Annotated in this window: 59 protein-coding genes (2 of these 59 cut by a window edge); 42 read left to right on the forward strand and 17 right to left on the reverse strand. The window is 59.5% G+C overall.

The features are described 5' to 3' along the window. From FBZ97_RS10795 to FBZ97_RS10830, 8 genes are all read left to right on the forward strand, one after another. A protein-coding gene (locus tag FBZ97_RS10795) for an SDR family NAD(P)-dependent oxidoreductase (RefSeq protein WP_145319288.1) crosses the window boundary here: on the forward strand, nt 1–763 show its 3' portion. The gene continues 5 nt to the left of window position 1, outside the view; 763 of the gene's 768 nt are visible here — the last part of the coding sequence; the start codon falls outside the window, past its left edge; its stop codon occupies nt 761–763. A 99-nt stretch (nt 764–862) separates the two neighbouring features. Continuing rightward, nucleotides 863–2,095: an extracellular solute-binding protein gene (locus tag FBZ97_RS10800; protein WP_113329440.1), complete on the forward strand. Its 1,233-nt coding sequence runs from the start codon at nt 863–865 to the stop codon at nt 2,093–2,095. Nucleotides 2,096–2,173: 78 nt separating this feature from the next. Further along, nucleotides 2,174–3,277 (forward strand): ABC transporter ATP-binding protein, encoded by a 1,104-nt coding sequence (locus FBZ97_RS10805; RefSeq protein ID WP_145319291.1) that lies wholly within the window; start codon nt 2,174–2,176, stop codon nt 3,275–3,277. Between the two features lie 32 nt (nt 3,278–3,309). Further along, nucleotides 3,310–4,191 carry a polysaccharide deacetylase gene (locus FBZ97_RS10810; protein WP_113329438.1) on the forward strand — a complete coding sequence of 294 codons (882 nt, stop codon included), beginning with the start codon at nt 3,310–3,312 and terminating at the stop codon, nt 4,189–4,191. Nucleotides 4,192–4,236: 45 nt separating this feature from the next. Next, the gene (locus FBZ97_RS10815) at nt 4,237–4,569 is read left to right on the forward strand and encodes a hypothetical protein (protein ID WP_145319294.1); all 333 of its coding nucleotides are present in this window, start codon (nt 4,237–4,239) and stop codon (nt 4,567–4,569) included. Continuing rightward, a complete protein-coding gene (locus FBZ97_RS10820) occupies nt 4,559–5,608 on the forward strand; it encodes a GTP-binding protein (protein WP_145319297.1) in 1,050 nt (349 codons plus the stop codon). Before FBZ97_RS10815 ends, FBZ97_RS10820 begins: the two co-directional genes overlap by 11 nt. A gap of 16 nt (nt 5,609–5,624) precedes the next feature. After that, on the forward strand, nt 5,625–6,842 hold the full coding sequence (locus tag FBZ97_RS10825; RefSeq protein WP_145319300.1) for an extracellular solute-binding protein: 1,218 nt from the start codon (nt 5,625–5,627) through the stop codon (nt 6,840–6,842). Nucleotides 6,843–6,859: 17 nt separating this feature from the next. Beyond that, a complete protein-coding gene (locus FBZ97_RS10830) occupies nt 6,860–8,224 on the forward strand; it encodes an amidase (RefSeq protein WP_145319303.1) in 1,365 nt (454 codons plus the stop codon). 73 nt (nt 8,225–8,297) lie between these two features. On the opposite strand, the gene FBZ97_RS10835 is transcribed toward FBZ97_RS10830, so the two are convergent. The 4 genes from FBZ97_RS10835 to FBZ97_RS10850 form a co-directional block, all read right to left on the reverse strand. Next, nucleotides 8,298–9,623: an MFS transporter gene (locus FBZ97_RS10835; protein WP_145319305.1), complete on the reverse strand. Its 1,326-nt coding sequence runs from the start codon at nt 9,621–9,623 to the stop codon at nt 8,298–8,300. 337 nt (nt 9,624–9,960) lie between these two features. Next, nucleotides 9,961–11,151 carry an aromatic amino acid transaminase gene (locus FBZ97_RS10840; protein WP_145319308.1) on the reverse strand — a complete coding sequence of 397 codons (1,191 nt, stop codon included), beginning with the start codon at nt 11,149–11,151 and terminating at the stop codon, nt 9,961–9,963. Between the two features lie 17 nt (nt 11,152–11,168). After that, nucleotides 11,169–12,386, reverse strand: coding sequence for a 2-oxo acid dehydrogenase subunit E2 (locus FBZ97_RS10845; RefSeq protein WP_145319311.1), 1,218 nt, complete (start codon nt 12,384–12,386; stop codon nt 11,169–11,171). 2 nt (nt 12,387–12,388) lie between these two features. Then, entirely contained in the window at nt 12,389–14,467 is a 2,079-nt protein-coding gene (locus FBZ97_RS10850; RefSeq protein ID WP_145319314.1) for a transketolase C-terminal domain-containing protein, read from the reverse strand. A gap of 118 nt (nt 14,468–14,585) precedes the next feature. Here FBZ97_RS10850 and FBZ97_RS10855 point away from each other — a divergent pair, with 118 nt between their 5' ends. The 11 genes from FBZ97_RS10855 (at nt 14,586) to FBZ97_RS10905 (ending at nt 24,120) form a co-directional block, all read left to right on the forward strand. Further along, the gene (locus FBZ97_RS10855) at nt 14,586–15,065 is read left to right on the forward strand and encodes an Lrp/AsnC family transcriptional regulator (RefSeq protein ID WP_069610127.1); all 480 of its coding nucleotides are present in this window, start codon (nt 14,586–14,588) and stop codon (nt 15,063–15,065) included. 83 nt (nt 15,066–15,148) lie between these two features. Beyond that, nucleotides 15,149–16,039, forward strand: coding sequence for a phenylacetic acid degradation operon negative regulatory protein PaaX (gene paaX / locus FBZ97_RS10860; RefSeq protein ID WP_113329429.1), 891 nt, complete (start codon nt 15,149–15,151; stop codon nt 16,037–16,039). Nucleotides 16,040–16,338: 299 nt separating this feature from the next. Beyond that, the gene (gene paaA, locus FBZ97_RS10865; RefSeq protein ID WP_145319317.1) at nt 16,339–17,343 is read left to right on the forward strand and encodes a 1,2-phenylacetyl-CoA epoxidase subunit PaaA; all 1,005 of its coding nucleotides are present in this window, start codon (nt 16,339–16,341) and stop codon (nt 17,341–17,343) included. 29 nt (nt 17,344–17,372) lie between these two features. Next, nucleotides 17,373–17,657 (forward strand): 1,2-phenylacetyl-CoA epoxidase subunit PaaB, encoded by a 285-nt coding sequence (paaB, locus tag FBZ97_RS10870; protein ID WP_069061017.1) that lies wholly within the window; start codon nt 17,373–17,375, stop codon nt 17,655–17,657. Then, nucleotides 17,657–18,439 (forward strand): 1,2-phenylacetyl-CoA epoxidase subunit PaaC, encoded by a 783-nt coding sequence (gene paaC / locus FBZ97_RS10875; protein WP_145319320.1) that lies wholly within the window; start codon nt 17,657–17,659, stop codon nt 18,437–18,439. The genes paaB and paaC overlap by 1 nt, the downstream gene beginning before the upstream one ends. A 9-nt stretch (nt 18,440–18,448) precedes the next feature. After that, complete coding sequence (paaD, locus tag FBZ97_RS10880; RefSeq protein WP_162748759.1) at nt 18,449–18,973, forward strand: 1,2-phenylacetyl-CoA epoxidase subunit PaaD; 525 nt, start codon at nt 18,449–18,451, stop codon at nt 18,971–18,973. 25 nt (nt 18,974–18,998) lie between these two features. After that, entirely contained in the window at nt 18,999–20,075 is a 1,077-nt protein-coding gene (paaE, locus tag FBZ97_RS10885) for a 1,2-phenylacetyl-CoA epoxidase subunit PaaE (RefSeq protein ID WP_145319323.1), read from the forward strand. Between the two features lie 24 nt (nt 20,076–20,099). Further along, the gene (locus tag FBZ97_RS10890) at nt 20,100–20,855 is read left to right on the forward strand and encodes a Phenylacetic acid catabolic protein (protein WP_145319326.1); all 756 of its coding nucleotides are present in this window, start codon (nt 20,100–20,102) and stop codon (nt 20,853–20,855) included. 69 nt (nt 20,856–20,924) lie between these two features. Further along, nucleotides 20,925–22,982: a phenylacetic acid degradation bifunctional protein PaaZ gene (gene paaZ, locus FBZ97_RS10895; RefSeq protein WP_145319329.1), complete on the forward strand. Its 2,058-nt coding sequence runs from the start codon at nt 20,925–20,927 to the stop codon at nt 22,980–22,982. 4 nt (nt 22,983–22,986) lie between these two features. Continuing rightward, complete coding sequence (locus tag FBZ97_RS10900; RefSeq protein ID WP_113329422.1) at nt 22,987–23,505, forward strand: acyl-CoA thioesterase; 519 nt, start codon at nt 22,987–22,989, stop codon at nt 23,503–23,505. Beyond that, complete coding sequence (locus tag FBZ97_RS10905; RefSeq protein ID WP_113389467.1) at nt 23,506–24,120, forward strand: transferase hexapeptide repeat family protein; 615 nt, start codon at nt 23,506–23,508, stop codon at nt 24,118–24,120. It abuts the gene before it with no gap. Nucleotides 24,121–24,129: 9 nt separating this feature from the next. Here the strand turns inward: FBZ97_RS10905 and FBZ97_RS10910 are convergent, their stop codons facing one another. From FBZ97_RS10910 to paaG, 4 genes are all read right to left on the reverse strand, one after another. Continuing rightward, nucleotides 24,130–24,726, reverse strand: a complete 597-nt coding sequence (locus tag FBZ97_RS10910; RefSeq protein WP_145319332.1) for a TetR/AcrR family transcriptional regulator — start codon at nt 24,724–24,726, stop codon at nt 24,130–24,132. A gap of 103 nt (nt 24,727–24,829) precedes the next feature. Further along, entirely contained in the window at nt 24,830–26,140 is a 1,311-nt protein-coding gene (gene paaK / locus FBZ97_RS10915) for a phenylacetate--CoA ligase PaaK (RefSeq protein WP_113350789.1), read from the reverse strand. Nucleotides 26,141–26,244: 104 nt separating this feature from the next. Then, a complete protein-coding gene (gene paaI, locus FBZ97_RS10920; RefSeq protein WP_145319335.1) occupies nt 26,245–26,688 on the reverse strand; it encodes a hydroxyphenylacetyl-CoA thioesterase PaaI in 444 nt (147 codons plus the stop codon). Next, a complete protein-coding gene (gene paaG, locus FBZ97_RS10925) occupies nt 26,685–27,473 on the reverse strand; it encodes a 2-(1,2-epoxy-1,2-dihydrophenyl)acetyl-CoA isomerase PaaG (protein ID WP_145319338.1) in 789 nt (262 codons plus the stop codon). The genes paaI and paaG overlap by 4 nt, the downstream gene beginning before the upstream one ends. Nucleotides 27,474–27,615: 142 nt before the next feature. On the opposite strand from paaG, the gene FBZ97_RS10930 reads away from it, so the two are divergent. Together FBZ97_RS10930 and FBZ97_RS10935 are read left to right on the forward strand one after the other, a co-directional pair. After that, on the forward strand, nt 27,616–27,828 hold the full coding sequence (locus FBZ97_RS10930; protein ID WP_145320033.1) for a 3-hydroxyacyl-CoA dehydrogenase NAD-binding domain-containing protein: 213 nt from the start codon (nt 27,616–27,618) through the stop codon (nt 27,826–27,828). A gap of 189 nt (nt 27,829–28,017) precedes the next feature. Further along, complete coding sequence (locus FBZ97_RS10935; RefSeq protein ID WP_113329415.1) at nt 28,018–28,677, forward strand: acyl-homoserine-lactone synthase; 660 nt, start codon at nt 28,018–28,020, stop codon at nt 28,675–28,677. Here FBZ97_RS10935 and FBZ97_RS10940 read toward each other — a convergent pair. Continuing rightward, nucleotides 28,667–29,398 (reverse strand): LuxR family transcriptional regulator, encoded by a 732-nt coding sequence (locus FBZ97_RS10940; protein WP_113329414.1) that lies wholly within the window; start codon nt 29,396–29,398, stop codon nt 28,667–28,669. The two genes, FBZ97_RS10935 and FBZ97_RS10940, sit on opposite strands and share 11 nt — an antisense overlap. Before the next feature lie 624 nt (nt 29,399–30,022). On the opposite strand from FBZ97_RS10940, the gene FBZ97_RS10945 reads away from it, so the two are divergent. From FBZ97_RS10945 to FBZ97_RS34375, 10 genes are all read left to right on the forward strand, one after another. Next, the gene (locus tag FBZ97_RS10945; RefSeq protein ID WP_145319341.1) at nt 30,023–30,466 is read left to right on the forward strand and encodes a hypothetical protein; all 444 of its coding nucleotides are present in this window, start codon (nt 30,023–30,025) and stop codon (nt 30,464–30,466) included. After that, nucleotides 30,463–30,891 carry a hypothetical protein gene (locus FBZ97_RS10950; RefSeq protein ID WP_145319344.1) on the forward strand — a complete coding sequence of 143 codons (429 nt, stop codon included), beginning with the start codon at nt 30,463–30,465 and terminating at the stop codon, nt 30,889–30,891. Before FBZ97_RS10945 ends, FBZ97_RS10950 begins: the two co-directional genes overlap by 4 nt. Before the next feature lie 16 nt (nt 30,892–30,907). Then, entirely contained in the window at nt 30,908–31,507 is a 600-nt protein-coding gene (locus FBZ97_RS10955) for a TetR/AcrR family transcriptional regulator (protein ID WP_246661733.1), read from the forward strand. Between the two features lie 290 nt (nt 31,508–31,797). After that, entirely contained in the window at nt 31,798–31,971 is a 174-nt protein-coding gene (locus FBZ97_RS34370) for a hypothetical protein (protein WP_156090752.1), read from the forward strand. Between the two features lie 294 nt (nt 31,972–32,265). Further along, nucleotides 32,266–33,168: a LysR family transcriptional regulator gene (locus FBZ97_RS10960; RefSeq protein WP_186449480.1), complete on the forward strand. Its 903-nt coding sequence runs from the start codon at nt 32,266–32,268 to the stop codon at nt 33,166–33,168. Between the two features lie 121 nt (nt 33,169–33,289). After that, nucleotides 33,290–34,435 carry a TIGR03364 family FAD-dependent oxidoreductase gene (locus tag FBZ97_RS10965; RefSeq protein WP_145319350.1) on the forward strand — a complete coding sequence of 382 codons (1,146 nt, stop codon included), beginning with the start codon at nt 33,290–33,292 and terminating at the stop codon, nt 34,433–34,435. Nucleotides 34,436–34,440: 5 nt separating this feature from the next. After that, nucleotides 34,441–35,244, forward strand: a complete 804-nt coding sequence (gene phnX / locus FBZ97_RS10970) for a phosphonoacetaldehyde hydrolase (protein WP_145319353.1) — start codon at nt 34,441–34,443, stop codon at nt 35,242–35,244. 215 nt (nt 35,245–35,459) lie between these two features. Then, nucleotides 35,460–35,930, forward strand: coding sequence for an MEKHLA domain-containing protein (locus tag FBZ97_RS10975; RefSeq protein ID WP_145319356.1), 471 nt, complete (start codon nt 35,460–35,462; stop codon nt 35,928–35,930). Between the two features lie 260 nt (nt 35,931–36,190). Then, complete coding sequence (locus FBZ97_RS10980; protein ID WP_083258017.1) at nt 36,191–36,337, forward strand: DUF1127 domain-containing protein; 147 nt, start codon at nt 36,191–36,193, stop codon at nt 36,335–36,337. A 1,022-nt stretch (nt 36,338–37,359) separates the two neighbouring features. Next, entirely contained in the window at nt 37,360–37,878 is a 519-nt protein-coding gene (locus tag FBZ97_RS34375; protein WP_156090753.1) for a hypothetical protein, read from the forward strand. On the opposite strand, the gene FBZ97_RS10995 is transcribed toward FBZ97_RS34375, so the two are convergent. Both FBZ97_RS10995 and FBZ97_RS11000 read right to left on the reverse strand, forming a co-directional pair. After that, nucleotides 37,872–38,516 (reverse strand): response regulator transcription factor, encoded by a 645-nt coding sequence (locus FBZ97_RS10995; protein ID WP_145319362.1) that lies wholly within the window; start codon nt 38,514–38,516, stop codon nt 37,872–37,874. The two genes, FBZ97_RS34375 and FBZ97_RS10995, sit on opposite strands and share 7 nt — an antisense overlap. Then, the gene (locus FBZ97_RS11000; RefSeq protein WP_145319365.1) at nt 38,513–39,946 is read right to left on the reverse strand and encodes a sensor histidine kinase; all 1,434 of its coding nucleotides are present in this window, start codon (nt 39,944–39,946) and stop codon (nt 38,513–38,515) included. Before FBZ97_RS11000 ends, FBZ97_RS10995 begins: the two co-directional genes overlap by 4 nt. 284 nt (nt 39,947–40,230) lie before the next feature. On the opposite strand from FBZ97_RS11000, the gene FBZ97_RS11005 reads away from it, so the two are divergent. Continuing rightward, nucleotides 40,231–40,884, forward strand: coding sequence for a hypothetical protein (locus tag FBZ97_RS11005; RefSeq protein WP_145319368.1), 654 nt, complete (start codon nt 40,231–40,233; stop codon nt 40,882–40,884). 383 nt (nt 40,885–41,267) lie between these two features. Here FBZ97_RS11005 and FBZ97_RS11015 read toward each other — a convergent pair whose 3' ends face one another. Beyond that, nucleotides 41,268–41,666 carry a DUF1236 domain-containing protein gene (locus FBZ97_RS11015; RefSeq protein ID WP_145319371.1) on the reverse strand — a complete coding sequence of 133 codons (399 nt, stop codon included), beginning with the start codon at nt 41,664–41,666 and terminating at the stop codon, nt 41,268–41,270. A gap of 265 nt (nt 41,667–41,931) precedes the next feature. On the opposite strand from FBZ97_RS11015, the gene FBZ97_RS34700 reads away from it, so the two are divergent. Beyond that, nucleotides 41,932–42,330 (forward strand): hypothetical protein, encoded by a 399-nt coding sequence (locus FBZ97_RS34700; RefSeq protein ID WP_246661734.1) that lies wholly within the window; start codon nt 41,932–41,934, stop codon nt 42,328–42,330. 284 nt (nt 42,331–42,614) lie between these two features. Here the strand turns inward: FBZ97_RS34700 and FBZ97_RS11025 are convergent, their stop codons facing one another. The 3 genes from FBZ97_RS11025 to FBZ97_RS11035 form a co-directional block, all read right to left on the reverse strand. Next, the gene (locus tag FBZ97_RS11025; protein ID WP_246661735.1) at nt 42,615–42,932 is read right to left on the reverse strand and encodes a chemotaxis protein CheW; all 318 of its coding nucleotides are present in this window, start codon (nt 42,930–42,932) and stop codon (nt 42,615–42,617) included. Between the two features lie 294 nt (nt 42,933–43,226). Further along, entirely contained in the window at nt 43,227–44,048 is an 822-nt protein-coding gene (locus FBZ97_RS11030; RefSeq protein WP_145319377.1) for a sterol desaturase family protein, read from the reverse strand. Nucleotides 44,049–44,204: 156 nt separating this feature from the next. Further along, nucleotides 44,205–45,248, reverse strand: coding sequence for an AraC family transcriptional regulator (locus tag FBZ97_RS11035; protein WP_145319380.1), 1,044 nt, complete (start codon nt 45,246–45,248; stop codon nt 44,205–44,207). Nucleotides 45,249–46,050: 802 nt separating this feature from the next. On the opposite strand from FBZ97_RS11035, the gene FBZ97_RS11040 reads away from it, so the two are divergent. Both FBZ97_RS11040 and FBZ97_RS11045 read left to right on the forward strand, forming a co-directional pair. Continuing rightward, nucleotides 46,051–46,821: a hydratase gene (locus FBZ97_RS11040; protein WP_145319383.1), complete on the forward strand. Its 771-nt coding sequence runs from the start codon at nt 46,051–46,053 to the stop codon at nt 46,819–46,821. A 219-nt stretch (nt 46,822–47,040) separates the two neighbouring features. Further along, entirely contained in the window at nt 47,041–47,247 is a 207-nt protein-coding gene (locus tag FBZ97_RS11045; protein WP_233788556.1) for a hypothetical protein, read from the forward strand. Nucleotides 47,248–47,357: 110 nt separating this feature from the next. On the opposite strand, the gene FBZ97_RS11050 is transcribed toward FBZ97_RS11045, so the two are convergent. Then, nucleotides 47,358–48,083 carry an SDR family oxidoreductase gene (locus FBZ97_RS11050; RefSeq protein WP_145319389.1) on the reverse strand — a complete coding sequence of 242 codons (726 nt, stop codon included), beginning with the start codon at nt 48,081–48,083 and terminating at the stop codon, nt 47,358–47,360. 65 nt (nt 48,084–48,148) lie between these two features. On the opposite strand from FBZ97_RS11050, the gene FBZ97_RS11055 reads away from it, so the two are divergent. The 6 genes from FBZ97_RS11055 (at nt 48,149) to FBZ97_RS11080 (ending at nt 53,964) form a co-directional block, all read left to right on the forward strand. After that, nucleotides 48,149–48,424 carry a hypothetical protein gene (locus tag FBZ97_RS11055; RefSeq protein ID WP_145319391.1) on the forward strand — a complete coding sequence of 92 codons (276 nt, stop codon included), beginning with the start codon at nt 48,149–48,151 and terminating at the stop codon, nt 48,422–48,424. Between the two features lie 63 nt (nt 48,425–48,487). After that, on the forward strand, nt 48,488–49,465 hold the full coding sequence (locus FBZ97_RS11060; RefSeq protein ID WP_145319394.1) for a sugar kinase: 978 nt from the start codon (nt 48,488–48,490) through the stop codon (nt 49,463–49,465). A gap of 183 nt (nt 49,466–49,648) precedes the next feature. After that, the gene (locus FBZ97_RS11065; protein ID WP_113329395.1) at nt 49,649–50,374 is read left to right on the forward strand and encodes an SDR family oxidoreductase; all 726 of its coding nucleotides are present in this window, start codon (nt 49,649–49,651) and stop codon (nt 50,372–50,374) included. 11 nt (nt 50,375–50,385) lie between these two features. Further along, nucleotides 50,386–51,159: an SDR family oxidoreductase gene (locus FBZ97_RS11070; protein ID WP_145319397.1), complete on the forward strand. Its 774-nt coding sequence runs from the start codon at nt 50,386–50,388 to the stop codon at nt 51,157–51,159. Between the two features lie 330 nt (nt 51,160–51,489). Beyond that, on the forward strand, nt 51,490–52,830 hold the full coding sequence (locus FBZ97_RS11075; RefSeq protein ID WP_145319400.1) for a cyclopropane-fatty-acyl-phospholipid synthase family protein: 1,341 nt from the start codon (nt 51,490–51,492) through the stop codon (nt 52,828–52,830). Between the two features lie 366 nt (nt 52,831–53,196). Beyond that, a complete protein-coding gene (locus FBZ97_RS11080) occupies nt 53,197–53,964 on the forward strand; it encodes a L,D-transpeptidase (RefSeq protein ID WP_145319403.1) in 768 nt (255 codons plus the stop codon). Nucleotides 53,965–54,022: 58 nt separating this feature from the next. On the opposite strand, the gene FBZ97_RS11085 is transcribed toward FBZ97_RS11080, so the two are convergent. Then, nucleotides 54,023–54,919, reverse strand: coding sequence for a sugar phosphate isomerase/epimerase family protein (locus FBZ97_RS11085; protein WP_145319405.1), 897 nt, complete (start codon nt 54,917–54,919; stop codon nt 54,023–54,025). Between the two features lie 177 nt (nt 54,920–55,096). On the opposite strand from FBZ97_RS11085, the gene FBZ97_RS11090 reads away from it, so the two are divergent. After that, on the forward strand, nt 55,097–55,428 hold the 5' end (the start) of the coding sequence (locus tag FBZ97_RS11090; protein ID WP_145319408.1) for a LacI family DNA-binding transcriptional regulator. It continues 739 nt past the right edge of the window; the window shows 332 of its 1,071 coding nt (coding positions 1–332); the start codon lies at nt 55,097–55,099; its stop codon lies beyond the right edge, outside the window.

The following is a 55,428-nucleotide window of genomic DNA, read 5'->3' on the forward strand; positions in this document are numbered from 1 at the left end:
TAGTTTGGAAAAGCGGATCGTCATCGTCACAGGCGCGGGCATCGGTATCGGCCAAGCGACAGCAAAGGCGTTTGCAGCGCTCGGTGACCATGTCGTCGTCACCGATATCCTCGAAAAGGAAGGTGAGGAGACCGTCCGCGACATCCTCACCAGCGGCGGCTCTGCCGAATTCCATCTCTACGACGTCCGCTCGACGGAGGCCGCCAACCGGCTTGTCGCCAATGTCGAGGCACGCTTCGGTAAGATCGACGTCATCGTCGCCAATGCCGGCATCGCCCATCGCACGCCCCTCGACAAGCTCACCGATGACAAGTGGGACCTGACCATGGATGTCGACCTGAAGGGTATCTTCAAGCTGGTGCGTGCCGCGGTACCCGGCATGCGTGCCCGCGGATCGGGCAGTATCGTCGCGCTCTCCTCGATCATGGGCGTCGCCTATGGCTGGGACGAGCATGTCCATTATTCGGCGGCGAAATCCGGGGTCGTGGGATTGGTGCGCGGGCTCGCCGTCGAGCTGGCGAAGGACGGCATCAGGGTCAACGGCATTGCGCCGGGCTATATCCGCACAGCCCAGCTTCTTTCAGAAGAAAATTCGCTCGGCCCCGCAGGCGCGGAGAAGGCCGCCGAGTTCATTCCGATGGGCCGGCTGGGTGAGCCGGAAGACATCGCCGACGTGATCGCATTCCTCGCCTCGAAGGGCGCGAGATACATGACCGGCCAGGTTCTGGTCGTGGATGGCGGCCTCCTTGTGGGGCGGTACTGATCGCCATCGTCCCGGCACCGACCGGATGAAGGGCGATACGGCAATGAAGCAGGCCCGCAAAGGGCACAAGGGAACAGCAATCAGCACTGGAGAACAGATATGTCCAAGATGGAAATGAACAGACGCTCTCTGTTGAAGCACTCCGCCGGCGTGATGGCGCTCGCGATCGGGGGCGGAACGCCTTTTCTGTCGTCGCGAGCGGCCTACGCCCAGGCTGCGAACCTTGCCAAGGAACAGTTGCGCACCATCGGTCTCTCGGTCACGGTCCAGGAGCGTATCCTTGATGAATTCCGCAAGGTGAGCGGCGTCGGCCAGACCTCGGGTACTGCGGCGACCTTTCCGGACGCACAGACCAAGATCCTGTCCGGCTCCAAGGATTACGATTGCTGGGAGATCATCGGTGAGCGTCTGCCCTCGATCGTCATGACCAACAATGTCGAGCCGGTTCCGGCCGCTTCCTTGAAGAACTGGGCCAATATCCGCGATACCTTCACCACGCCTTCCGACAAGTGGGAGCCGAAGCAACAGATCGTCGGCCAGATCTGGGCCGATGATGCCAAGACCACGCTGAACATGGTGCCTGCGGTCTACAACTACGATTCCATCGGCTACAATCCGGACGTTCTCTCCGCCGAGGAAGCCAATACATGGTCGGCGATCTTCGATCCGAAGTGGAAGGGCAAATCAGGTCTCAATACCGATCCGCTGATCGCCTTCGGTCAGGCCATTATGGCCATGAACACGCTTGGCCTTCTGAACGTCAAGAATCCCGGCAATCCGAGCACGGCCGAGATCGACGAAGCGGCGAAGTTCCTCGTTTCGAAGAAGAAGGACGGGCAGTTCCGCGCTCTGTGGGGTGACTTCGGCGAGCTGGTCAACCTGATGGCATCGGGCGAGATGGTCGTCTGCGACGCCTGGCAGCCGGCTGTCATGGCGGTCAAAGCCCAGGGCAAGGCGTGCAAATATGCCGTGCCGAAGGAAGGCTATCGCGGCTGGGCGATCGGCCCGTCGATGATCGCAGGCACGCCGAACAAGGAAGCCGTGATCGCCTATGCCGATTACTGGCTCTCGGGCGAGCCCGGCATCACCGTTTCGGAACAGGGCTATTATTCGCCGTCGACCAATATCCAGAAGGTCATGGCGCCGGATAAGTATGCCTTCTGGTACGAGGGCAAGCCTTGGGTCGGTGCTGCCGAGCGCGGCATCAAGGAAGGCGACCTGCGCGACGGCGGCTCGCTGGCGGAACGCGCCAAGAACGTTGCCTACTGGCACCAGTGGCCGGACGAATACGACCATCTCGTCCAGAAATGGGATGAATTCCTCAATGCCTGATCCGATGGCTGCCGCTAGCTATCCTATGCTGCGCGGGGAGGCGATGTCCGCCTCCTCGTCCACGCCCGGAGATCTCCCATGATATATGACTTGGAACTCATCGATGTTGGCAAAGTCTATGACAATGGCACGCCCGCCGTCATCGACTTCAATCTATCGATCAGGAAGGGCGAATTCATCGCCTTCCTAGGCCCGTCGGGCTGCGGCAAGACGACGACGCTCCGTATGATCGCCGGCTTTGAGAGCATCTCCTCCGGCGACATGATGATCAAGGGCGAGCGCATGAACGATGTCCGGCCGCAGAAGCGACCGACATCGATGATCTTCCAGAACTATGCTTTGTTCCCGCATATGACCGTCCGCCGGAATGTCGGATATGGTCTCGAGGTCAAGGGCACGGCGAAGGCCGAGCGTGAGGCGCGGGTCGACCGTATTCTCGCGACCCTCGGGCTGGAAGATATTGCCGAGCGCAAGCCGGACAAGCTCTCCGGTGGTCAGCGTCAGCGCATCGCGCTTGCCCGCGGCCTCGTGGTGGAGCCGGATGTGCTGCTTCTCGACGAACCGCTGGGTGCTTTGGATGCCAATCTGCGCAAGGCGATCCAGAATGAGCTGAAGCTGCTGCAGAAGAAGCTCGGCGTGACCTTCGTCTTCGTCACGCATGCCCAGTCGGAAGCATTGGCGCTGTCCGACCGCATCGTCGTCATGAACCAGGGCAGGGTGGAGCAGATCAGTCCGCCCGCTCAGCTCTACACACGCCCGAACACGCCTTTCGTGGCACAGTTTATCGGTCGCAACACCATCTTCGAAGGTGAAGTTGCTGGCACCGAGGCCGACAACACTTTTGTCTCCACCGCGTTTGGCATGCTGTCGGGCTGTGCCAATGGCGGCCTCTCCAGCAAGGTCAACATCGTCATTCCCTCGGAGGCGATCGAGGTTCATGCGGCGGGCGGCTCGGTACGCGAAAATCTCGCCCGGGCTTTCGGCGGCAATGTGGTTGGCGCACGCGTCGAGCGCTTCGACGTGGTCGGCCATATCTCGCAGATCGGCATCAGCCTGCCCGACGGCCGAGGCCTGGCGCTGGAGGCGCATGTCGACAAATACCGGCCCGGCGCCTTTCCCTTAGGCGCCGAGGTCATGCTTACCTGGGATCCGACCGACGCGACCGTCATCCCGGCTCACTGATTGCAGAAACTCAAATTGAAGGAGGTCATCCCATGGCAAAGGAAATCTTGTGCAGTTTTGGCGTCGACGTCGATGCCGTCGCCGGCTGGCTCGGCTCTTATGGTGGCGAGGATTCACCTGACGACATCTCGCGCGGCCTTTTTGCCGGCGAAGTCGGCAGCCCGCGGCTGGTGAAGCTCTTCGAACGCTTCGGCATCAAGACCACATGGTTCATTCCCGGCCACTCGATCGAGACATTCCCCGAGCAGATGCAGGCTGTAGCCGATGCCGGCCATGAAATCGGCATCCATGGCTATAGCCATGAAAACCCGATTGCCATGACGCGCGAGCAGGAGACGGAAATCCTCGACAAGTGCATCGAACTGGTCACCAAGCTTTCCGGCAAGCGCCCGACCGGTTATGTCGCACCGTGGTGGGAGTTCTCCAATGTGACGAACGAACTGCTTCTGGAGCGCGGCATCAAGTACGATCACTCGCTGATGCATAATGACTTCACGCCCTATTATGTGCGTGTCGGTGATAGCTGGACGAAGATCGACTATTCCCGCAAGCCGTCGGACTGGATGGTACCGCTGAAACGCGGCCAGGAGACCGATCTGATCGAAATCCCGGCATCCTGGTATCTCGATGACCTGCCGCCGATGATGTTCATCAAGAAATCGCCGAACAGCCATGGCTTCGTCAATCCGCATCACATCGAGCAGATGTGGCGCGATCAGTTCGACTGGGTCTATCGCGAGATGGATTATGCCGTCTTCCCGATCACCATCCATCCCGACGTCGCCGGCCGGCCGCAGGTGCTGATGATGCTGGAGCGGCTCTATGCGCATATGGTCAAGCATCCCGGCGTCAAGTTCGTCACGATGAACGAGATCGCCGACGATTTCGCAGCCCGCTTTCCGCGCAAGAAATAGCCGGCTAGGCTGAAGTATCGAAGCATCAGGTTGGAGGCGATTGCCATGTGTTCACTGTGCGGCGTGCTCGGCGGCAATGAGCACTGGACGGATGCGGCGGCACGGCCAGGCGTCTTCACCCGCAATCACGCAAGCTTCGACCGGCGGCGTGAGCGTGCCGAGCGCGTGCGCGCCGCCAACGAAATGCTCTCGGGTTTCGGCCTTGTCCTCTCCGATTGGCAGGGCGCCTCCTTCGTCTTGTCGACGCGAACAGGCAGGAGTGAGATCATCGAGGATCTCGGTCATCTCTGGCCGGCGGCCGAAAGGCTCGTTGGCCGGCCCTGTGACCCGCTCGACGTCACCTTCGTCGCCCGGATGGAGGCGCGGCATGGCGACTGAAACAAGCGGCTTCCTGCCGATCAATCTGCTGACAGGCTTTCTCGGTTCCGGCAAGACGACACTGCTCAAGCGCATCCTGGCGGATCCGGCCTTCGCCGATACCGCCGTGCTCATCAACGAATTCGGCGAGATTGGGCTGGACCATGATCTCGTCGAAAGCGTCGAGGGCGAGATGGTGCTGCTGCGCTCCGGCTGCGTCTGCTGCACGGTGCGTGACGACCTTGCCACAGCACTCAAGGAACTCTACTCCCGCCGCGAGCTCGGGCTGGTGCCACCATTCCGGCGCGTCATCATCGAAAGCTCCGGGCTTGCCGATCCTTTTCCTGTGCTCTCGACCATCAAGGCCGATCCGGTACTCAGGCACCATTTCTGCGCCGGTAACGTGATTACGACGGTCGATGTGGTGAACGGGCTGCGTCAGCTCGACACCTATATCGAATCCAACAGGCAGGCAGCGGTCGCGGACCGGTTGATCGTGACCAAGACCGATCTTCAGGCCGATCGTGGTGAAGGCGACCTCCATGCTCGCCTTCGAACGCTCAATCCCGATGCCCCGATCCTGATCGCGGCCGATCCGGATCTCGATCTCTCCTCGCTTGTCGCGGTCCAGAGCAACGTCTCAACAAGCAGTCTGTCGCAAAGCGGTTTTTACTGCGAGGAGCCGATGCAGCTCGTCTCATCGGGCGGCGCGCCGCATCAGGCCGCCATTTCCTCGATTTCGCTCATCATCGACAGGCCTGTCGATTGGACCGCTTTCGGGCTCTGGTTGACCATGCTGCTCAATCGGCATGGCGAACGGGTGCTGCGCGTGAAGGGTATTCTCAATCTCAGCGGTGAGGAGCGCCCCGTCGCCGTTCACGGGGTTCAGCATCTGGTTCATACGCCGGTGCACATGGATGGATGGCCCTCAGAAGACCGCATTTCGCGACTGGTGTTCATTCTCGATGGGCTCGATGGCGCGCTATTGAAACGCTCCCTCGAAGCCTTCACACTGGCGCGCGTGCCTGCCGCATCTTACCCGATCGCCGCGGCGCGATGAGACAATTGGTATCTCCATGAACAAGCATGAATCCGTCGCCAAAAGCATGTCCGCTCCCGCCCTGCATCTGAAGGGCCGGCCGCGCCTGCGCGTGCTCGGAACTGCGATTTCGCTGCTGGAGGAACTGCGCCTGCGCGCGCAGGAGGATCTGGGTATCGATGTCGCTTTCGACAACAACGATTTCCTGACGACGCAGTACAAGGCGGCGCGCGAACCGGAAACCTACGATATCTACGATCAGTGCTTCCACAATCTCGATATCGTCTGGCACTGGCGCGCGATCCAGCCCGTGGACACGCAGCGCATCGTTCTCTGGGATGAGGTCAACGATCTGACGAAGACCGGCCATATCGGCCCCAACCCGCGAATGGGGCTTGGCGATGTGCCGGCGAAAAAGCTGTTCGTGCAGCCGAACCTCGCGCTCGGCGATACGCCATCGCGCTTCATCTCGATGCTGCCGACGACGCATAATTTCGACAGTTTCGCCTATCGGACGGATCTGGCGCCGAACGGTGTCGGCATGCATTCCTGGGGCGCGCTTTTCGACGAGCGCTGGGCGGGCAGGGTGGCGCTGGTGGATGAGCCCGCTATCGGCATATTCGATGCGGCGCTCGCAGCACAGGCCGCCGGCCTCATGTCCTTCGACGATATCGGCAATATGTCCATTCAGGAGATCGACCAGCTGATCGATCTCCTTGAGGAGCGCAAGAAGGCCGGCTTTTTCCGGGATTTCTGGAAGACCGCCGAGGATGCGGCGCGGCTGATGATCGCCGGCGAGACCAGCGTCCAGAGCATGTGGTCGCCCGGTATCGGCATTCTGAATTCGAAGGGTGTCCCGGTCGAACAGGCCGTGCCCGCCGAAGGCTATCGCGCCTGGCATGGTGGCCTCTGCCTTTCGAAACACTTGAACGGGCGCCTGCTCGATGTCGCCTACGACTATCTGAACTGGTGGATCTCGGGATGGCCGGGTGCTGTGGTCGCGCGGCAGGGCTATTACATTTCGACGCCGCAGCGCTCACGGCAGTTCATGACCCAGGCGGAATGGGATTACTGGTATGAAGGTGCGGCGGCTACCGAAGACTTGCCTGGCCCGGATGGGCAGATGCGGATCAGGAAAGGATCGGTGCGCAGCGGCGGATCCTATTGGCAGCGCGCCAATTGCATTGCCGTCTGGAATACGACAATGGATGAGCACAATTATCTCGTGCGCCGCTGGATGCAGCTGGTCGGCTGAGAAGGAGAGCAGGGACTATGACACAGACACATCTCGGCAAATCGATCGCCCAACTCTCGGTCCTGATCCAGTCCGGCAGTCTCGATCCGATCGCGCTGGCCGAGGAGACCCTCGATGCGATCCGGACCTACAAGGATCAGGCGATCTTCACGCGGCTGTTGGAAACGCGCGCGAAGGAAGAGGCGGCGGCTTCGTCCCGACGGCTGCGTCAGGGGCGTTCGCGCGGGCTGCTGGATGGTATTCCGGTCGCATGGAAGGATTTGTTTGCAATTGCCGGCCTGCCGACCACAGCCGGGTCGATCGTGCTTGCGGATGCAAAGCCCGCGCAGGACGATGCCGAGGTCGTCAAGGCATTGAAGGCTGCGGGCATGGTGGCTGTCGGTCGGGTCAATATGAGCGAGTTCGCCTTTTCCGGCCTCGGCCTCAATCCGCATTACGGTACCCCGCTAAACCCGCTGGCGATCGATGTCGCGCGCATTCCTGGCGGTTCGTCTTCGGGATCTGCCGTCGCGGTTGCGGCAGGTCTCGTGCCGGTCGCGATCGGTACGGATACGGGCGGCTCAGTGCGCATACCGTCTTCCTTCAACGGCCTTGTCGGCTATAAGGCAAGCCATGGCCGCTACAGCATGGACGGCGTCTTTCCGCTGTCGACTAGCCTCGACTCGCTCGGTCCGCTGTGCCACAGCGTTCAGGATGCGATCTGGATCGATGCCGCAATGCGTGGGCGCTTTGTCCCCGAGGTGGAGCGCGCCGAAGCCACCGGGCTTTCCATCGTGGTACCGACAAATATCGTCATGGATGATGCGCAGGATGGTGTTCTTGGAGCTTTCGAAGCGACGCTGGCGAGATTGAGCGCCGCCGGCGTTAAGATCCGGCGAGCTGCCTTTCCGGCTTTCGAAAGGCTCTTTGAGCTGATGGCCGAGTATGGGCCACTGGTTACTGCCGAGGCCTTCGTGCTGCATCACCGCCGTCTGGCAGGACCGGAAGCCGCTTTCATGGATCGGCGTGTTGTCGCGCGGACACGCCTTGGAGAGAAGACGACACTGGTCGGCTATCTGGAAACGCTCAAAGTGCGCGAGCAACTGGTCAAGAAAGTGCCTGACACGCTTGGGCCAAACGAGTTCATCGCCTATCCGACGGTTGCCCATGTTGCGCCGGCGCTTGGCCCCTTGGAGGCGGATGACGAGCTGTTCGTAAAAATCAATGGCAGAACACTGCGCAATACGGCAATCGGCAATTTCCTCGATTGGTGCGGCGTCTCCCTGCCTTGCGGCACGGGTGAAGCAGGCATGCCGGTTGGCTTCCTACTGTCGGCGCCGAGAAACCATGACGAGCGGCTGTTGGGCGCGGCGCTGGCGTTGGAAGAGATCGTCGCGGGCTAACGTTGCGCGGCGGATTTGCCGCCTATCGATCCTCGCCGACTATCGCGGGGCGAGGATCGAAAGCTCTCTTCCTTCAATGCGAACGGCTGCCACCGGCGGTCGGCTCGGCGTCGACGATCCAGCGGCGGTGCGGGCCGAGCGCGATCAGCAGCATGACAGACAGGAAGCAGCAGCCGGCAAGGATGTAGAAGCCGATATCGCCATTGCCTGTGGCTGCGTCAACATAGGCCTTGATCTGCGGTGAGGCGAAACTGCCGAGATTGCCGAGCGAGACAATGAAGGCTATGCCGCTAGCAGCACCGACGCCCCCGAGATAGCGGGTCGGCAGGCTCCAGAAGACCGGCTGCGAAGAGGCAAGGCCCGGAACCGCGATGCAGGCCGCAATCACCATCACCCACGGATTCATCGTTAGGCCGATCGTTCCTAGCGCGATGGTGCCTGCCGTCAGCATAGCGATGCAGACGATGCGATGGTTGTCATGCTTGTCGGCATAGACGGTGAAGAAGCGGGTTGCGAAAAGCGCGCAAAGCCAGGGTAGGCCGAGCAGCACACCGACCCAGGTATTGACGCCGCCGCCGAGCGCCTGCGCCAGCCGCGCTGGCAGGTAAAAGGTGATCGGGCCGACACCGATCTGGATGAACAGGTAGATGCCGATGAAGGCGAGGACGCGCCAGTCTTTCAGCACGCTGAAGACCGAGTGCTTCACTTCGGAAAGCTTACTGCGCTCTTCTGCCTCGATAACGGCATTCAGCGCGTTTTTCTCCTCCGCCGTCAGCCATTTCGCTTCGTTTGGGCGGCTCGTCAGGAAGAAGAGGGCTGCGATGCCGACGACGGTTGCCGCCAGGCCTTCGACCGCAAACATCCATTGCCAGTTGGTGAGGCCAAGGACGTCGTGATGGGTGAGCAGCCAGCCGGAAAGTGGTGCGCCGATCACCAACGACAGGGGGATGCCGAGATAGAACAGGCCAGTGGCGCGCGCTCGCTGCTTGGCGGGGAACCAGTAGGTCAGATAGAGGAGGACGCCCGGATAGAAACCGGCTTCGCAAACGCCGAGCAGAAAGCGCACGATGTAGTAGCTCGTTGGCGTGTGGGCAAAGACCATGCAGGCGGAGACGATACCCCAGGTAATCATGATGCGGCTGAGCCAAAGGCGAGCGCCGACGCGCTGCATGATCAAGTTGCTCGGCACTTCGAAGGTGGCGTAGCCGAGATAGAGAATGCCGGCGCCGAAGGCATAGGCTGCATCCGAAATACCGGTATCGGCCTGGTAAGCCACCTTGGCGAAGCCGACATTGGATCGGTCGAGAAAATTCAGGATCAGCATCAAGCCCAGAAAGGGCAGGAGACGAATCGTCGCCTTGTGCACGGCGCTTTGCAGCGCCGGATTGTCGTTTGTCATAGTTACTCCTCCCAAAGGCAGAATGCCTCGTAGCGAGACGCTCGCGGACAAGGCATGCCTTCATGCTTAAACCGGATCTCGATCTGGCTATTGACGTGACAGCCAAGCCTGACCGCCATCTTGCATATACGCAGATTATATTTATGTATGAAAAGGTCAATAGGCGCGAGCCCACACGCGCTCGGTCCGCTTAAGGGCAGAGCATAGCATTCGGGCAGCAGTGGAATCCGGATGCTTGTGTCGAGTTGGATGCGCGGCAAAAGCTACGGGCCGGCGAGCCGATTGGCGCGTCCCGATCATGTCCCTACGCGAAACGCCGGGCTATTTTGGCGTATGTTCAGGCAAGATAGGGACCGATGCGCTTCGCGACGGATGCGACATCCGTAACACGCATCCCTGCCACGTTGATCCTGCCGGAATCCGGCATGTAGATGCCGTGTTCGGCCCGAAGTTGCCGGACATTTTCCGGAGGGATCGGCAGAAGGGAGAACATGCCTTCCTGCGAAGCGATATTGGCGAGATCGGGACGGAATTGTGCAAAGGCTTCGGCGGCGGCACGGCGGATTTCGGCTATGCGGTTGCGCATTTCGCTGAGTTCATCGACCCAGGCCTGGCGCCGCGACGGGTCCTGCAGGATCGCGGCAACAATAGCAGCCCCATGCGCTGGCGGCATGGAATAGCTGGCGCGGGCATAGCTCGCCAGATTGCCGATGCCCTTGTTCAACGGCGCCTGCTGATCGCCGAAGAGATAGACCGCGCCGGTGCGCTCCCGATAGAGTGAGAAGGATTTGGAGCAGGAGACGGCAACCATCGCCTCGCCGACCGCTTCGATGACATCGATCATGCCTGCTGCATCTTCGACCCGGCCGTGACCGAGGCCTTGATAGGCATTGTCGAAGAGCGGCAGCAATCCTTTGTCGGCGACGATCTCGGCGATGTCGCGCCAGTTCTGCAATGATAATTCTGCGCCTGTCGGATTGTGGCAGCTCGTTTGCAGCAGCACGGCATCGCCGGATGCTGCGTTGCGCAGGGTCGTCAGCATCTCGTCAATGAGAATAGCCTGCTTGCCGATGTCAAAGAAGCGATAGGTTTCGACCTGAAGGCCGACCGCGGCAAAGATCGCCTGATGGTTGACCCATGTCGGTGTGCCCATCCAGATCTTGCGCCGCTTGTCGAGGGCAAGCAGTTCCGCAGCCAGACGCAGAGCGCCGGTGCCGCCAGGGGTCTGAATTCCCGCGACTGGCTTGCCGCCGTGGCGTTCACCGAAGATTTCGCCGGCCAGCGCGCGCAGAAAAGCATGATCGCCCTCAGGGCCGATATAGGATTTGGACTCTTGGGTTTCCCAAAGATGGTGCTCGGCCGCCTTGACGGCTCTCATGACCGGTGTGCGGCCCGTTTCATCGCGATAGACGCCAACCCCGAGGTCGATCTTTCCGGATCGCGGATCCGCCGCGAACTTGGCAATCAGTTCAAGCAGCGGGTCGGGCTTCTGTTCCGTAAGGCTATCGAAAAACGCTGTCTTGTTCATTTGCTCCTCCCTCGTGCTCATTGCGGCCAATCCTGCAGAACCCGCACGAATTCCGTCAGCCACGCATTCGTTTGATGCCCATCCAGGGAGCGATGGTCAATCGTCAGGGACACGTAAGCCATCGGGCGGATCTGTATCGTATCGACCCCGTCGACCTCCCGTACCACGACGCGCTTTTCCAGCTTGCCGATGCCGAGGATGGCGGATTGTGGCTGGTTGATGATGATCGGGGATGCGACCAGCGAGCCGGAAACGCCATGATTGGAAATGGTGAAGGTTCCGCCTTTCAACTCCTCGCCCTTCAGGGCGTTGGAGCGTGCCCGGTTCGTCAAATCCTGGAGCCTTGCGGCAATCGCCTCCAGCTGGAGATTCTGCGCCTGCCGGATGATCGGCGCGACTAGGCCCTTGTCGCTCAATGCGATGCCGACGCCGATATTGACATCGGTGAAGATCTCCAGGCCGTCATCATGCCACTGGCTGTTGACTTCGGGTACGAGTTTCATGGCCGCAACGGATGCTGCCACGAAATAGGCGGTGTAGGAGAGGTTTACGCCCTCGGCCTTCAGGCGATCCTTGTTGTTTTCGCGATGACGCATGATCGCGGTGAAATCCGCCTCGAAGATTGCGGTGACCTGCGGTGCCGTCGCCAGGGATTGGGCCATATGCCTGGCGATCGAAAGCCGCATGGCGGAATGGGGAACGATGCGAGATTTGCCGTCCGCCGCGGCTGCCGGCGAGGTCTGTCCAGCCTCAGCCTGCCGCGACACCAACGCAGATGGATGCGGCCTGGCGGTTTCCAGCGCATGATCCATATCGGCTCGTGTGACCCGTCCGTCCCTGCCGCTGCCCTTCAGACTGGCCGGGTCGATCCCGTATTCCTCGGCGGCCTTGCGAACCGCGGGTGAATAATAAGCGGCGGCGGAGGCCGTGGCAGGTGAAGCCGGCTGTATCTGCAACGGAACCTGGGCCAATTGCGCTGCACCACCGTTTGCATTTTCGATGCTCATCCGTCCGAGGATCGCGCCGGGCGCGGCATCATCGCCATCCGCCATCGCGATTTCGCTCAGGATGCCGTCGCATGGCGCCGGTATCTCCTGGGTGACCTTGTCGGTTTCCAGTTCGACAAGCGCATCGCCTTCCTTGACATGGTCGCCGATCCGCTTCAGCCAGTTTCGGACAACTGCTTTCGTGCCTTCTTGCTCGATCGGAGCCGTGATCTCGATGATACCAGTCATCCCTAAAACTCCAGGATTTCGGCAATGCGTTTGGCGATCCGCTCGCTGGACGGGACGGCCCAGTCGAGAAGCACGGGGTTATGCGGGCTGGGGATATCCGGCATGGTCAAGCGTGAGACGCGCGCATCGAGATCCGTGAAGGCCTTGTCCGCGATGACGGCGGCAATTTCCGCGCCGAAGCCTGCGGCTTCGAGATCTTCGTGGACGATGAGGCAGCGATGGGTCTTGGCGACCGATGCAAGCACGGCTTCCCGATCCCAGGGCATCAATGTACGGAGATCGAGGATATCGGCGGAGATACCCTCGGCTGCTTCCTCGCAGCGCTGCACCATGGCGCCCCAGGTGACGATGGTGATGTCGCTGCCGGTCCGCGTCAGCTTCGCCTTGCCGAAGGGCAGCGCGAAATCGTCGCCGGGATAGGGGCGCCGCGCCCAAGCGTGATCGAGCATCGCCCGATGCTCGAAGAAGATGACCGGGTCGTTGCCGCGGATCGAGGTACGCAGCAGGCCGACCGCATCTTCGGCGTTCGAGGGAACGGCGACCTTCCAGCCTGGTTGGTGTACGAAGGCCACTTCGTTGGTCTGGCTGTGCCAGGGGTCGCCGCATTTGAAGAAGCCGCCGGGCATGCGCACCACGACGGGGGCGCCAAAACGATTGTTGGTGCGCCAGCGAATGGTGCCGCAATCGTTCAGCTGTTCGGTCGCCGGTTCGGCATATTTCCGGAACTGGATTTCGGGAACGGGGACGAGCCCGGCGAGCGCCATGCCAACCGCACGGCCGATGATGCCCTCTTCGGATAGCGACGTATCGAAGACGCGCTCGTTGCCGAATTTTTCCTGCATGCCGAGGGTGACGGCATGTACGCCGCCCTTGGGGCCGACATCTTCGCCGAAGATTACGACGCGCTCGTTGATCGACATCTCGTGTTCGAGTGTTCTGCGAATGGCCGTGACCATGTTGATGCGCGGCCCGGATGTCTCCGGTTCGCTTGTCGTCGCCGGTGCGGAATAACCCATGGGATGCTGGCCGCCCATCGTCTGCATGTCGCCGTCGAAGAACACATGGCGGGTCACGGAGGAGGGGTCGGCAATCGGCCTCTTTTCGGCTTGTGCACGGGCGTTTTCAGCTGCCTCGCGCGCTTCGCTTTCACAGGCATCCCATTCCTGTGCTGTCATCACGGCGGGAACGAGGAAATCTTTCAGGCGCGGCAGGGGATCGCGCTCCCATTCGCGCCTCACGGTTTCCTCGCTCTTGTAGGCCTGCGTGTCCTGAAAACTGTGGCCCTCAAGGCGCGGAACCGTGAGCCTGAGAAGCGCTGGCTTGCATTCGTCACGAACAAAGGAGACGGCATCCTGCACCAGATGCGCAGCTTCGGCGGGGTTGCAGCCGTCGCCATCGAAGATTGCGAGGTTTTTCCAGCTCGCGAGATTGGCGGCGATATTCCCTCCCGGCGTCTGCACCGTCGAAGGCACCGAGATGCCAAATCCATTATCCTCGATATAGAACAGCATCGGCAGTGCTTGCGTGGTTGCAGCGGTCAGCGCCGACCAAAAGCCGTTCGAGGCAACCGAGCCGTCGCCGCCAAGCACGACGCCGATGTCGCGTGCGTATTCCGTGCGCCCGAGCGTGGTGGCATAGTATTTCATCGCCTGCGCCCAGCCGGCCGTCGGCGTGTATTGCGCACCGACGCCGCCGCACATGGGCAGGGCCGAGGCGCCGGAACGGTTTGGATAGTTGAAGACGACACCGATGTCGCGGCCGTCGGAATAGCCGCCGGCGCGGCCCATGGCTGAACCCAGCGCATCGGCCGGATCGACGCCAAGAGAAAGCAGAAGTGGCCGCGAGCGATAATAGCCGCAGGTCGCGTCGTGCAGGCCGGTCAACTGCATTCCAAGAAGGATTTGCGCCATGTCATGGCCGCGTGCGGAAAACTGGTAGAGAACCTTCTTTTCCGGAACGAGGCGCTTCTCCTCCATCTCGTCGAGAGCCCGGGAGAGATGAACGAGATAGGCAACCTTGCGCCAGTCGATGTGATCATCGGGCGAGTTGCGCTCGTGGCTTTTGAAGGCAAGCTGGGCCATGTGATCCTCCTACAGATGGCTCAACTATTTTAATTCAAGCGTCAGCTCTGTTCCTTTCAATTTGACAGTTTTTGCCGTAGTTTTTGAAAGATATGTTTCACGAGTGGCGGATTTCTGAATGGAAGATTTCGATCTTGATCACGTCGACAGAGCGATTCTGCGCGTCCTGCAGGAGGAAGGCGATATCAGTCAGGCGGCGCTGTCAGAAAAGGTCGGCGCATCGCCCGCGTCCTGCTGGCGAAGGATCAAGGCATTGGAAAGCGCGGGCGTGCTCGGCCGGACGGTTCGCCTTGTCGATCCCGACAAAATCGGCAAGGGGCTGAATGTCTTCTGCCAGGTCAAAATGAAGACCCATGATCCACCGACGCGGCGCGACTTCGAACAGTTCATCGCCAGCTATCGCGAGGTGCTGGAATGCTACTCCATGTCGGGAGAGTGGGATTACCTGATCCGCGCGGTTGTTGCCGATGTCAGGGAATATGAGGGGCTTTTGATGCGGGGTATCCTGACCCATGAAGCCGTGCTGAGCTCGTCGTCGCACTTCTCGCTGAAATGCGTCAAATACACCACGGCGTTGCCGACGAATGTGTCACGATAAAGCCTCTGTCCGTACTCGCCTTGAATAGTGCGAGCGTCTCACGCTAATAAACCCTAATAATTCAGATGCGGAGCAGGGTTGGAGTGTCGGCTGATAACGTCAAACTCGGCCATGATTTGAGCGAAGCGGTTGCGGCGCTCCTTATCAACTTGCCGATAAAAGCGGCGAGCTTCATCGTGACGATCTACGGTGATGTCATCGAACCGCGCGGGGGCGTCGTCTGGATCGGCAACCTCATCGAGACGTGCAAGAGCGTCGGGATTACCGAGACACTGGTGCGGACCGCAGTGTCGCGATTGGTTGCGGCGAGTCAGCTTGTGGGCGAGCGCGAAGGGCGCCGCAGCTTCTATCGGCTGACCGACGCCGCTCAAGCTGAATTCGTCGAGGCTGCCAGCCTGTTCTATGGGCCGCAGCCCGCGGTTCGATGGCAGTTCGTCCTCATCAACGGACCTGCGCCGGAAGAGATTATGCAGGGCCTTGAGCGGGAGGGGTTTGCGAGGTTGAACCCGCGCCTGGCAGTGGGAACGCATCCCGCACCGCCCCTGCCGAGCAACGTCGTCGTCTTCGACGCGCAGCTGGCGACCGAGAACGGCGCATTGCGGGAATTTGCCGAAGAGGCCTGGAACCTGCCGCGTTTCGCAGAGGCCTATCGCGAATTCATTGCCCGGTTCGGTTCATTTTTCAAACGCGTCGGAAATTGTGCCGCGCTATCGCCGTTCGATTGCCTGATTGCGCGGCTGTTGCTCGTGCATCAATATCGCCTGATCATGCTGCGTGAGCCGCATCTTCCCAAGTCTGCGCTGCCGGATAATTGGCCGGGCGAGGAGGCACGGCGGCTGTTCGCCGATCTCTATCTGCTTTTGTCGAAAAAAGCCGATGCTTATGTTGGCCGCCATTTCATCAATGAGGCAGGCAAGCTTCAAGAGACCACGCCGGCGAGCCAAAATCGGCACGAACGTCTCAAGTCCCTCTGAAGGGTCAATCCTCTCAGTAACATAGCGAAGCAGTTGCCTCGCTGCACTCTTTGATAGTCTAAAATGTCACAAAAAATTTGGAAAATTCATTTGTACTGTGACATATCTCATGTTAATACAGTGACCGATCGGTCGGTTAATGCATTTGCCGCGGGATCGCTGTTTCGTGGAGGAGAACGAGAAACAGGCTTATACTGGCGGTGCCGTAACGCGGCGGCCTTGCTGATGCGCTTCGAGACAACCCCGGGCCTGCGATCATTCTCGAGCGCGTCGGACGCGCGAAGACGGAGGAAAGATCAATGTATGCACAGATGGTGAAAACCGACGACGCCCGCATCCGCTCCCTCGACGAGATGGATCCCCAGGAGCGCGCCTTTCAGGAGCGCGTCGATGCCGGCCAGAAGATCGAGCCGAAGGAATGGATGCCGGAAGGCTACCGCAAGACGCTGATCCGCCAGATCAGCCAGCATGCTCATTCCGAAATCGTCGGTCAGCTGCCTGAGGGTAACTGGATTACCCGCGCTCCGACGCTGGAACGCAAGGCAATTCTGCTTGCCAAGGTGCAGGACGAAGCTGGCCACGGCCTCTACCTCTATTGTGCCGCCGAGACGCTCGGTATCAGCCGCGACGAGATGTACGAGCAGCTGCATTCTGGCAAGGCGAAATATTCCTCGATCTTCAACTATCCGACGCTGACCTGGGCCGATATCGGCGCGATCGGCTGGCTGGTCGATGGCGCTGCCATCATGAACCAGGTTCCGCTGCAACGCTGTTCCTACGGCCCCTATTCCCGAGCCATGATCCGCATTTGCAAGGAGGAAAGCTTTCACCAGCGTCAGGGCTTCGATATCCTGATGAAAATGGTGAAGGGCACGCAGGCCCAGAAGGCCATGGTGCAGGATGCTTTGAACCGCTGGTGGTGGCCGTCGCTGATGATGTTCGGCCCTTCGGACGATGCCTCCGTGCATTCGGCCCAATCGATGGCCTGGAAGATCAAGCAGAATTCCAATGATGAGCTGCGGCAAAAATTCGTCGACCAGACCGTGCCGCAGGCGGAGTACCTCGGCCTGACCGTCCCCGATCCCGATCTGAAGTGGAACGAGGAGAAGGGTGGCTACGATTTCGGCGAACCGGACTGGGAGGAATTCTTCAACGTAATCGCCGGCAACGGCCCCTGCAATGCGGAGCGGCTGAATGCCCGCAAGCAGGCTTGGGAGGATGGCGCCTGGTTCCGCGACGGTCTGACGGCGCATGCCGAAAAGGTGGCCGAGCGCCGCGCTGCCGCAAAGATTGCCGCCGAATAAGGCGGCTCGAAAATCAGGGAGTGAGAAACATGTCCAGCGAATGGCCGCTTTGGGAGGTCTTCATCCGAGGTCAGCACGGCCTCAACCATCGTCATGTCGGCAGCCTGCATGCACCCGATGCCGAGATGGCGATCAACAATGCGCGCGATGTCTATACCCGCCGCAACGAAGGGGTCAGCATCTGGGTGGTGCGGTCTTCCGAGATCACTGCAAGCGCCCCTTCTGAAAAAGGGCCACTCTTCGATCCCTCCAACTCGAAGGTCTATCGTCACCCGACCTTCTTCGACATTCCGGATGAAGTGGGGCACATGTGATGGCGACCGCTACCCTTGAGCCGGCCGTCGATCAGGCCGCTCTCGTCGAATTCCTCCTGCGCATCGGCGACAACACGCTGATCTTAGGCCACCGCGTTTCCGAATGGTGCGGCCGAGGACCGGCGCTGGAAGAGGATATCGCGCTCGCCAACACGGCGCTCGATCTCATTGGCCAGACGCAGCTCTGGCTCGCACTGGCGGGCGAGGTGGAAGGCAAGGGCCGTTCGGCCGACGATCTCGCCTATCTGCGCGATGGCTACGAGTTCCGCAATATATTGCTCGTCGAGCGCCCTAACGGCGATTTCGGCAAGACGCTGATGCGGCAATTTCTCTTCGACGCCTGGCACTATCTGCTGCTGAAAGCGTTGAAAGGCTCGGCCGACCGGCGCATCGCTGAGATCGCCGAGAAGGCCTTCAAGGAAGTCTCCTATCATCTCGATCGCAGCCGTGACCTGATCATCCGGCTTGGCGACGGCACGGCCGAAAGCCATCGCCGGATGCAGGAGGCCTTGGACGAACTCTGGCCCTTCACCGGTGAAATGTTCGTCGGCGATGCTTCCGATACGGCACTGGCGGAGGCCGGCGTGATCCCGGAACCGCAAAGCCTCAAGGCGGGCTGGGACGAGATCGTCTCCGATACACTTACCGAAGCGACGCTGAAACGCCCGGCAGATGGCTACATGCACAAGGGCGGCCGGCGCGGCGTTCACACCGAGCATCTCGGCTATCTCCTGGCCGAGATGCAGTTCCTGCAGCGCGCCTATCCGGGCGCGACTTGGTAGGAGGCTGACATGGTGACCGCGCTGCATCCCTCGGTCGACGAGGTCTGGCACTGGCTGTCGGAAGTGCCGGACCCGGAAATCCCGGTGATCTCGCTGACCGATCTCGGCATCATCCGCGATGTCGGCTGGCACGAGGATACGCTTGTGGTGACGGTGACGCCAACCTATTCGGGCTGTCCCGCCACGACGGTCATCAATCTCGATATCGAGCGGGCGCTTGCCGAAAAAGGCCTCGACCATGTGCGCCTTGAGCGCCGGCTGTCGCCTGCCTGGACGACGGATTGGATCAGCGCGGAAGGCCGCGAGAAGTTGCGCGCCTACGGAATCGCCCCGCCGATCGATGGCACCGCTGCCGATGGCGTGCTGATGAAACGCATTGACCGGCTTGCAGGCCGATCCAACCTCGTTGTCGCTTGCCCGCACTGCGGATCGACGGACACGGAAAAGATCAGCCAGTTCGGCTCGACGCCCTGCAAGGCAAGCTATCGCTGCACCGAGTGTCTGGAACCTTTTGATTACTTCAAGTGCATTTGACCCCTAAACGACGAGGCCCGCATCCATGGCACGTTTCCATCCGCTGACCGTCACCGATGTGCGCCGCGAGACGCGCGATGCGGTCGTCGTCACGCTTGCGCCATCCGAGGAGGACCGGGCCATCTTCGATTTCACGCAGGGCCAGTATCTGACCTTCCGCCGCAAGTTCGATGATGAGGAGCTGCGCCGCTCCTATTCGATCTGCGCCGGCAAGGATGAAGGCGTATTGAAAGTCGGCATCAAGCGCGTGGACGGCGGCTGTTTCTCGACCTGGATCAACGAAAAACTGAAAGCGGGCGACACGCTGGAAGCCATGCCGCCGATGGGAGCCTTCTTCACGGCGATCGAGCCGGACGCGGCAAAACACTATCTCGGCTTTGCCGGCGGCAGCGGCATCACACCGGTTCTCTCGATCATCAAGACCGTGCTGGCGCGCGAGCCACGCTCGGTCTTCACGCTGGTCTATGCCAACAGGCAGATCAGCTCGATCATGTTCCGCGAAGAGCTCGATGATCTGAAGAACCTCTATCTCGGCCGCCTATCGGTGCTGCACATTCTTGAAAGCGAAGCGCAGGAAATCGATCTTTTTACGGGGAGGATCGATGCGGAAAAATGCAAGGCGCTCTTCAAGAGCTGGATCGATATTAAGTCGGTTGCGACAGCCTTTATCTGCGGTCCCGAGCCGATGATGCTGGCAATTGCCGCGGCGCTGCGCGAGCACGGCATGCGCGACGACCAGATTAAATTCGAACTTTTCGCCTCCGCGCAGCCCGGCCGCGCGCGGCGCAAAGTGGAACAGGCCGCCGGCGCGGACCAGGACGCGGCGTGCGAGGCGACGGTCACGCTCGACGGCGCGACGCGAACGTTCAAATTTCCCAAGCATGGCCAATGCCTGCTCGATGCCGCGCTCGAAAATGCGATGGACGTGCCTTACGCATGTAAAGCCGGCGTTTGCTCCACCTGCCGCGCCAAGATTCTCGAAGGCGAGGTGGAGATGGAGGTCAACCATGCGCTCGAAGATTACGAGGTGCGCCAGGGCTATGTGCTGACCTGCCAGTGCTACCCGCTCACCGACCGCATCGCCGTCAGCTACGACCAATAGGATCGCATCGAAGGGAGGAATGAGATGTCCGAGACGATGCCGATCGAGCAATATCTGCAAGAGGGTGGGATGCTCTCCTGGCCGGACAATGTGCCTCCTCGCTATCGCGGCGAGCTCTTGCGTCTAATGGCGAGCTTTGTCGATAGCGAACTGGCCGGTTCCGCCGGCTTTGCCGATATCATCAACGATGCCCCAGGCATTCAGGAGCGCATTTCCGCAGCACGCATCGTGCTGGAAAAGACCGATCATGCCGGTCAGGTCCTGAAGATCATGGAGACTTTCGGCGTTGATGGCGAGCGCTATGCCATCCACCATCCATGGGCGGTGCGGCTCGCCCGCGACGCCGATATAGGTGCTGTGAGGCACGGCGGCGATATGCGGCTTGCCGTATTCCACTACCCGCTCGAAGGCTGGGTGGATGCTGTCGTCATGAATGTGCTCATGGGTGCTGCCAGTGTCGTGCAGTTGAAGGAGCTGGCGCGCGTCTCCTACCAGCCGCTGGCAGAAACTTTCCGTGCCATTCTGCCGCGCGAAAAGCGGCACGCTGAACTCGGCGCCGCCGGTCTTGCCCGCATCGTCGCCGATGATGAGGGGCGGGCAAAGGCGCGACCTTCGATGGCCTACTGGTACCCTCGTGTTGCCGCGAGCTTTGGTCATGCCGGCTCGACCCGCTTCGAGACATTGTCGCGCTTCGGCCTGCGTCATCAGCCCAACGAGACCCTGCTGGCCGAATGGCGAGCCGATGTCGATGCGCAGCTCTCTGCGCTCGGATTGGCTTAGCCACGCCCGGAAAGCAAACGGCGATTTGCCTTTCAGGATTGCCGGAAAAGATGAAGGAAGGAAAAACGGATGAACATCATGGCAAAACAGCCGCGCCGGCTTGAAAGCTATGTCGGGGGCAACTGGGTTGCAGGCGCCAAGGAAGGCGTGCCGCTGCTTGATGCGTCGACCGGCGCACCCGTCGCGTTCATCGATTCCTCCGGTATCGATTTCAAGCAGACATTAGCCCATGGCCGCGACAAGGGCGGACCGGCACTGCGGCGCATGTCTTTCCATGAGCGCGCCGCAATGCTGAAGGCGCTTGGGCAGGCGCTGCTCGAGAGGAAAGAAGAGTTCTACGCGCTCTCTACGGCGACGGGTGCCACGCGTGCGGACAGCTGGGTCGATATCGAAGGCGGCATCGGAACTCTGCTGTCCTATGCCTCCAAAGGTCGGCGCGAGCTGCCGAATGCACGCGTGCTGCTCGATGGCGATGCGGAGCAGCTCTCCAAGGATCAAAGCTTTTCCGCCCAGCATATCCTAAGCCCGCTGCAGGGTGTTGCCGTTCACATCAATGCCTTCAACTTCCCCTGCTGGGGCATGCTGGAAAAAATCGCGCCGACTTTGCTTGCCGGCGTTCCCGCCATCGTGAAACCGGCGAGCCAGACAGCCTATCTCTCCGAGCTGATGGTTCGCCGTATCATTGAAACAGGCCTGCTGCCGGAAGGTGCGCTGCAGCTTGTTTGTGGCTCGGTTGGCGATCTCCTCGATCATGTCGAAGGCCAGGATGTGGTGACTTTTACCGGCTCTGCTGCAACCGGCCAGCGCCTGAAGATGCACAGGGCGATTATCGAGAACTCCGTGCGTTTCACCATGGAGGCCGATAGCCTCAATGCGGCCGTTCTCGGCCTCGATGCTGCTCCTGGCACGGAGGAGTTCGATCTCTTCGTCAAGGAAGTCACCCGTGAGATGACGGTCAAGGCCGGGCAGAAGTGCACGGCCATCCGCCGCGTCATTGTGCCCCGTTCCTATAGCGAAGCGCTGATTACCGCGTTGAACGACCGCCTCGGCAAGATGGCAATCGGCAATCCGGCCGATGAGACTGTTCGTATGGGGCCGCTTGCAAGCCTCGACCAGCGTGAGGAAGTCCGCGCTCGCATTCGGGATCTCGCCACCGAGGCCGAGATCGTCGGCGGCGATCCCGACAATCCGCGCGTCACGTCCGGCGATGCCAGCGCCGGCGCCTTCCTCAATCCGGTTCTGCTTTATTGTGACAGGCCGGGCTCGGCGCGTGCCGTTCACGATGTCGAGGCCTTTGGCCCCGTTAGCACCGTCATGCCCTATGATACGGCGGAAGAGGCGGTCGATCTGGCACGGCGCGGCAAGGGCAGCCTCGTTGCCTCCGTCTTCACCAACGATCCGCATTTTGCCGAGGAAGCGGTTCTCGGTCTGGCACCGTTCCACGGCCGCGTGATGATCGGCAACCGCTTGAGCGCCAAGAGCTCCACCGGTCATGGTTCACCGCTGCCGGGCCTCGTTCACGGCGGTCCCGGGCGTGCCGGCGGTGGCGAGGAGCTCGGCGGTATCCGTGGCGTGAAGCATTACATGCAGCGCACTGCCGTGCAGGGCACGCCGCGTCTGCTCTCGGCCGTGACGGGACGTTGGATGGATGGGGCGGATGTGCGCACCGGCAGCGAGCATCCGTTCCGCAAATCGCTTGCCGAGCTAAAGGTCGGCGATCAGCTCGTCACCGCCACGCGCACCGTCACGCTCGACGATATCGAGCATTTTGCGAGTTTCACCGGCGACACATTCTATGCCCATATGGACGAGGAGGCGGCCAAGGCCAATCCGTTCTTCGAGGGCCGGGTGGCGCATGGTTATCTCATCGTCTCGTTCGCGGCAGGCCTTTTCGTCGATCCGGCTCCAGGCCCGGTTCTCGCAAATTATGGGGTCGACAATCTCCGCTTCCTGACACCGGTCAATCCGGGTGATACGCTCCAGGTGCAGTTGACCTGCAAGGAGATCAATCCCCGCATCAATGCCGAGCACGGCGAGGTGCGCTGGGATTGCAAGGTGACCAACCAGCTGGATGCCGTCGTCGCGCAATATGACGTTCTGACGATGGTGGCGAAAACGAGAGAGTGAATGCATGACGACGATTGAGCAAGACCCGCATCGCCTGGAAATGACCGTGCTGATGACGCCCGATATGGCGAATTTCAGCGGCAAGGTGCATGGCGGCGCCCTTCTGAACCTGCTCGATCGCGTTGCCTTCTCCTGTGCGTCGCGCTATTCCAAGCAATATGCCGTAACGCTGTCGGTCGATCAGGTGCTGTTCAAGGAGCCGATCAATGTTGGCGAACTCGTCACCTTCCGGGCCTCTATCAATGATACCGGCCGTACCTCCATGGAAGTCGGCATAAGGGTGGAAGCGGAGAATATCCGTTCCGGCCAGCGCCGCCACACCAACTCCTGTTATTTCACCATGGTTGCCGTTGACGAGGCCGGTCGACCGGTCCGCGTGCCTGAGCTTGTTCCGGTCACGCCGACAGATATCCGCCGTCACAAGGCAGCCCAGCTTCGCCGCACCTTGCGTCGCGAATTCGCGCAGCGGCTGGAAGCCGTAGCCGAAACCGGTCGCGACGTGGAAGGTTTGGGAGCAGACTGAATGGCGCAAATCTATTCCTATGATGGCTTGATCCCGGTCATCGATCCCTTAGCCTTCGTGCATCCGGCCGCAACCGTCATCGGCGACGTTATCATCGGCCCGGCCTGTTATGTTGGGCCGGGCGCCGTGCTGCGCGGCGATTTCGGGCGCATCGTGCTCGAGCGCGGCTCGAACGTGCAGGAGACCTGCGTCGTCCATAGCTTCCCGAATCTGGAAGTTGTGATCGGGGAGGCGGGGCATATTGGTCATGGCGCTGTGCTGCATGGCTGCCGCATCGGCGCCAATGCCATGGTCGGCATGAATGCCGTCATCATGGATGAAGCCGTTATCGGCGAGAACGCGATCGTCGCTGCCATGGCCTTCGTCAAGGCCGGTGCCGAAATTCCGGCTAACAGCCTAGCTCTGGGATCGCCGGCCCGAGTGGTGCGTGAGCTTACGGCAGATGAGATTGCGTGGAAGCGCCAGGGTACCGCCATCTATCAGCGCCTCGCACTGGAGGCAAAGGAGAAGCTGGCGGCCGTCGAGCCGCTCACCGCGCCCGAGCCTGATCGCCGTCGCATCCGCGCGCCGGAATATGATCCTCTCATTCTCGAACGGATGAAGCTCGGCGATTGAGGCGCGATATCAACGGACGGCCTTGACCCCTTCAAGGATGAGGGTGGTGGCGATATCGGCATATTCGTCGCGGGTGATCGGGCCGTTGGGACGGAACCACATATAGACCCAGTTCATCATGCCGAAGAGCGACATGGTGACCGGCATCAGCAATGGCTTGTTCTTGTTGAGATCAGGGTTGAGGTCCTGGATCACATTGGAGAAGCGCTTGACGATGCGTCGCTCGATCGTCCTGATCTCCGACAGCTGTTCCGGCGAGAGCGCATGCGTGCCGTTAAGCTGAACCTGATGTTCGTTGTCCGCGCCTTCGTAATTTTTCAATACGGCTTTCACGAGCAGGCGCAGCCGTTCCTGCGGCGTTACATCGGTGCGATCGGCTGCTTCGATCGCGCTTTCCAGCTCTGTCAGATGCGTCTGCACGATATCGAAGATCAGCGCATCTCTGCCGGGATAGTAATGATAGAGCAGGGCCTTCGAGACGTTGCTGTGCGAGGCGATCATCGACATGGAGGCCTTCTCCATGCCGACCTCGGCAAAGACCGCCGCAGCGCTTGCCAGGATGCCGCGCTGCTTTTCCTCGAAATCAACTGCGCGCGTGCGTGCCATGTGATCCTGCTCTGCTCATTGCCGGTTGACCTTATCCATGCCTAATGGTCGATGCTTCCTATACACGATCAAATCCTTGTCGGGCTATCCGCTACGACACCAATCATTCTTTCGGGCGGTTGTCGACCACACGCTTTGCCTTGCCCTCCGAGCGGACAACGCCGCCCGGCGGATGCACGGCGATCTTCGTCGAGACACCGACCACGCTCTTGATGTGATGGGTGAGTTCCTTTGCCGAAACGCCGCGCGCGATTTCGTCCGCCGCCTCCAGCGTGCATTCGACATGAACGGTCATGTTGTCCATGCGGCCGGAGCGCGTCAGCTCGATCTGGAAGTGCGGCGAAAGCCCGCGGCATTTGAGGATCTGCTCCTCGATCTGTGTCGGGAAGACATTGACCCCACGCAGGATCATCATGTCGTCGGAGCGCCCCGTCACCTTTTCCATGCGGCGCATCGAGCGTGCCGTGCCGGGCAGCAGCCGCGTCAGGTCGCGCGTGCGGTAGCGGATGATTGGCAACCCTTCTTTGGTCAGCGTCGTAAACACCAGCTCGCCGAGTTCGCCATCTGGCAAGATCGCGCCGGTGACGGGATCGATGATCTCCGGATAAAAATGGTCTTCCCAGATGTGCAGCCCGTCCTTGCTCTCGACGCATTCGCTTGCAACGCCCGGACCTATGACCTCAGACAGGCCATAGATGTCGACGGCATGCATGTCGAAGGCGTGTTCGATTTCCTCGCGCATGGCGTTGGTCCATGGCTCTGCGCCGAAGATGCCGACGACAAGCGAACTTTCTCGGGGGTCGATGCCCTGGCGGCGGAATTCATCGAGGATGGACAGCATGTAGGAGGGGGTAACCATGATGATGCGCGGCTTGAAATCCTGGATCAGCGTCACCTGCCGTTCCGTCATGCCGCCGGAGACAGGGACGACCGTGCAGCCGAGCTTTTCCGCGCCGTAATGTGCACCAAGGCCACCGGTGAACAGGCCGTAGCCGTAGGCGACATGCACCAGATCGCCGGCCCGGCCGCCAGCGGCCCGGATCGAACGCGCAACGACGCTCGCCCAGGTATCGACGTCCTTGGCGGTATAGCCGACGACGGTCGGTTTACCTGTTGTGCCGGAGGAAGCATGGAGCCGGGCAAGCTTTTCGCGCGGCACCGCGAACATGCCGAAAGGATAGGTGTCGCGAAGATCCTTCTTGGTGGTGAAGGGGAATTTGGCGAGATCGGACAAGGCCCTCAGATCGGAGGGATGCACGCCGGCTTCATCGAAGCGTTTGTTATAGAAGGGCGAATTCTCATAGGCATGGGTGAGCGACCACTTCATGCGCTCAAGCTGCAGCGCGGAAATCTCGTCGCGCGAGGCTATCTCGATCGCTTCCAGCTCGCTGGCTCGCGGGGAAAGGTTTTCCATGAATGTCTCCTCCAGAAATGCTTGTCCTCTTGTCTCTTCCCCATTCCGGCCGGAACACCGCTGCGCATTTTTCCGGGTAATGCTGGGCGCTGCTGGCATGAACCCTATTCCGGCAGTAGCGTGCCCTTGACCGTTCGCGAGTGGCCGCGGAATTCCGCAATCTGCTCGCCCTGCTGATTGGTGATCGCAATGTCGTAAATTCCGCCGCGGCCGCGGCGCGACACCTCCCGCGCCGTCGCCGTCAGCAGGTCGCCCCTGAAGGCCGGCGCGATATAGGTCACCGAACAGTGCTGGGCGACGGTGCGCTGGTTGTAGCTGTTGCAAGCGAAGGCGAATGCAGAGTCGGCAAGCGTGAATATGTAGCCGCCATGACAGGTGCCGTGACCATTCGTCATCGCTTCGGTGATCGCCATCGAGAGCGTAGCCTCACCCGGTGCTACTGCAAGCAACTCCATTCCGAGATGGCGGCTGGCATTGTCTTCGTCGCACATGGCTTTTGCGCATGCTTCTGCAAGCGCCTCTGGGGAAAGCGTGTCGGCCATGCTCATTTGCCCTTGAACTCCGGCTTGCGCTTTTCGAGGAAAGCCGTGACGCCCTCGGCATAGTCGGCGCTGCGGCCTGCTTCGCGCTGAAGGTCGCGTTCAAGATCGAGCTGTTCGTCGAGCGAATTTGCCGCTGCCGCCTGAATGGCGCGCTTCGTCAGGCCGAGGCCTTTTGTTGGGCCGGCGGCGAGCCTGATGGCAAGCGCCTTTGCCTCATCCATCAGCGTTTCATCGTCTACCACGCGCCAGATCAGGCCCCAACTGGCCGCCGTTTCCGCATCCAGAGGCTCAGCCGTCAGCGCCAGCGCCTTGGCGCGGGCTTCGCCGATCAGCCGCGGCAGGTTCCAGGTGCCGCCGGAATCCGGCACGAGGCCGATTTTCGCGAAGGCCTGGATGAAGCGGGCGGAACGGGCTGCGATCGTGATATCGCAGGCGAATGCGATATTGGCGCCGGCGCCGGCGGCAACGCCATTGACCGCGCAGATTACTGGCTTTTCCAGACTGCGAATGAGGCGCAGCAGGGGATTGTAAAAAGTCTCGATCGTATGGCCGAGATCCGGAGTGCCTTTGCGCGGATCGCGATCGCCGAGATCCTGGCCGGCCGAAAAGCCACGACCGGCTCCCGTCAGGAGAACCGCGCGAACATCCGCATCCTGATGTGCACGCTCGAAGCCGGCGCGCAGCGCGAGATGCATTTCCTCGTTGAAGGAGTTGAGTTTGTCGGGTCGATTGAGCGTGAGGCTCAAGACGCCATCGGCAAGCGCCGACAGAATGGTGTCGGATTCGGACATGTTTCCTCCCTGCCGCCCTTTCGATGGCGACGCAAAACTCTTGCATAAACCGACCGGTCAGTCAATTATAAATGCAATGATTGACATGAGGACCATGACCGTCAACGTTCACGCATGAAGGTGCGATGGCCCTCATCGTCCTATTCTTGATCCGGATGAAATTAGCGAAGGACTTGTGCAGCCGGAGCGCTTCGTGAGGCTGCATTTCTTCGGGCCTGCCTATGTCACGAAGCTTCTGAAGATTGTGCCGGCCGGGAAAACGGTCACGGAAGTCCTGGCGATCGGCTTAACACTGGCGCGGCTGCCCGATGTATTATGGGCAAACCCGCGGCCTTGCCGAAATCGTTGCGCTTGAAAGTCGTTAGCGCGCCGAATGTCCGCAAGCCCTGCATGCCGACGGGAGAGGTCGCGGGAGCGGTGGAGCCTCTGCCTTGCTCCGCACCCCTCGATTCTAAAGGGTACTCGCGGTCACGCAATCTGGCGGAATCGATATATTGAAGCCTGGCTCCAAGGTGCTTTGTTAAGGCAAAATTTGGAGACGCTGATGCTACAGATACTGACCCGACGAGACCGCAATGCGGCGTCCTCGTATTTCACTCAGATGTTCCGCGCCCGCGCGCTCGTCTTCCGTGATCGAATGGGGTGGGATGTCAACGTTGAAGGTGGTTTGGAGATTGACCGCTTCGACGACGAGCACGACCCCATCTACCTGGCCGTGAAGGAAGAGGACGACGAGCTTACGGGTTCGCTGCGGCTGTTGCCGACAACGAGCGAGACGATGCTTTCGAGCGAGTTCCAGCATTTTTTCAACGAGGATCTCGATATCTGCAGCCCTTCGATCTGGGAGTGTACCCGGTTTTGCGTGCATCCTCCGCTCCAGGCCGGCCATCCGTCGTCGCAGACAGCCGCCGTCGAACTGCTGTCCGGTCTTTGCCGTCTGAGCTTGAAATCGGGCATCGAGCACATCATGGGCGTCTATGATGCATCGATGATCGGGGTTTACCGAAAGATCGGATGGTCGCCGACGCCGCTTGCGCGTTCGCGGCCGGAGATCGGCAACCTCTATGTCGGCCTTTGGGAGGTGAACGAGGAGTCCGATCAGCGGCTTGAGCAGCGGCTGAGGACGATGCGCGGCAAGGATGACAGGACCCCCACCTTGCAATTCGCATCTTCGTCGCCGGGCAACATTCAGTTCAGCTTTTGATGAGCTCGAGCGAAATTGCTTTCGCAATGGCCTGATTTGTGGTGCTGACATGAAGTTTGCGGCGGCCGGAGCTGAGATACAGGCGCACGGCGCTTTCGGAAATTCCAAGAATGGATGTGATCTGCTTCGGAAGCAGGCCGTGCGCCAGCAGTTCCAGGCACTCGGTTTCCCGCTTCGAAAGCTTGCGTCCAATGCTTTGCTCTCGCAGACCGGACACGATCAATGACTGCTCGTGCAGATAATAGGCGATCACCTGCAGATCGCCTATTATGCTGTTTCGCAATTGCTCCCAGTCGCCGCTCTTCAGATTTGAGGTAACTGTAAAAAGCGATCGCTCGCCGTGAGGCCCTCGAACGACCAGCGTCAAGCCGTAGCGCCCGACATCAAAGGCTTCGGCTTCGCGGAAAAAGGAGATGCTTTGCGGCGACTTCAGATCGAGGGTCGACCAGTCGAAGGGCAGAAATCCGTTGCGTCCGGCTTGAACAACGGGATCGATCGAGAAGTAATCGTGCGCTATATATGTGTCTACCCATTCCGGCGGGTAGGTCAGCAGGAGAAGCGGGTTTTGCTGCGACAGGGCGGCGATTTGCGTCACATGAAAGGCTGCGTTTGCCAGGCCGTATAAAGAACAGAACTTGAATAAGAACTGTCGCAATTCATCGATGTCATTTGCCTGAGCGATCTCAGACAAGCAATGAGATTGGCGTGATCCTGTCAACATAGTCTCACCATAGAAGCCGAAGTGAAAGCGGTGCTTGGGCCATGCGCAGCGCGACTGGGATGTCTTTCAAAGTTTGAAGGTCATCCTGGCGCTCCGGCCGCACTCTCAGCTATTCAGAAGCCAACTTTTCGCGGCATGATTGGGCTCTTAAAATTGTCGAAAACATAGTCGCTGCCAATCACATGAGGGTTGTGTTGATGCACCTTTGGATACACGCGGAGGGTACAGGTCCAAACCCCTCGCCATATGTCCATACGCGCCATATAACGTTTCGCTAAGCGCCCGCTGCTTCCCTCGCGACCGTGCCGACGCCGGCTGTCGCACGCGAAATCCGCATTCAGAAAGATGGTTGATTAGGCCGGGTAATCGAAACCTTCACGACGTCTGACGAACCCACATGGAGGGCGATCATGCCGGCTTTAAGGCCGGGCAGGGTGCAAGCTCCATAATATCAGGCTCGAAGAATGTCCTTCCCTTTACAAATGACCGACGGTCAGTCATATATGTGGGCTATCACTGTCAGGTTTTAAGGGGCATGCGAATGGTTGTCCGTATTGAGAATGTGGGAGGCGCAACACAGAGCGACGCCTGCTTCCGATTTGCCGCATCGAGGGGTATCCGGTCATGATCCGTCACGATCTCAGCCATTGGCCGCTCGTGCTTTCCGCCGCTCGCGGCGCGATGTCGCTCGATGAGCAGCTCGCCTTCTTTTCGGATTGGGACGCCTGGCTCGATCGCGGCGGATCCTTTTCGACATTGCGTGTCTTCACCGATGCCGAGGCGCTCAAGCGGCCTGAAGGCGGCGCAAAGGATGCAAAGGTCTGGCTTCAGGCCAATGGCGAGCGGATCAGGCAGTTCGTCATCGGCATGGCGACCGTCGTACCGTCGGAGGCTCTCGAAGAGATGAGCCGCATGGATGCCGAAAAGCTATTCGGAATTCCCGCGCAGATGTTCGATGACGTCAATGAGGCGGCGATGTGGCTTGCTTCCCTTTCGGCAGCGCAAGGAAGACCACTGGACGTTGGTGGGGCACTGCGAGGTCTGGCAGCTTTGCGCGGGCTGTCATGAGCGGGCAAATATCGATGTTGCCCGAGGGTGATGAGACTCATTGGCCGCTCGCGATACTGGTCGCGGAAACGCCGCTTGATGTCGACGGCATGCGCGCGGGCCTCGATATGATCGAGAGCTGGCTGAGACGCGAACAACCTTTTGCTCTCCTCCTAGTCGCGGCTTGCGGATGCGCGTTTCAAAGAGATGTGGCTGTGCTGCCCATGCTGGCGCAGCGGCTGGATCTTGTTCGCGAGGCGCTTTGCCGCTCCCTTCTCGGGGTCGCAGTTGTCGCCCCCGCATCCGCGCTCGATGACGCTCGGCGCAGTCTTGCTCGTCTTCCGCTCGATATGCCGTTAGAAGTCTTTGAAAAGGGCTCGCTTGCGGTAAGGTGGTTGTGCGCATCCGCTCTCTCGCCAGCGGGTATCATCATCGACAGCCTATGAACAGCGAGGAGAACCCGTGACCGTTACAGATCGTCCGCGTCCGCGCACCAAGCCGCCGGAAATTCGCCGTGAGGAATTGATGGATGCCGCGCAGAGACTGTTTCTGGAGAAGGGGTTTGCCGCGACCAGTGTTGCGGAGATCGTCGATGCCGCAGACGTCGCCAAGGGTACTTTCTACCTTTATTTTCAGACCAAGGACGATGTCCTTAAAGCTCTGCAAGCGCGGTTCGTCGAGCTCTTTTGCGAGAGGATCGATGCCGTCGCCAGAGTGTCCGCCTCTGACAGTTGGGTGCGGCGGCTCGACGTTTTGATGGAGGCCTGTGTTCTCGGCTATCTCGACGAGGTCGCGCTTCACGATCTGGTATTTCAACAGTTTCAGCCGACGAAGCGGGACATGAAACGTGCCAATCCTCTTGTTAGTCGCCTCACGTCCTTCCTTGTCGAAGGTCATGCTGCCGGCGCGTTCGCCTTCGTCGATGCCCGGCTCACGGCCGTCATGCTGTTCAATTCCATGCACAGTGCGGTGGATGACTGTCTGGCCGATGGATCGGATGTCGACCGGCGGAGGCTGGTGGCAGCCGTTACCGACTTCTGCCGACGCGCCGTCAGCCCCTAAGACGAAAGAAATGGCGGCGAGAGACGTTGGACGAATGGAAGCACCCCTTCGCGGAGGAAAAAGCAGTGCGCATGATGTCTGTCTCGGCAGGGCCAATTGCGCAAATGGTCGGTACGGTGGGTCTTCTCGCTGCCGCCCACATGGTGGCGTTTTGGAATGACCGCTACCGCACTTTTGCAGAGAGAAGTGTGGGCTGATGACGAAGGCGAACTGAAGCCGGGATCGCTTGATAGCCTGTGTTGCACAGCCAAGCACGACGCGCGGATGCGCCTGAATAAATGGGGAGGGCAATGATTTGGAATCTCGAAGTCATTGTGGCCATCATCGGCAGCCTCGGTGCTGCCGGTATTGTCCTGTGGCAATTGGCGGATCCCGACCGCCGCAGAAAGGAGACACGGGAGCGTAAGGATAACACCGACGCGATTGTGGAAGAGGTGCGGCAGACCCGAAACAAGGACGACTAGGATATCGCTCAGGCTTCCATCACAGTCTTTCAACCAAGCGAATGCGCGAAATTGCCTCACTGCATGTGGATATGATCCCCGCTAGAAATTGATGCGCTCCGGGCTTTTGGCGACAATGATCCTAGGGGCGGCGACATTGATCGCGCTATGGGGACTGTCGCGGCTTTCCAACAGGTCGGTGCTGCGCTGAAGCTATTTCGCATGGACATCCAGCCCAAAGCCGGTTGCCTCCTCGAGATACGCGACTTATTGAAACGGACAGCCGTGCGATTTCTCCAGGTGAGGCTTTGTAGAATGCCGTCTGTCACGCTTGCGCAAATGAAGGCCGTCGAAGCTTTGGCGCGCACGGGAAAGTTTTCCCGTGCAGCCGAGGATTTGGGCATCAGCCAGCCCTCAGTTTCGACGCAGATCCAGTCATTCGAGGAGCTGTGCCGCACGCGCGTCTTCATTCGGGATGGGCATAATGTCAGCGTCGCGCCATCGGCGGTCGATCTGATCGCCAAGATCCGGATCGCGCTGAAATGCCTGAACGAGGTCGACCGCGCAATCACCGACACCACGTCTTTGAACTCGGGCACGATCTCGATCGGCTTCAGTGCGCATCGCCTCATCATGCCGGTCCTAACGGCGTTCGTCCGCGAATATCCTTCGCTGCGCCTGACGACACGGGGCGGGCCTTCGCTCGATCTCGCCGGCGCCGTGCTGCGCGGCGAGATCGATGTCGCCGCCATCTCGCAGGTGGCGCCCGACAGCCGCTTTTCCTCCCTGCGCCTGCATGAATCGCGCGTGGCGATTTATGGCCGCAGAGGCGATCCGATGCTGGCCAAGGGCCGGCTGACGCTCGGCGATCTCGATGGCCGCGACATGGTGCTCTGGAACAAGGCGTCCGGCACTCGCACGCTGCTGGAGGATGCGGCGAACAAGCGGGGCATACGCCTGAAGCCGGTGCTTGAAGTCGCGACACTTGACGTTGCCTATGCTGCGGCGGCTGCCGGAATTGGGTTGGCGATCTCTATAGAAGGCGAGGTTCCGCCCGATGACCATATCGAGGTCGTGCCGTTGGTCGAGCCGGAGCTGGCCATCGGCCATTACCTCGTCACCCTGCCGGAATGCCGCGATCACGCGGCCATCCAGGCTTTTTTCGATGTTGCCAAGGAGCACGCGCGCGAAGTCGATGGCGGGATGCCTTCGAGTTGATTTTATACTATAGGCAAATCATATAATTTTTTATAATTTATAATTCTGTCATATCATTTTGCTAGTGTTTGCCCTATAGGCTGACGGTTAGGCTCGATGCCGGCCGAGGAAGGGTAACGATATGGTGAATGGATATGACCTTGCGGTTGTCGGTGCGGGTATTGTCGGCATCGGCGTGGCATTGGCGGCTGTGCGCCAGGGCAAGAAGGTCGTCGTCATCGAGCGCAATGCCAAGGCGGTCGGTGCCTCCATTCGCAATTTCGGCTTCGTGACCATTAGCGGGCAGAAGGCGGGTGCCCATTGGGAGCGCGCCATGCGGGCGCGTGACATCTGGGCCGAGATTGTCGACGAGGCGGGCATCGCGGTCATCCATCGCGGCCTGGTCATGCCGGCGCGTCGCTCGGAAGCCGCCGTGGTTGTCGACGCCTTTTTGAAGACACCGATGGGCGAGAAGTGCCGCCTGATGACGAAGGCCGAGGCTGGCGATCTCGTGCCGAGCCTGCGTTTGGATGGCGTCGAGACCATTCTTTATAGCCCGCATGAGCTGCGTGTCGAATCTTCGGAAGCGCTGCCGAAGCTCGCAGCCTGGCTCGAGGCTCGGCACAAGGTCGATTTTCGCTGGAACACAGCCGTCCGTGCCATCGAGGGAATGCGGATCGAGACCAGCCACGGCGCGATCGAGGCGGAAGCCGTCGTCGTCTGCCCCGGCGACGATTTCTCGACGCTTTTCCCGGATGTCATCGCCAAGCATAATCTCATGATCTGCACATTGCAGATGCTGCGGGTGGCACCCGCTCAGCCGAGCAGGTTCGGCGCGGCCGTCATGTCGGATATGAGCCTTGCCCGTTACGAAGGCTTTGCCCAGCTGCCGGAAGCGGAAGCACTTGGAAAGCGGCTCGATCGCGAAGAGACCGAAAGCCGCGCCGCCGGCATCCACCTGATCGCGGTCCAGTCGGCCGACGGTTCTCTCGTCGTCGGGGACAGCCATGTCTACGGCAATGCGCAGCAGCCATTCGCCAGCGAGCGCTTCGACCGGCTGATCCTCGATGAGTTCGATCGCGTATTCGATCTGCCGGGCCGCACCGTCGTCAACCGCTGGATCGGCACTTATGCCTCGTCGAAGGAGCGGACGGTGCTGGTCGAGCGCCCCGCCGATCATATCCGCCTCGTGATGGTGACGGGCGGAACCGGCGCCTCGACCGGCTTCGCCCTCGGTGAGCAGGTCATCGACGACCTCTACGCTTCGACATCTCGGTCTTGGGAGTGAAATCAGTGAGCCAATTGAAAGCCGTTGTATTCGACTGGGCTGGAACGGTCATCGACTTCGGATCCTTCGCCCCCATGGGCGTCTTCGTGGAAGTCTTCAGCCGCTTCGGCATCGAGGTCACCATCGCGGAAGCGCGTGAGCCGATGGGGCGGCCGAAATGGGATCATATCGACGCCATGCTGAAGCAGCCTCGCATCCGCGAGCTGTGGGCCACGCGTCATGGCAAGACACCGACGGCAGCCGATGTCGACGCGGTCTACGAGGTCTTCGTGCCGATGAACGAGGAGGTGGTGCATAAGTTCGCCAATCTCGTGCCGGGCACGACCGAAGTTGTCGGGACGCTGCGCCAGCGCGGGATGAAGATCGGTTCCACGACGGGTTACACACGCTCGATCATGGAGCGTGTCCTGCCGCTCGCGAAAGAGCAGGGCTATGAGGTCGACAATCTCGTCTGCGCCGGCGACCTGCCGCATGGCCGGCCGACGCCGATGAACATGTACAAGTGCTTCCTCGATCTCGATGTCTGGCCGGCGCATGCGGTGGTCAAGGTCGACGATACCGGTGTCGGCATCGATGAAGGCGTTGCGGCCGGCTGCTGGACGGTCGGCGTCGCACTGAGCGGCAATGAGGCGGGTCTCACTCCGCAAGAGATCGCCGCTATGGCGCCGGATGCGCTCGCCAAGGTTCGTGAGCGTGCAGCCGGCGTTCTGAAGGCACGGGGCGCGCATTATGTCATCGATACGGTTGCCGATCTGCTGCCTGTCATCGATGATATCGAACGTCGGCTGGCCGCCGGCGAACGACCGTAATTTGGTTGGTGTTCAGAGCTGGCAGGGCTCCGTTGCGGCAATCTCGTCCTTGGGCACGCTGTCGGTAACTTGTTCGTGCTTACTTTGGAGGCCCTGGCTTCGCGGTGTGGTTGATGATGGATATTCGCGTCTTCCCGCTTGCTCTGCTTTTGATCTCCCACGCAATTTGATAGGTATCGCTCCCGTCGATGCCCAGAATGGTAGGAAGGGAAGAGATGACTGATAGGCCTGAAAGCAATACTGTCGATTTATCGGTTGACGAAGGCTTTTTTGAACTTCTGACCGGCAGTTTTCAACGCATTGTCGGCTCTTCCTTGATTGGCGAGGGCGCGGGGCCGGATTGGCTCTATCGCGACGCGCCGTTTGTGGTCCTCGCCCATAATACGGATGCCGATCCGCGTTTCGTCTACGCCAACAAGGCTGCGCAGAATTGCTTCGAATACTCATGGGACGAGTTCATAACGCTGCCCTCGCGGCTTTCGGCCGAGCTTCCCAATCGGGCGGAGCGTCAGCAGTTGCTGGACGCGGTGACCCGTAACGGCTTCATCTCCGACTATCGCGGTCTGAGGATTGCGAAATCCGGACGACGTTTCTGGATCGATGCCGGTATCGTCTGGCAGCTCGTGGACCGAGATGGCAATTTGCGCGGGCAGGCTGCAACCTTTTCCAAATGGCAGGATGCATAGGCCGTAGGATAGAGACAGACGGTTCAAAAGCTAAGTTCGCTGCGTCAGGGCCGCAACAGTCGCGGAAGGTAGCGATCCGTCAGTGAAATCCAGAGCCGATCGCACTCTCGAATATGGTGATAAGGACCAGCACGTGTTCATCCCGCCAATCTTATGGTCATGAGCCGTGCAAAACCGGCATGGCTATCGTGCAGGCATGTGCATTTTATTTAGGCGGATAAATGCCTATCTCCGGCGCATCAGCAAAGGAGACCGTAAAAATGAGAGTATTTGAGAAGATCAAGCGCTTTAGCGAACAGCGCAGAGCCATACGCGAGCTTTCCGCCCTCGACGATCATGTCCTTCGTGATCTCGGCATTGCCCGCTCGCATATCCCCTACGCCGTCAGCGGCGCCCGCGGCAACTAAATCATCTTTTCGAGCGCATACCCCGAGGTATGCGCCGCCGCAAGAGACCTTTGGGCGCGCGCCGTCATCGCCTCTCTTTGACAAGCAATAGCCAGTAGAAGCCGCAGCTCGTGCCGTGATCCCTGGTGGCATCGAAGGCGATCGCCCGGCTTCCCGACCGGCACTTTCTCTTGACGCGGCATTGGCAATTCATGCCAGCCGCCAAGTCGGCAGACGATCCGGAACGCAACTGATTGCCAAGGTTTTTTCGCTATTATCGTCGCGGCTGCTATGGCGAAGTTTTCAGGCGGCTTTTTCGCAGCTGCCTTTCATGTTCTGTTTTGCGCAATATTCGAGTTCGATCTCGAGCAGCCTTATTGCCTTGGCCAGTGCATCCTCGGCCTCTGCGAATAGCTGTGGCTTATGCCCCATTCTCGCTTCGCCGTAGTTTCTGGCTCGCAGCAAAACGAGGTCAGCCAAAGCGATGCATTCCGGCGTTGGTCGGACAAGGTTCAGGCAATATCGCAAATTGATTGCGACCTCGAGAGCGAACTCGGTTGCCGAGAAATCCAATATCGCGCCTGGCGGCGCGGAGCGAGCTAGGAATATCCTCCAGTGTTGGGTCATCGCAGTACCCCTCTTTTCGGATCGATCGCGCGGGCATCGATATATTGAGTGCCAATTTTTGCAAGGGCACTATTGGGTTCCCAACCATGGCATTTTGCATTGGCAAGGCGTCGGCGTATCCGCAGTCATATCGACCAGAGGAAGTCGTTTTCAATAATGCAATCATGCAATTGGGCTTCGGTCCAGCTCCTTCCTGGACGTTAGTCTGACGATATCCCGGCGAAAGGTCTTGGTTTCGATTGCTGAAGTCCAAGCAGAGGTCTCTCCGTTTGATAAGACTTGACCCCTCGCGGTGTTGCGGCGATTTGATATGGGATCAGAGATATTTGCCAGTCGGCGATAAATGGCGGCGCTTTCAGGCCAGGGAGCGACGAACATTCGTCGCCGAAGCCAACCGGAGCCTCAGGAGGCCGTAGGTGTCATTGCGTCGAAAGCTCATTGCTGCTTTGCCATGCCTGTTGTTGACTATGGTCAGCACAGCACTCCCCTACACCATTAAAATTCACGGCGCTTCCGCGATATTTGCACAACAAATAGTGGAGGCAAAAGGGGGTAACGGCAATGGCGGTGGCAATGGTAACGGCGGCGGAAACGGCAATGGGGGAGGCAACGGGAACGGCGGTGGCAACAGCGGCAATGGAGGTGGGAACGGCAACAGCGGCAATGGGAATGGAAATGGAAACGGCAACAATGGCAACGGAAACGGTAATGCCAATGGCCGTTCATCCGCAACCAAGAGCGCTACCCAAAGCCAGGTCGATTCCGACCAATCCTCCGATGATGACGATGGATCGATTACCGTTCAACACAAGGATGGCATGAGCGAAAATATAAAGAGCGGGCGGTATGTGATGAAGGATTCAAAGGGCCGCACCATCGTCAACCGCAATGCGACGATCGCCGACGAGCAGCGGCTTAAAGCGTTCCTTCACTGACGGCGCCTTTCGAGTTCATCCCTGAACGCCATCGCAGCTTCCGTTCTGTTGCTCACTTCCAGCTTGGCGAAGATCTGGGTCATGTGATGCTTGATGGTCTTTTCATGCAGATCAAGCTTTAGCCCGATATGTTTGTTGCTCAATCCGGCGGAAGCCAGTTCAAGGACCTCCCGCTCGCGCTCCGTCAATGCGCTGAAGGGATTGATCTGGGCACCAGATCCGTTATCCGAGATCAGACGCGCCGATAGCGTCGGTGCGACATAGCTGTCACCCGCAGCAATGCTGCGAAGGATATCGGCGAGGGTCCGTGAGCCAACGCCTTTAAGAACATAGCCTTTCGCGCCGCTCTTGAGCGCCGCCATGACATCGTCGCTTGCCTCGGAGACTGTCAGCATCACGATCTTCTGATCGGGTATCTGCTCAAGGATGAGAGAGATGGCATCCAGCCCTCCACCCGGCATGGAAATGTCGAGCAGCAGGATATCCGGGCGGTGTTCCGCTGCTATGCGCAGCGCATCCTCCCTGCTGCTGCCCTCACCCACAATACTGAACCCATCCATTTCGGTCAGGCTCCGGATAACGCCCTCCCTGAAGAGAGGGTGGTCGTCTACGACCGCCAAACTGATTGTAGCTGTCATGCCTGCTCCATTTCCTCGATGTTCAGGGACATGCGAACGATGGTTCCCCGGTTCGACGACAAAAGTTGAAAAATACCGCCGAGACTTTCGACCCGGTCCCTGAGGCCGGCAAGGCCAAGCTTTTGCGGGCCGACCTCCTTCGGGTCAAATCCCGGCCCTTCATCGGCAACCTCGATCACGATCTGGCCGTCTTGGAATGTCTGCACGACCTTTTGCCCGATTCCGCCGGCGTGGCGATAACCGTTGTTCAAGGCTTCCTGCACAAAGCGATAGACACATATTTTTGCGGAGGTCGAAAGGTCTGTCGGCGTTGTCGCGACCATCAGCGCAACGGCGACGCCTGTGCGCTGTTCGTGGGCACGGATTGCCCGTTTCAAAAGATCGGTCAGATTGTCCGTCTCGATGTGCGGTAGCATCAGGCCGCTGCAGACGCTCCTGATTTCGGTCATGGCGTCGTCAAGGCTGGATTTGATGGTCTGCAGCGACGCCTCGCGCTCCTCTGGCGAGGTGGTGGAGCTGATGAGGGTCTGGCTGTCCAACCGCAAGGAGGCATAGGCGACCAATTGGGCGGGGCCGTCATGCAGGTCGGCGCCGATACGGCGCAAATAGCTCTCGTTTAGCGCGGCCGCACGCTGGGTCGCGCGTTGAACGCGGGCTCGCAACGCCTCATTCTGTTGAAGAAGCGTCGACAGTTCGCCGATGCGGCCGTTGAGCGCCTTGCGCTGATTGTCGATGGTGCGGCTGCCACGCAGGACGATGATCGACAGAAGAGCGAAGAATGTCAGAGTGAACAAGGCAACGACAAGCCAGCTCAGCAGGCGGGCCTGAGTGAGACTCCCTTCGAAATCGTTGGCAATCTCGTAAAATTCGGAAACGGCGACGACTTTGCCCGACCAGGGCTGTAGTACGGGATTGTAGATTTCCAGGAGCGGTTTGCCGCTATTGCGTTCGGCGACGCTTTCCACATCGTCGATCCGGTTGAATTTGGCGACCATCCGGCCGGAGAAAGCCGCCTTCAAGCTATCGGAAAGTGGAAATCGCTTTCCGGAAAGATCCTTGTTGTTGGAGTAGAGGATCGTCCCGTCATTACGCCATAATCGGAACGAAAACAGCCGTGTGCCAAGCGCGCCCTGGCCGAGCGTTTCGTCAAGAGCGCGGGTGACGGTATCGTCGAGAGCCTGGGTGGTTTGCATATCCGGCAGAAGCGGGGCGATAACGCTGTCGACATAGAGCGCCGTCGTCGCCGCAGAATTGCGCGTCACCGCATTCTCGATGAGGGCGGCAACGAAAGAGCCGACCACGAGCATCGCACAGAGCGCGACGAGGCCGCCGGCGAGCAGGAACTGTCTGGCCAAAGATTGGGAGTTCCAGCGTTCGATAAGACTTGCCAGAGATAGTTTGTATTTATGGTTTGCTCGCAGAACTGGCATAATCAGCACTGATCTCCCAACCCTGTATAGCTATCCCAGTGGGATGGAGTGTCAACTGTTACAACGTTGGCACCGGTCGCCTCGTCCCGTGAAGAGGGTATTGCTATCCGGCGCGCACAATCTAAGGGACCATCGGGCAGGATCAATCAGACAATGGTCCTAATGCTCAAAGCATAGGTCGGACCCATGTAGAAACCTGGGATTTCGGCAATATTCTAGTGCGCAGTGATTTGCTGGATACGGCCGCTGCTGCGAGTGGTGGACGCTTTATGAAGGAAATGCGCATGAAAATCCGTTCCATAATCGGTGCAACAAGTCTCGGCCTGGTGCTTGCAGTCGCTCCCATGGGAGGAGCTACGGTAGGTTTCATGCAGACGGCATTCGCCAAGGGCGGAAACGGCGGCGGTAATGGTAATGGCGGCGGCCATGGCGAAGGAAATTCCGGTCATGAAAAGTCCGAGAGCGACGATTCAAGCAGCACGTCGACGAACGCGGCGACTGCGCAGGCTGCCTCATCGTCATTGCAGGCTCATCACCCGGACAAACATTCCAAAGCCCATCGTGCAAGCTCGAAGACGCATGTTTCGAAGCCCGACGAAGGCAGGCTTAGTTCGCTCAGGAGAGACTATCACGCCTACTTGAACTCGAAAGACCCCAAGATGGCGGCGCTCTCGGCCTATGTAAAGGCATATGCGGAATTCGAAATGCAATATGGAACGACGGCTGTGCCGACGGATCCGGCCCTCAGCGACAACGCCCTGCGTTCGGCGCTCGCGCAGCTATCGAACAAGCCGGTGACGGACCAGACACTCGCTGAAGCAAAGAGCATTCTCGGCATCGGAACAAACAGCGGCAAAATCGCCGAAGTCCGTGATGCCCTGGAAAGGAAATCCGAAGCCGCGGCACCCTCCGAGAGCAGTGCGGCGACTGTCAATTGAAGGCGCTGTACCAGCAGCGTCTTGAGGTGAGCATGCCGGTCGCCGGGCACTTTGCGACACGAGGTTTCTGCGATCATCTCTCACAAGTTTGGGTTCACGAGTTTGGCGTCGATGCACGCCTTTCCCTAGCCGGTCCGCCCACCGGCTCTATCGCCGGGTCGGGCCTTCCGCCCCAGACGCTGCTCGATCCGGCGATAGGCAATTTGCTGCGTGATGCAGGCGGCCAAGTTTAGAATATGGTGCGCAAGGGGTGCTGCCTGTGGAAGCCACTGTGAAAAACTCGGAGCTTCGGGTAGCGCTGCAGACCGGCCGCTTTCTCGTTTCGGTCGCCCATGGGGAACAGGGGGGAAGGGTGGAGAGCGGCTTCCCGCTCCCCACAATGGTTAGTTCAGAATCTGGATAACCTTGCGTGAGGAAGGCTCGACGATCACGCGCTCGTGGTTGACGACTGCATAGGCATATCGCGGATTCTGCGGAACTGTGCGAACAACGACAGTGTCCGGTAGGGGCTTGCCGACGACCACTCTCTCGTGGACGATCGTGCCCTCTTCAGGCAAGGGCTGTTCGCGGACATAGGTGACCACCTTCTGAGGCGGCGGATCGATGGCGGTGCCGACAATGGCGCCAGCCACGCCGCCCACGGCGGCCCCGACCGGACCACCGACAACGGCTCCGGTGACCGCGCCACCTGCAGCGCCGGTGACGGTCGACGATTGGGCAAAGGCACATCCGGCGGTCAGGCCAAGCGCGAGTGCCGCAACACTAAGTACTTTCGTTTTCATCAGAATCTCCTTTCACCTTCTCTTCGTCCGTCATTGACGGAGCTGTCGGTAAAACAGAGCTTCGGCGCAGTCGGTTCCTTTCCTTGGGCTTCAGTCGAGTGGCATTGGGGCGGGGGTCGCATGATGCGTTGGACCAAAGCCTCACGCGGACGGTCCTCATCGGGAATATGCGGAAATTCATCACGCTCAAAGCTGATTCCGGTGATGGAATACAGAGATTGACTGCCTGCAGCCCTCTGTTCGCAATGCCGGAACCGGCTACTGGATGTCGACGGATACAGGAAGCCAATCCGACAAAGGCTTGCGATCGCCGCGCATTCCCGGCGGAGCGATCTCAATCCGTCAATGTGCGGCGCGGCTCGAAGAAGCCATTGATACGTTTCGCTCCGTGGTCCAGGTGCTCGGCAGGTTTGCACATATGATCCCGACCAGCAGGATTACGGAGACCAAACCAACCAATGTCTCCCATGACTGCCGGCGAAACGGCAGCGGCCAGCGCGATCGGGATATGTTTGGATCATACAGCATTCATCGGCTCCATATCCAAGGGAGAGCCGTCAGCATCGACGTGGCCGTTCCGGTTGAGATCAAGGCCATGATCGCTCTCTTTTTCTGGCACGCGTTCATCTATCAAGTTTATGTCCGTCGAATTCCGAATGTCTAGTACCTTGATCGACAATATCTGGTAACGAAGCCCCTTGCGATTGCTGGATCTGCCAATTTAAGTGAAGTATGGAGAAAATATTTCCGAGATTGGCCGTTATTGCTGCGACATGAGGGCGTGCATGCTTCAGTCGTGCGCCATGTTGAAAATCTGTTCCGGAATTCGGCCGCGGCTGGTCATAGTGTACAGAAAGTGCGGCAGGTGGCTCCTGCGAGGAGATGACTTTCTTCATGGCTTGCGGTAGCGCGTTCCCAGCCGCCTTCTTTGGCATCAGGAAAGCGACGCTATACGGCTACACGCTCGCGGCCAAAAATGTCGAGTTCCGAAAGGCGGATGGCTTCGCTCGCCGCCGACGTGCTGCCGATGAATTCGTCGATCAGAAATGCGACGTAGCCGCCAGTCGTCTTGATGATGGCGATTTCACAGCTCCTTGAGGGCTTGTTGCCCATCTTCGTCGCCAGATCGTAGACCGGCACCAATTCGCCACGATATGAGGTATGACCGAGCGCGCGGCGCGTATCGTCGCTCTCGCGAACTGGGCGCCAATTATCCGCCCGGGCGACAATCGTGCCGTCGATGAACGTACATAAGGTGTCATGCACGCGGACTGCCATCGCTGCATGGCGACGAAGAAATGCTGACAGAGGCATTGAGCACTTTGTCCCCTTCGGGACTCCCCATTCAAAAGTGCAATCGTCTGAGGCGAAACTCATTCCAGCATGCCTTGGCACTGTCATGGTGCCGCCGAACCTTGTCCGGCCAGACACGTCGATGGTAGAGCCGTGGTCTTGATGACCGCTTTTAGGTTTATCTAAAATTCTAACGAAGGCGCGTTTTTAGACCGAGCATTGGGCTGAAAGTGTGAGGAAAATCCTGGAATTGAAACAGCCGGCGTTCTAGCTATGTCTGCTGCGTCGAAACGGTCGGACGAGAAATTCGGTCAAGTTTTGCGGCTCCCGGATATTGGGCAAGCCGACATCGGGCCATTCCGTGGCCTTCGGATAATAGGCGGTCCCGAACAGAATGTCCCAGATCGTCGAGCCGCTGCCGAAATTCTTGTTGAAGTGCTGTCGCTCGACCGAATGGTGAATACGGTGAAAGCGATTGTCGGGAAAGACGTAACGAACCCAGCCCAGATTCAGTCGCGTCGAGCTATGCTCGAAATAGCCTTGCCAGCGCACGAAGAACACCCAGATCCAGGGAACATAGTCCTGTTTGAAATCGAAGAGCAGCGAGACGGGAATGATCAGAAACGGAATCCTGAAGATCTCCTCGCTGAAATGGTGGTTGCTGTTGAAGGCGCTCATTTCCTCGAGCGAATGATGCTCGGCATGGAAGCGCCAGAAGAAGCTATTGCTATGCTGTAGCCTGTGGAACCAATAGTAGAAGAACTCGCTGACCTGCAGAACGAGAAAAGAAGCAGCTATGGCGCCCAGCAGATGGAGTGGCCATGCATTCGAAAACTTCGAGAGGAATGTTAGGTCGATCGCAAACAGCGGCTTTATGCCGATGCCCGCCCAAAACCAGTAGAAGAGTGTCAGGCTTGCCTTGGTTATGAGGATGTTCGTCACGCAGAAGATGGCGCCGCGAAGTCTCGATACATAGGTATAGCGAGACTTCGGAAAGATGATCTCTGCGGCGAGCAACAGGAACGCGACCGGAAGGATGCGATCGGTGTACTCCTCCATGAAATCAAGCAATTGAAGCAAATTTTCCATTGTCAATTTGCTATCCACGGAACGACGGAGGAAGCGATATCCTCCCTTTATCCGGGAATGGCGGTTGCTTCAACTTGATGATTAAAAACTGGTTAAAGCCATGCCGGCCGGATTGGAGAGAGGTTAAACACGTTCCGGATTGTGCCCGAGCGCGATTCACTCAGCCTGTGGTGCGGCCGTGGACTTGACGGACCTGCGCGACCTGTCGCGCCATTCGAGCGGTGTGGTATCAGTGACGCGCCGGAACTCGCGATTGAAGTTCGACTTGGTCTGAAAGCCGACATCGAACATGATTTCCGTCACCGGCTTCCCGGTTTCGGCCAGCAGCGTGCAAGCTTCCGCGATCCGGTACTCGTTGACATATTGCGAGACGTTTTTGCCGGTCGCGCGGTTGATGGCTGTGGAAATCTGCCGGGCGGGAATCGCAAGCTTGCGCGCCAGCCGGTCGAGATTGAGATCGACATCGCGATAGGCGTGCCTCTCCTTCATCAGCGTCTGTATGGCATCAAGCGTCTGGGTGTCCTGCAGGATTTCAGGCGGCAGGACAGCCCCTCCCTTGTCGATGGGCGCGTGGCTGCGGCTGGCTGCAGCGGCGGCCGTGGCCAGGATGGCCAGTCCCACGAGATTTCCGAGGCTGATGACCTTCAACGCATATTCACCACCGGCCCAGGCGAAGTCCAGCCAGATGAAGATATCGACCATCGCCGACAAAAGAAGAGCGCCGGCAGCAAAGAGGACGGCCCGATAGGTCGGACCGGCATTTTCGAATGGCGCGAGGCGAAGCGCGTCCGTGCCCGAGCGCATGAGAAGCAGGATCGCCGCGGCATAGCCGATGTCGATCAGTACGATGGCGATATCGATCGCGTCGCGCCACACCGCGATCAGCACGATAATGAGCCCTGCCGGCAGCGCATGCAGGCTGATCTGCTCAAGTGGGGAGAGCGAGCTTTTGCGCACCAGTCTGGAGACGCCGAGATAGGTAAGTGGTGCCACCATCGCGGCCGCCACCGGCATGATATACATGGCGGGCTGAACGGCATAGCCCCATCGCAGACCGGAAAGCGTGGATTGAAACGCACTGAGAAGGATCAGTGCCTGGAAAGGCAAATTGGGTGGTGCTTCATCGTCTCGAGCCTTTACGGCTGCAAAGAGAACGACGAGCAAAATGGCGACGACAAATGGAAATGGAATGAAGAGCATTGATCGGTTCGTGAAGGATTGGCAGCGATTTTCCAGCCGATCATGCCGAAAGATACACTGCGCGGCGACCTCAAACATGATTGAGGTCATCAAAATCCTGGGGAGGGGCGCCGCCCGGAACGAGGACGGTCAATTTCGCTGGATCCCGCTACCTTATCCGCTTCTCCTATTCGCGCCAAAACTCTGTGACCTCCTTTCCCGGATACCGTGAGCAGAGGAGCGAAACAACATAGGTGCGTTCAAAAATGGACGCAGACAAGCAGGCCGATTCTCCTTAGCGTCGGCCTCGATCGTGCATTCGGTGCTCTGCCGGTACTGGTTGGTCCCGTTGTACGATCCGGCAGAATCCGCCTGCGCTTGCCCGGTCGCGGTGTGGATGGATTGCCTTCAGGCCGCGCGCAAGAAATCCTGAGCGGACCCTGGCGTCATAGCCAGCAGGACGATCTGAAACGCTGCGGCCGATGGCATCCAATATGGCTATGTCGGCTTTGAAGCCATAGCGGCTGCGGCTCGATGCTCTCGGACCGCGCACCCATTATGCTGTTCGATGCCATGACGTCCGCGTCCTTGCCGCAGTCTCCTGACCGATACGGCTTCCACTTCGAGCGTCGCTTCGCCGCCTGGCGGTCTCAGCCAAAGCGGCAGCGGTAAGGCACGGAACGACGGGATGCCACATATCATTCAACGAGAAAAAGCAATCACTATGAGATTTTAATCTTTTCGCGCATTGCGCCGAATGGAACGGCTATGCGTGTCGAGCCATTTTTGCGTGACAGCCAGTTGTCGAGATTGGAGCGCGAAGATGTATTTCGAATTGAAGGATACCACAGCCGATCTTCTGGCGAAGTGTCGCCGTCACGAAGAACTTTGCGATCTTCCGCTCGATCTGATCGTCTCTGAAGATGAGGCTTACGACATCCAAGCCGCGGCGCAGGATGCACTCGGCTTTGAGCGCAAGGGCTATGCGATTGTGGGAACGAGCGCTCTGTCTTGCCGGACGCTCGGCCTCAAGGGGCCGATCTACTCAGAAATTCCGTCTTCCGCCTTGCAAAAGAGGGCGCAAAGCTTTCGTCTGCCGCCGGGAACCATTGGAATACAAAGCGAGTTCGTTTTCACGATGCTGAGGTCATTTCCGGACGAAGGCGAGCAAATCTCCCTCGATAGCGTGGCCGAGGCGGTCATGAGCTGCCGCCCTGCAATCGGGGTCGTCGGCCGCCGGACGCGGCGAGCGTTTGCCGGCGCAAACGCTGCGATTGCGGATTTTGGCCTGCATGTCGCGACGCTCTGCGGCGACCATGCCGCAAATATGGACATCGGCGCGCTTTCGAGAATCGAGGTCACGGCGTTTCTGTTTCGGCAGACCATGGTGTCCGGCAGCTCGTCGGCGGTCATGGGCAATCCGCTGAACGCGGTTGCGTGGCTTGCCGCGGCGCTTGCGGCAAATGGCAGGCGGCTCGAGCCGAGCGATATCGTGGCGACCGGCTCCTGCACTGCGGTCCTCCAGGTCTGCGCCGGCCAGCATTTGGCCGTCGACTTCGGGCCGCTCGGCCAGGTCGAATGTGTCTTCAATTAAAATGAATCAAAAGTCGAAAGGACGGATAATGCGGCCGCAGCGAAAGCCATTCGTGGTCGAGATCAAGAAGAACAGGCGTCCGCGCTCGAAATCCTCTCTTGAGCAAGCGACGCGTGAGCGCACGCGCGCGCAGAAAGGTGCTGGGGCGAGTGTGGGCCTGACCCTTCAGCGTGGGGATCGGAGCTGATGGTCAGTCGGAACATTCCTCACGAATATTTCATGCTTTCCGCAACAAGGGAGGAAGGCCCTGTTGTCGGCTATGTCAACGGCAAACCTATTTCGGCTGCCGTCGTGGATAGAAACGGCAGCCGCTACCGGTTCGTCGGCATTGCCGTCCGGGATCGCGAAGGCAGGCTCGACGTCCTGACGCTCAGGAAGGGAGAATGGATCGTCGCGCCAGATCTGATCTATGAGGCGGCAGCCTGATGCCAAGCCTTCCAGGCGTTCCATAGCATCAGCTCCCCGTCGAATATCTCAGCCTCTTCGGCGGCTTCCATCGGGTGTTTGATCTCTATCAGGATGCCGTGGATATGATCTCAGGCGATCATATAGCCGCCATCGATTGGCATGGAGATGCCGTTCACCATGGCCGCCGCGTCGGAAAGCAAGAAAAGGATTACCTCCGCAACCTCTGCCGGTTCGACAAAGCGGCCGGCCGGAATGCGATCGCGCATGGGTGCTGCCTTTTCGGGATCGCTCCATGCCTTGACCGCCATCGGTGTCAGCGTCACCGTCGGGTGCACGCCGTTGACGCGAATACCCTTGGGCGCCAGTTCCCTGGCCATCACGCGCGTCAGGCCGTCCAGGCCGCCCTTCGATGCGCAATAGGACGCATGATCCGGTATGCCGATAAAGGCGGCAATGGAGGAGACATTGACGATTGCGCCGGGAAGGCTTCTGCCGATCAATGAGCGAGCGAATTCCTGGGCCACGATCATCGGCGCGCGGGTGTTGACCGCATGCAGATGGTCGAAGGCTTCGACCGTGGTCTCAAGGAACGGCTGCAGCTCGGTCGTGCCTGCGCAGTTAACAAGATAATCTGCCGGAAGCGCAGCGATTGCTGCCTCACGTGTTCTGTCGGCGTCGGCAAGATCGACCTGAATGGCTTCGCAGCCCAGTTCATCACGCAAGGAAGCGACGTCCGCTGCGCTTCTGGTCAGCGCCACGACATGTGCGCCGCGCTTTATCAGCATTTCCGTCGTCACTCGGCCGATGCCCTTGCCTGCGCCGGTGACGATCACTCTCTTGCCTTCGAAACTCATCGGAACTTCCTCTTCGATCTCCTGCCTGTTTCCCGATCGAAGATGCGAATGCGGCGGGGGTCAACATGAAAATGCAGCGTTCTATCCGAAGCGAACCGAATTTCTCGCCGGGCGGAGGCATCCGCAAACAGCGCAAGTCGCTGAATTCTACGGCGTCTGTTCCGGCGATCCATAATTGCCGCGTCGAAGGGTCGCGCTCGCAAGCCGCTGGAATCATGATTGAATTCATTGCGAATGCTGAAATCGCCATGAAAGAGAAGAATGCTTCTGGTCGGGCGTTCAACGCGGCATATATGTTTCGCCAGTATTTCTTTACTGGAAAACAATCAGTCTTGCGATGAGGATGGAGCGCAACGACACGCCGCCGCGGATTGAGAACAACAGGTATCGAAAGCAGGATTGCAATGAGTTCAGTACTGGCACCCGACCAGCTTGGCCCAACGGTCTGCGTTGGGGAAATCCTCGTGGAAATCGTCGCCACGACGGTCGGCAATGGTTTCATGGAGGCACAACCGCTCGTCGGACCGTTTGCGAGCGGCGCGCCGGCGATCTTCATTTCCCAGTGCGGTCGGCTTGGAGGCAGCGCGGCAATGATCGGCGCTGTCGGCACCGATGATTTCGGCCGCGTGAACCTCGAAAGGCTCAAGGGCGATGGCGTCGATATCTCGGCAATATCCATCGATCCGGATTATCCGACAGGCAGCGCCTTCGTTCGCTACCGCGAGGACGGTTCCCGCGACTTCGTCTATAATATCGCGACGTCAGCGGCTGCTCGCTTTGGCTGGAGCGAAGGCGTCAGCAATCTCATCGACCGTGCCGGACACCTGCATGTGATGGGTTCGGCGCTATCCGTTCCGAGCGCGTGTGTGGTGATCGACAAGGCCGTCGATATCGTCAAGACCCGCGGCGGCACGCTTTCCGTCGATCCGAACATTCGCAAGGAACTCAAGCTCGACGAGGCGACCGAACGGCGGTTTGCCCGGCTCGTGGCTATGGCCGATCTGCTGCTGCCCTCCGGGGAGGAGCTTGAGCGCGCGGCCGGCGTCGAGGGCGAAACCAATGCGATCCGCCGCCTGTTTGAAATCGGCGTCAAGGAAATCGTGCTGAAGCGCGGGGCTGATGGCGCGACTTATTACAGCAGGGAAGGCGAGCGCATCGATGCGCCGGCCTTCATCGTCGCGGAAATCGATCCGACGGGTGCTGGCGATTGCTTCGGTGGCGCCTACCTCACTTGCCGACGGCTCGGCATGCCGGCAGCAGACGCCCTGACCTATGCGGCTGCGGCGGGTGCCCGCAATGTCACAGTCGTCGGTCCGATGGAGGGGGCCGGCACCCGAGAGCAACTCGACGCGTTCATCGCAACCACGGAAAGACGTTCCTGATGCGGATCCGTTCCGTCGAAGGGGCGGGTTTGGAGGTCCAGGTGGTTCGACGACGGCCGCTCCATAGGCGCGATTGACCTGATCGCACTGTGGATGTCGCAGACTGTCTCGAGCTTTGCCAATGAATACCCGGTCTGCAGTGCCGGTAAATGATAGCTGTTTTAATCCAAGGAGGAGGAGACCATGGACGAATTGAAGGGGAAAATCGCCGCGGTGACCGGTGCGGCATCGGGGATCGGGCTCGCCTCGAGCGAGGCCATGATTGCGGCGGGAGCGAAGGTCGTCTTGATCGATCGCGATGAGAGAGCATTGGCATCGGTGTGCGAGCGCCTGGGCGAACTTGCCATTCCGCTTGTCGTCGATCTGCTCGACGCGGAGCAGTGCGCCGGGCTGCTGGAGGGCATCCTTGCCAAGGTCGATCATCTCGACATCTTTCATGCGAATGCCGGCACCTATATTGGCGGTGATCTGGTGGAAGCCAATCTCGACGCCATAGACAGGATGCTTAACCTCAACGTCAATGTCGTCATCAAGAATGTCCGTACCGTCGCGCCGCATATGATTGGGCGCGGTACGGGCGATATCATCGTCACGAGTTCGGTCGCAGGCCATTCGGCCATTCCTTGGGAGCCCGTCTATTCGCCCTCGAAATGGGCAATGACCAGCTTTGTCCAGGCCATGCGGCGCCAGCTTCTGAAGAGCGGTGTTCGAGTCGGTTCTGTCTCTCCGGGCCCGGTCATCAGTGCCTTGCTCGCCGACTGGCCCGAAGAAAACCTGCGCAAGGCCAAGGAGGCCGGCGCCTTGATCGAGCCCAAGGAAGTCGCAGATGCCATCATGTTCATGCTGACACGTCCGCGCAACGTGACGATCCGCGACGTCGTGGTTCTGCCGAGCGCCTTCGATATTTGAGGAGCAAAGCCATGGGTTATCAGGAGAAATTCCGGCTCGATGGCGAGCGGGCTGTGGTTACGGGCGGTGGCCGCGCCATCGGCCTTTGCTGCGTAGAGGCACTGGCTGAAGCTGGCGCTGCAGTCGTCGTCATCGAGCGTGACGAGGCCGACGCACGGGGAGCTCTCGCTTTACGGGAGAAGGGTTACGACATCGATGTACGGATCGGCGATGTCACGGACTCCGCGAGAATGGAGGCGATCGCCACGGAACTCGTCGATGGCGGCAGAGCCGCGACGATCCTGGTGAACAATGCTGGGATCGGTCAGAGCGGCATACCCTCGCAGGATGTCAGCGACGCCGATTGGCTGCGAATGATGGATGTCAATGTCAATGGCGTTTTCTGGTGCTCGCGCGCCTTCGGCCGCCACATGATTGCTCAGAAACGCGGCGCCATCGTCAATCTCGGTTCGATGTCCGGAATCATCTGCAATAGGCCGCAACCACAGACGCCATACAACGTCTCCAAAGCGGCGGTCCATCATCTCACACGGTCGATGGCGGCGGAATGGGCGGAGCATGGCGTCCGGGTGAATGCCGTGGCTCCTACCTATATTGAAACGCCCATGGTGATGGCGGTCGAGGCCAATCATGAACGCATTCCGGTCTGGCTTGCCGATACGCCGATGGGGCGGATGGGAACGCCAGAGGAAGTCGCCAGCGCGGTTCTCTTCCTTGCATCGGGCGCTGCCAGCCTGATGACGGGCGCGATCGTCAACGTGGACGCCGGCTTCACCTGCTGGTAGGTGTGTCCCGCGTCGGAGTGCATTCCCTCCGCGTAATGCTGCTCGGCAGAGGCGATGCTATACGGCTTGCATTCGGCTGTCGCGCACCCTTTGCCGCCGGGAGAGGTCTCACATTCCGGCAGCCGGCTGGCTATATATAGCCGAAGCAGTGATCCTGCGGAGGGGGCGAGCATCCTTGTAGGCGCGTTTGAGCTTACTCAACCTTGATGTCGCAAATGATCTGGATATTTTACCAGATTAAGTAGTACGCTTTCGATACCGGTACGGGATTCTTCGCCACCCCTCAGGCCAGGAGATCACCGTCAAGGAAACGATAAACAGGTAGTTGTCATGTTCCTAGAAGCAGCTCTTTCCCGCTTGATCAAAATCGGAACGCTCACGGTCACTTTTCCGGACGGTTCCACGCGCAGTTTCGGTACGGGATCGGAACCGCGTGCAGCGATGAAAATCAACACCGCCCGTGCAAAACGCCGTCTGCTCCTCAATCCGGCTCTGGCGCTGGGCGAGGCCTATATGGACGGTGAAGTCGAACCGGCTTCCGGCGATCTTTACGAGATGGTGGACTTGCTCGCCCTCAACATGATGGAAGGCGGGAGCCATCCCTTCGAGAAGCTGATGGAAAAGGTCCGCTGGCTGCGCCGAAATCTCGATCAATTGAATTTCGCCGGTCGCTCGAAGCGCAATGTCGCGCATCATTACGATCTCGATGCGCGGCTCTACTCCTTGATGCTGGATGAAGACCGGCAATATTCCTGCGCCTATTTCCCGGTCGGCGACGAGACCCTGGAGGAAGCGCAGCTCAAGAAGAAGCGGCATATCGCATCGAAACTCATGCTCGACCGCCCGGGCCTCGAGGTTCTGGACATCGGCTGTGGATGGGGCGGCATGGCGCTCTATCTCGCCAGGGAGTTCGGTGCTCGGGTGACGGGTCTTACGCTTTCGGAAGAGCAATTGCTGGCCGCACGAGCCCGCGCGAAGGATGCCGGGCTGGAGCATATGGTCACGTTCGAACTGCTGGATTATCGCTCCTGGACGCGTCCCGTCGACCGCGTCGTCTCGGTCGGCATGTTCGAGCATGTGGGCATCAACCATTACAAGACTTTCTTCGACAAGATCCGCTCCGTGCTCAAGGAGGACGGTGTCGCGCTGATCCATGCAATCGGTCGGGCTGATGGTCCCGGCAGCACGAATCCGTGGATCGCGAAATATATCTTCCCTGGCGGCTATTCGCCGGCGGTCTCCGAGGTCCTGTCCGTGGTCGAAAAATCCGGTCTCTGGACGACCGACATCGAAATCCTGCGCCTCCATTATGCCAAGACACTCGAGCAGTGGCGCGACCGCTTCATGAAGAACAGAAGCACCCTGGCAAAACTCTATGACGAGCGGTTCTGTCGGATGTTCGAATTCTATCTTGTCGGGTCCGAACTTGCCTTCCGGCGTATGGGTCACATGAACTGGCAACTGCAACTGACGAAGAACGTTTCCGCTCTGCCGTTGGCCCGTGACTATATGGTCGATATCGAGCGGGCGCGGGCTGTCATTGCCGAGCAAGGGAGGGCAGGGCCGATCGAAGCTGCGAGCGCGCGGGCAAGGCGAGATCTGACCTTGCATGACGAGCGCAAATCCCGCCAGCAAAATCAATCCGGAGGCGAATCCTCGCGGAACCTTTAGAAACCACTTGCAGCCCGGCATGAGGATTGGCAGGACATGGGATACAATGTCCTGTCCAGCCATTCCTTCAATATCTAGCCGATACATATCGCAATGTCGCGGCGAGCAAGTGCCTCCGTGCAATCAGCACGTTTGCGCATCGGTAAGGCGGCAATCGCCCAATACACTCGCGGAAACACAAGATCGCTGTGGCTTCTGGCCCACACTCGTCGATTGAGTTTGCAGGGTCATGGTATTGGCGAACTTGTCATCACAGGTCCCGAGTGGCTATGAGGTCATCACCACTTAATGATGAGACACGTCGCCTCTTTCGGCCTCATCCGTCGAAGAAGGCGATATCAATATACGGGGTTTGTTAGGACAGGAATGCGCTCAACCAAGAATGAAAAGACTCTTTCCCGGCGGGCATTCATGCTGGGGTCTATCTCTGCGACGGCAGCGCTTGCGGGCTGTGCCACCACCGCCCCGGTTCCAACTCCCATTGCAGCTCCGGTTCGTATGCCGCCCGTCGTTCCCATGGCGGCAGAGCCTCAGAACATTATTACTCCAGATCCCGAGCTCGAAGCGCGCTATGCGTCTGTGGTTGATGGCGGTCATGTCATTCCGGCGGTTCCCTACCGAAAGCTGGACCCGAAGTTTTATCGGCAGCGCGTTCCCGATCCGACCGGCGAGGCGCCCGGTACAGTCGTCGTGGATACGGCGTCGAGATTTCTCTATGTCGTGGAGCGCGGCGGCACGGCCATGCGCTACGGTGTCGGCATCGGTCGCGACGGCTTTGCATGGCAGGGCGAAGGGATCATCCATTGGCGCCAGCATTGGCCGCGCTGGAAGCCGCCGGGCGACATGATTGCCCGCAAGCCGGAACTCGCGAAATATTCGGTTGCCAATGGTGGCATGGATCCGGGAATCAAGAATCCGCTGGGTGCCCGCGCGCTCTATATCTTCCAGAATGGCAAGGACACGCTCTATCGTCTGCATGGTTCACCGGAATGGCGCTCGATCGGCAAGGCAGCGTCGTCCGGCTGTGTTCGCCTGATCAATCAGGACGTCATCGACCTCTACGAACGCATTCCATACCACGCGCGCATCGTCGTTCATCAGGCGCCGCTTCAAAGCAAGGCGATTTCTGCCTGAGCGAAATCGGCTCCCTCGATAGGCGGGAGCCGATGCTTCGGCACGATGGAGTGCCGTATCACGGAAGACGGCTGCGCTGCTGGCTTTGACGCTGGGCCTCCTGCGCGGCCTTGAGCTGCGCCTTCGTATACATCAGCGCATGTTCGGCAAGGTCGCGGCCATCATCCCAGAGGTTGCGCCAGATGCCGAGAATGCCTTCGAGCGGCTGGCCGACAACGCGGGAGGAGAAGGATTCGAAGGTGATCGGTCCCTGGTAGCCGGAACGGACGAGAGCCCTGAAAACGCCGGTAAGATCGATCGTGCCCGAGCCCATATAGCCGCGATGGGAATCGCCGGTATGGAAATAGCCGAGATAATCGCCGGTTTCGAGAATGGCGGCTTGAATATCGGATTCCTCGATATTCATGTGATAGACATCGAGATGCACCTTCACGTTCGGCATGCCGATGCGCTTGCACATCTCTACCGCCTGGGCAGCCGTGTTCAGCACGTTGGATTCGTAGCGGTTTACCACCTCCAGCACTAGCGTGATGTTGCTTTTCGCCGCCGTTTCGGCCACCTGGCGCAGGATATCGACCGATTGCGTGACGCCGGCAGCTGTCGTCGGCTCGCTATATTTGCCGAAAGCGGAATGCAGAATGCCGCCGATATATTCGCCGCCGCAATCGCGGCAGACGGCGATCGCCTGTTCCAACCTTTCCTTGCCGCGCCGACCCTTCTCCTTGTCGCCGCTTGAGATATCGGTTTCAAAATCGAGACCAAGCGAGAAGTTAACACCGATGCCGTTCTTCTCCAGCTGCCGGCGGGTGAATTCCGGATCGATCAGGCTTGGGTCGAGCGCTGGTGCCTCGATGAAATCGTAACCCACCTCGGCGCTGTTTGCGATTGCGCGGGCGCATTCGTCGCGGCTCCAGCCGGCCTCCCATACCAGCGCGTGAACTCCCAGTTTGTTCATGCTCGTCCTCCCGATTTCGTGGATGCAAAAAAACATTGCTGCAATGCGAAAGACATGAATCGTTTTATACTTAGAAACGCTCACGTTGACACCGCATCTATGCTGGTATAGCTTACAATAAAACGTTTCACCAGGATTTTCGTATTATCAATCTGAGATTGTTGAAGGGAGGGCAGAATGTCGAAATCGCGAACCCCTTCCATCAAGATGGTGGCCGACAAAGCAGGCGTCTCGGTAGCGACCGTTTCGAACGTCCTCAATGGCAAACCCACGGTCTCTCCGGATTTCGCCAGGCGCGTGAACGACGCGGTGCGTGAGCTTGGCTATGTCGTCGATCTCGGCGCATCGCGGCTGCGCTCGCGCAAGGCACAGCTTGCCGGTGTCGTGGTGCCGGATCTCACCAATCCGATGTTTGCCTCCTTCGTTTCCACGCTGGAGCATCTGGCGCGCCTCGACGATTACGATCTGGTGGTCGTCTCCGCGCGCAACAATGCCGAGGAAGAGGCCGA

Origin of the sequence: Rhizobium sp. ERR 942 (assembly GCF_007828395.1) — a bacterium.
Classification (GTDB): domain Bacteria; phylum Pseudomonadota; class Alphaproteobacteria; order Rhizobiales; family Rhizobiaceae; genus Rhizobium; species Rhizobium dioscoreae.

Coding starts and splice junctions, on each gene's coding strand:
- FBZ97_RS10805 (WP_145319291.1), top strand. CDS start 2,174: ATGATATATGACTTGGAACTCATCGATGTTGGCAAAGTCTATGACAAT.
- FBZ97_RS10810 (WP_113329438.1), top strand. CDS start 3,310: ATGGCAAAGGAAATCTTGTGCAGTTTTGGCGTCGACGTCGATGCCGTC.
- FBZ97_RS10995 (WP_145319362.1), bottom strand. CDS start 38,516: ATGACAGCTACAATCAGTTTGGCGGTCGTAGACGACCACCCTCTCTTC.
- FBZ97_RS10960 (WP_186449480.1), top strand. CDS start 32,266: ATGCCGTCTGTCACGCTTGCGCAAATGAAGGCCGTCGAAGCTTTGGCG.
- FBZ97_RS10800 (WP_113329440.1), top strand. CDS start 863: ATGTCCAAGATGGAAATGAACAGACGCTCTCTGTTGAAGCACTCCGCC.
- FBZ97_RS34370 (WP_156090752.1), top strand. CDS start 31,798: ATGATTTGGAATCTCGAAGTCATTGTGGCCATCATCGGCAGCCTCGGT.
- FBZ97_RS11065 (WP_113329395.1), top strand. CDS start 49,649: ATGGACGAATTGAAGGGGAAAATCGCCGCGGTGACCGGTGCGGCATCG.
- paaI (WP_145319335.1), bottom strand. CDS start 26,688: ATGAGCATGGCCGACACGCTTTCCCCAGAGGCGCTTGCAGAAGCATGC.
- FBZ97_RS11050 (WP_145319389.1), bottom strand. CDS start 48,083: ATGAGTTTCGAAGGCAAGAGAGTGATCGTCACCGGCGCAGGCAAGGGC.
- paaZ (WP_145319329.1), top strand. CDS start 20,925: ATGAACATCATGGCAAAACAGCCGCGCCGGCTTGAAAGCTATGTCGGG.
- FBZ97_RS11085 (WP_145319405.1), bottom strand. CDS start 54,919: ATGAACAAACTGGGAGTTCACGCGCTGGTATGGGAGGCCGGCTGGAGC.
- FBZ97_RS11035 (WP_145319380.1), bottom strand. CDS start 45,248: ATGCTCTTCATTCCATTTCCATTTGTCGTCGCCATTTTGCTCGTCGTT.
- paaA (WP_145319317.1), top strand. CDS start 16,339: ATGTATGCACAGATGGTGAAAACCGACGACGCCCGCATCCGCTCCCTC.
- FBZ97_RS10855 (WP_069610127.1), top strand. CDS start 14,586: ATGGAAGATTTCGATCTTGATCACGTCGACAGAGCGATTCTGCGCGTC.
- FBZ97_RS34700 (WP_246661734.1), top strand. CDS start 41,932: ATGTCGACGGATACAGGAAGCCAATCCGACAAAGGCTTGCGATCGCCG.
- paaB (WP_069061017.1), top strand. CDS start 17,373: ATGTCCAGCGAATGGCCGCTTTGGGAGGTCTTCATCCGAGGTCAGCAC.
- FBZ97_RS10900 (WP_113329422.1), top strand. CDS start 22,987: ATGACGACGATTGAGCAAGACCCGCATCGCCTGGAAATGACCGTGCTG.
- FBZ97_RS11060 (WP_145319394.1), top strand. CDS start 48,488: ATGAGTTCAGTACTGGCACCCGACCAGCTTGGCCCAACGGTCTGCGTT.
- FBZ97_RS11045 (WP_233788556.1), top strand. CDS start 47,041: ATGCTTTCCGCAACAAGGGAGGAAGGCCCTGTTGTCGGCTATGTCAAC.
- FBZ97_RS10830 (WP_145319303.1), top strand. CDS start 6,860: ATGACACAGACACATCTCGGCAAATCGATCGCCCAACTCTCGGTCCTG.
- FBZ97_RS11015 (WP_145319371.1), bottom strand. CDS start 41,666: ATGAAAACGAAAGTACTTAGTGTTGCGGCACTCGCGCTTGGCCTGACC.
- FBZ97_RS10935 (WP_113329415.1), top strand. CDS start 28,018: ATGCTACAGATACTGACCCGACGAGACCGCAATGCGGCGTCCTCGTAT.
- paaC (WP_145319320.1), top strand. CDS start 17,657: ATGGCGACCGCTACCCTTGAGCCGGCCGTCGATCAGGCCGCTCTCGTC.
- FBZ97_RS11075 (WP_145319400.1), top strand. CDS start 51,490: ATGTTCCTAGAAGCAGCTCTTTCCCGCTTGATCAAAATCGGAACGCTC.
- FBZ97_RS10950 (WP_145319344.1), top strand. CDS start 30,463: ATGAGCGGGCAAATATCGATGTTGCCCGAGGGTGATGAGACTCATTGG.
- FBZ97_RS11070 (WP_145319397.1), top strand. CDS start 50,386: ATGGGTTATCAGGAGAAATTCCGGCTCGATGGCGAGCGGGCTGTGGTT.
- paaD (WP_162748759.1), top strand. CDS start 18,449: ATGGTGACCGCGCTGCATCCCTCGGTCGACGAGGTCTGGCACTGGCTG.
- FBZ97_RS10825 (WP_145319300.1), top strand. CDS start 5,625: ATGAACAAGCATGAATCCGTCGCCAAAAGCATGTCCGCTCCCGCCCTG.
- paaK (WP_113350789.1), bottom strand. CDS start 26,140: ATGGAAAACCTTTCCCCGCGAGCCAGCGAGCTGGAAGCGATCGAGATA.
- FBZ97_RS10845 (WP_145319311.1), bottom strand. CDS start 12,386: ATGACTGGTATCATCGAGATCACGGCTCCGATCGAGCAAGAAGGCACG.
- FBZ97_RS10975 (WP_145319356.1), top strand. CDS start 35,460: ATGACTGATAGGCCTGAAAGCAATACTGTCGATTTATCGGTTGACGAA.
- FBZ97_RS11030 (WP_145319377.1), bottom strand. CDS start 44,048: ATGGAAAATTTGCTTCAATTGCTTGATTTCATGGAGGAGTACACCGAT.
- FBZ97_RS11040 (WP_145319383.1), top strand. CDS start 46,051: ATGTATTTCGAATTGAAGGATACCACAGCCGATCTTCTGGCGAAGTGT.
- FBZ97_RS10820 (WP_145319297.1), top strand. CDS start 4,559: ATGGCGACTGAAACAAGCGGCTTCCTGCCGATCAATCTGCTGACAGGC.
- FBZ97_RS10905 (WP_113389467.1), top strand. CDS start 23,506: ATGGCGCAAATCTATTCCTATGATGGCTTGATCCCGGTCATCGATCCC.
- FBZ97_RS10850 (WP_145319314.1), bottom strand. CDS start 14,467: ATGGCCCAGCTTGCCTTCAAAAGCCACGAGCGCAACTCGCCCGATGAT.
- FBZ97_RS10980 (WP_083258017.1), top strand. CDS start 36,191: ATGAGAGTATTTGAGAAGATCAAGCGCTTTAGCGAACAGCGCAGAGCC.
- FBZ97_RS11080 (WP_145319403.1), top strand. CDS start 53,197: ATGCGCTCAACCAAGAATGAAAAGACTCTTTCCCGGCGGGCATTCATG.
- FBZ97_RS10940 (WP_113329414.1), bottom strand. CDS start 29,398: ATGTTGACAGGATCACGCCAATCTCATTGCTTGTCTGAGATCGCTCAG.
- FBZ97_RS10835 (WP_145319305.1), bottom strand. CDS start 9,623: ATGACAAACGACAATCCGGCGCTGCAAAGCGCCGTGCACAAGGCGACG.
- FBZ97_RS10965 (WP_145319350.1), top strand. CDS start 33,290: ATGGTGAATGGATATGACCTTGCGGTTGTCGGTGCGGGTATTGTCGGC.
- paaE (WP_145319323.1), top strand. CDS start 18,999: ATGGCACGTTTCCATCCGCTGACCGTCACCGATGTGCGCCGCGAGACG.
- FBZ97_RS10945 (WP_145319341.1), top strand. CDS start 30,023: ATGATCCGTCACGATCTCAGCCATTGGCCGCTCGTGCTTTCCGCCGCT.
- FBZ97_RS11055 (WP_145319391.1), top strand. CDS start 48,149: ATGAAAATGCAGCGTTCTATCCGAAGCGAACCGAATTTCTCGCCGGGC.
- FBZ97_RS10890 (WP_145319326.1), top strand. CDS start 20,100: ATGTCCGAGACGATGCCGATCGAGCAATATCTGCAAGAGGGTGGGATG.
- FBZ97_RS10840 (WP_145319308.1), bottom strand. CDS start 11,151: ATGAACAAGACAGCGTTTTTCGATAGCCTTACGGAACAGAAGCCCGAC.
- FBZ97_RS10910 (WP_145319332.1), bottom strand. CDS start 24,726: ATGGCACGCACGCGCGCAGTTGATTTCGAGGAAAAGCAGCGCGGCATC.
- FBZ97_RS11000 (WP_145319365.1), bottom strand. CDS start 39,946: ATGCCAGTTCTGCGAGCAAACCATAAATACAAACTATCTCTGGCAAGT.
- paaG (WP_145319338.1), bottom strand. CDS start 27,473: ATGTCCGAATCCGACACCATTCTGTCGGCGCTTGCCGATGGCGTCTTG.
- FBZ97_RS11005 (WP_145319368.1), top strand. CDS start 40,231: ATGAAAATCCGTTCCATAATCGGTGCAACAAGTCTCGGCCTGGTGCTT.
- FBZ97_RS10815 (WP_145319294.1), top strand. CDS start 4,237: ATGTGTTCACTGTGCGGCGTGCTCGGCGGCAATGAGCACTGGACGGAT.